General features: G+C 40.4%; 48 protein-coding genes and 1 other RNA gene (1 of these 49 running past the window's edge). 17 read left to right on the forward strand and 32 right to left on the reverse strand.

Annotation, left to right across the window (positions count from 1 at the left end; translation table 11 throughout):
• Positions 1–618: 618 nt before the first annotated feature.
• Entirely contained in the window at positions 619–1,092 is a 474-nt protein-coding gene (locus ABJD71_RS14885; protein WP_348171040.1) for a YcxB family protein, read from the forward strand.
• A gap of 374 nt (positions 1,093–1,466) precedes the next feature.
• On the opposite strand, the gene ABJD71_RS14890 is transcribed toward ABJD71_RS14885, so the two are convergent.
• On the reverse strand, positions 1,467–2,564 hold the full coding sequence (locus ABJD71_RS14890; RefSeq protein ID WP_348171043.1) for an L-dopachrome tautomerase-related protein: 1,098 nt from the start codon (positions 2,562–2,564) through the stop codon (positions 1,467–1,469).
• A 36-nt stretch (positions 2,565–2,600) separates the two neighbouring features.
• Positions 2,601–3,245, reverse strand: a complete 645-nt coding sequence (locus ABJD71_RS14895) for a peroxiredoxin-like family protein (protein WP_348171046.1) — start codon at positions 3,243–3,245, stop codon at positions 2,601–2,603.
• Positions 3,246–3,384: 139 nt separating this feature from the next.
• Here ABJD71_RS14895 and ABJD71_RS14900 point away from each other — a divergent pair, with 139 nt between their 5' ends.
• On the forward strand, positions 3,385–3,954 hold the full coding sequence (locus ABJD71_RS14900; RefSeq protein WP_348171049.1) for a TetR/AcrR family transcriptional regulator: 570 nt from the start codon (positions 3,385–3,387) through the stop codon (positions 3,952–3,954).
• Between the two features lie 368 nt (positions 3,955–4,322).
• Here the strand turns inward: ABJD71_RS14900 and ABJD71_RS14905 are convergent, their stop codons facing one another.
• Genes ABJD71_RS14905 through ABJD71_RS14920 form a run of 4 tightly spaced genes read right to left on the reverse strand, consistent with a single transcriptional unit; the run spans position 4,323 to position 7,068 of the window.
• Positions 4,323–4,796, reverse strand: a complete 474-nt coding sequence (locus ABJD71_RS14905; protein WP_348171052.1) for a hypothetical protein — start codon at positions 4,794–4,796, stop codon at positions 4,323–4,325.
• Positions 4,793–5,821: a hypothetical protein gene (locus ABJD71_RS14910; protein WP_348171055.1), complete on the reverse strand. Its 1,029-nt coding sequence runs from the start codon at positions 5,819–5,821 to the stop codon at positions 4,793–4,795. Before ABJD71_RS14910 ends, ABJD71_RS14905 begins: the two co-directional genes overlap by 4 nt.
• 12 nt (positions 5,822–5,833) lie before the next feature.
• A complete protein-coding gene (locus tag ABJD71_RS14915) occupies positions 5,834–6,895 on the reverse strand; it encodes a tyrosine-type recombinase/integrase (RefSeq protein ID WP_348171058.1) in 1,062 nt (353 codons plus the stop codon).
• Positions 6,895–7,068 carry an excisionase gene (locus tag ABJD71_RS14920; protein WP_348171061.1) on the reverse strand — a complete coding sequence of 58 codons (174 nt, stop codon included), beginning with the start codon at positions 7,066–7,068 and terminating at the stop codon, positions 6,895–6,897. The genes ABJD71_RS14915 and ABJD71_RS14920 overlap by 1 nt, the downstream gene beginning before the upstream one ends.
• Positions 7,069–7,168: 100 nt before the next feature.
• Here ABJD71_RS14920 and ABJD71_RS14925 point away from each other — a divergent pair, with 100 nt between their 5' ends.
• Positions 7,169–8,119, forward strand: a complete 951-nt coding sequence (locus ABJD71_RS14925; RefSeq protein ID WP_348171064.1) for a hypothetical protein — start codon at positions 7,169–7,171, stop codon at positions 8,117–8,119.
• A 52-nt stretch (positions 8,120–8,171) separates the two neighbouring features.
• On the opposite strand, the gene ABJD71_RS14930 is transcribed toward ABJD71_RS14925, so the two are convergent.
• The 10 genes from ABJD71_RS14930 to ABJD71_RS14975 all read right to left on the reverse strand — a co-directional run bounded on the left by ABJD71_RS14930 (position 8,172) and on the right by ABJD71_RS14975 (position 19,095).
• Complete coding sequence (locus tag ABJD71_RS14930) at positions 8,172–8,546, reverse strand: hypothetical protein (RefSeq protein WP_348171067.1); 375 nt, start codon at positions 8,544–8,546, stop codon at positions 8,172–8,174.
• Between the two features lie 22 nt (positions 8,547–8,568).
• Positions 8,569–9,156: a DUF6036 family nucleotidyltransferase gene (locus tag ABJD71_RS14935; RefSeq protein ID WP_348171070.1), complete on the reverse strand. Its 588-nt coding sequence runs from the start codon at positions 9,154–9,156 to the stop codon at positions 8,569–8,571.
• Positions 9,157–9,245: 89 nt separating this feature from the next.
• A complete protein-coding gene (locus ABJD71_RS14940) occupies positions 9,246–9,617 on the reverse strand; it encodes a hypothetical protein (protein ID WP_348171073.1) in 372 nt (123 codons plus the stop codon).
• 119 nt (positions 9,618–9,736) lie between these two features.
• Positions 9,737–11,224, reverse strand: coding sequence for a replication endonuclease (locus ABJD71_RS14945; RefSeq protein WP_348171076.1), 1,488 nt, complete (start codon positions 11,222–11,224; stop codon positions 9,737–9,739).
• Between the two features lie 263 nt (positions 11,225–11,487).
• Positions 11,488–11,846: a transfer-messenger RNA gene (gene ssrA, locus ABJD71_RS14950) on the reverse strand.
• Positions 11,847–12,110: 264 nt separating this feature from the next.
• Positions 12,111–13,970: a signal peptide peptidase SppA gene (sppA, locus tag ABJD71_RS14955; RefSeq protein WP_348171079.1), complete on the reverse strand. Its 1,860-nt coding sequence runs from the start codon at positions 13,968–13,970 to the stop codon at positions 12,111–12,113.
• Positions 13,971–14,458: 488 nt separating this feature from the next.
• Positions 14,459–14,857: a RidA family protein gene (locus ABJD71_RS14960; protein ID WP_348171082.1), complete on the reverse strand. Its 399-nt coding sequence runs from the start codon at positions 14,855–14,857 to the stop codon at positions 14,459–14,461.
• A gap of 75 nt (positions 14,858–14,932) precedes the next feature.
• On the reverse strand, positions 14,933–16,300 hold the full coding sequence (locus tag ABJD71_RS14965) for an aminotransferase (protein ID WP_348171085.1): 1,368 nt from the start codon (positions 16,298–16,300) through the stop codon (positions 14,933–14,935).
• Between the two features lie 38 nt (positions 16,301–16,338).
• Complete coding sequence (locus ABJD71_RS14970) at positions 16,339–17,802, reverse strand: NAD-dependent succinate-semialdehyde dehydrogenase (RefSeq protein WP_348171088.1); 1,464 nt, start codon at positions 17,800–17,802, stop codon at positions 16,339–16,341.
• A gap of 87 nt (positions 17,803–17,889) precedes the next feature.
• On the reverse strand, positions 17,890–19,095 hold the full coding sequence (locus tag ABJD71_RS14975) for a Xaa-Pro peptidase family protein (protein WP_348171091.1): 1,206 nt from the start codon (positions 19,093–19,095) through the stop codon (positions 17,890–17,892).
• Between the two features lie 144 nt (positions 19,096–19,239).
• Between ABJD71_RS14975 and ABJD71_RS14980 the strand changes: the two genes are divergently transcribed.
• On the forward strand, positions 19,240–21,474 hold the full coding sequence (locus tag ABJD71_RS14980) for a TonB-dependent receptor (RefSeq protein WP_348171093.1): 2,235 nt from the start codon (positions 19,240–19,242) through the stop codon (positions 21,472–21,474).
• Between the two features lie 266 nt (positions 21,475–21,740).
• Here the strand turns inward: ABJD71_RS14980 and ABJD71_RS14985 are convergent, their stop codons facing one another.
• Entirely contained in the window at positions 21,741–22,376 is a 636-nt protein-coding gene (locus ABJD71_RS14985; protein ID WP_348171096.1) for a TetR/AcrR family transcriptional regulator, read from the reverse strand.
• A 208-nt stretch (positions 22,377–22,584) separates the two neighbouring features.
• On the opposite strand from ABJD71_RS14985, the gene ABJD71_RS14990 reads away from it, so the two are divergent.
• From ABJD71_RS14990 to ABJD71_RS15000, 3 genes are all read left to right on the forward strand, one after another.
• Complete coding sequence (locus ABJD71_RS14990) at positions 22,585–24,039, forward strand: serine hydrolase domain-containing protein (RefSeq protein ID WP_348171099.1); 1,455 nt, start codon at positions 22,585–22,587, stop codon at positions 24,037–24,039.
• Positions 24,040–24,105: 66 nt separating this feature from the next.
• Entirely contained in the window at positions 24,106–26,265 is a 2,160-nt protein-coding gene (locus ABJD71_RS14995) for a CocE/NonD family hydrolase (RefSeq protein WP_348171102.1), read from the forward strand.
• Positions 26,266–26,279: 14 nt separating this feature from the next.
• Complete coding sequence (locus ABJD71_RS15000) at positions 26,280–27,752, forward strand: peptide MFS transporter (RefSeq protein ID WP_348171105.1); 1,473 nt, start codon at positions 26,280–26,282, stop codon at positions 27,750–27,752.
• A gap of 294 nt (positions 27,753–28,046) precedes the next feature.
• Here ABJD71_RS15000 and ABJD71_RS15005 read toward each other — a convergent pair whose 3' ends face one another.
• A complete protein-coding gene (locus tag ABJD71_RS15005; RefSeq protein WP_348171108.1) occupies positions 28,047–29,315 on the reverse strand; it encodes a serine hydrolase domain-containing protein in 1,269 nt (422 codons plus the stop codon).
• Between the two features lie 56 nt (positions 29,316–29,371).
• Positions 29,372–30,520 carry an alanine racemase gene (locus ABJD71_RS15010; protein ID WP_348171111.1) on the reverse strand — a complete coding sequence of 383 codons (1,149 nt, stop codon included), beginning with the start codon at positions 30,518–30,520 and terminating at the stop codon, positions 29,372–29,374.
• A gap of 174 nt (positions 30,521–30,694) precedes the next feature.
• On the opposite strand from ABJD71_RS15010, the gene ABJD71_RS15015 reads away from it, so the two are divergent.
• The gene (locus tag ABJD71_RS15015) at positions 30,695–31,663 is read left to right on the forward strand and encodes a threonine/serine dehydratase (RefSeq protein WP_348171114.1); all 969 of its coding nucleotides are present in this window, start codon (positions 30,695–30,697) and stop codon (positions 31,661–31,663) included.
• A 286-nt stretch (positions 31,664–31,949) separates the two neighbouring features.
• Here the strand turns inward: ABJD71_RS15015 and ABJD71_RS15020 are convergent, their stop codons facing one another.
• The 8 genes from ABJD71_RS15020 to ABJD71_RS15055 all read right to left on the reverse strand — a co-directional run bounded on the left by ABJD71_RS15020 (position 31,950) and on the right by ABJD71_RS15055 (position 41,813).
• Positions 31,950–35,075: an efflux RND transporter permease subunit gene (locus ABJD71_RS15020; protein ID WP_348171117.1), complete on the reverse strand. Its 3,126-nt coding sequence runs from the start codon at positions 35,073–35,075 to the stop codon at positions 31,950–31,952.
• A 49-nt stretch (positions 35,076–35,124) separates the two neighbouring features.
• A complete protein-coding gene (locus ABJD71_RS15025) occupies positions 35,125–36,429 on the reverse strand; it encodes an efflux RND transporter periplasmic adaptor subunit (RefSeq protein WP_348171120.1) in 1,305 nt (434 codons plus the stop codon).
• Entirely contained in the window at positions 36,422–37,828 is a 1,407-nt protein-coding gene (locus tag ABJD71_RS15030; RefSeq protein WP_348171942.1) for a TolC family protein, read from the reverse strand. Before ABJD71_RS15030 ends, ABJD71_RS15025 begins: the two co-directional genes overlap by 8 nt.
• Positions 37,829–37,986: 158 nt before the next feature.
• A complete protein-coding gene (locus tag ABJD71_RS15035) occupies positions 37,987–39,105 on the reverse strand; it encodes a DUF6136 family protein (RefSeq protein WP_348171123.1) in 1,119 nt (372 codons plus the stop codon).
• On the reverse strand, positions 39,102–39,707 hold the full coding sequence (locus ABJD71_RS15040; RefSeq protein WP_348171126.1) for an ABC transporter ATP-binding protein: 606 nt from the start codon (positions 39,705–39,707) through the stop codon (positions 39,102–39,104). The genes ABJD71_RS15035 and ABJD71_RS15040 overlap by 4 nt, the downstream gene beginning before the upstream one ends.
• Positions 39,708–39,819: 112 nt before the next feature.
• A complete protein-coding gene (locus ABJD71_RS15045; protein WP_348171129.1) occupies positions 39,820–40,074 on the reverse strand; it encodes a hypothetical protein in 255 nt (84 codons plus the stop codon).
• Between the two features lie 94 nt (positions 40,075–40,168).
• Entirely contained in the window at positions 40,169–41,446 is a 1,278-nt protein-coding gene (locus ABJD71_RS15050) for a M56 family metallopeptidase (protein WP_348171132.1), read from the reverse strand.
• Positions 41,439–41,813, reverse strand: a complete 375-nt coding sequence (locus tag ABJD71_RS15055) for a BlaI/MecI/CopY family transcriptional regulator (RefSeq protein WP_348171135.1) — start codon at positions 41,811–41,813, stop codon at positions 41,439–41,441. The genes ABJD71_RS15050 and ABJD71_RS15055 overlap by 8 nt, the downstream gene beginning before the upstream one ends.
• Positions 41,814–41,969: 156 nt before the next feature.
• On the opposite strand from ABJD71_RS15055, the gene ABJD71_RS15060 reads away from it, so the two are divergent.
• The 3 genes from ABJD71_RS15060 (at position 41,970) to ABJD71_RS15070 (ending at position 44,714) form a co-directional block, all read left to right on the forward strand.
• Positions 41,970–42,914: an acetylxylan esterase gene (locus ABJD71_RS15060; RefSeq protein ID WP_348171138.1), complete on the forward strand. Its 945-nt coding sequence runs from the start codon at positions 41,970–41,972 to the stop codon at positions 42,912–42,914.
• Between the two features lie 86 nt (positions 42,915–43,000).
• A complete protein-coding gene (locus tag ABJD71_RS15065) occupies positions 43,001–43,729 on the forward strand; it encodes an alpha/beta hydrolase-fold protein (RefSeq protein ID WP_348171141.1) in 729 nt (242 codons plus the stop codon).
• A gap of 172 nt (positions 43,730–43,901) precedes the next feature.
• A complete protein-coding gene (locus ABJD71_RS15070) occupies positions 43,902–44,714 on the forward strand; it encodes a transporter substrate-binding domain-containing protein (RefSeq protein WP_348171144.1) in 813 nt (270 codons plus the stop codon).
• A gap of 139 nt (positions 44,715–44,853) precedes the next feature.
• Here the strand turns inward: ABJD71_RS15070 and ABJD71_RS15075 are convergent, their stop codons facing one another.
• Complete coding sequence (locus ABJD71_RS15075) at positions 44,854–47,172, reverse strand: peptidase U32 family protein (protein WP_348171146.1); 2,319 nt, start codon at positions 47,170–47,172, stop codon at positions 44,854–44,856.
• A 150-nt stretch (positions 47,173–47,322) separates the two neighbouring features.
• On the opposite strand from ABJD71_RS15075, the gene ABJD71_RS15080 reads away from it, so the two are divergent.
• The 4 genes from ABJD71_RS15080 to ABJD71_RS15095 all read left to right on the forward strand — a co-directional run bounded on the left by ABJD71_RS15080 (position 47,323) and on the right by ABJD71_RS15095 (position 52,611).
• Positions 47,323–48,012: a glutathione S-transferase gene (locus ABJD71_RS15080; protein WP_348171149.1), complete on the forward strand. Its 690-nt coding sequence runs from the start codon at positions 47,323–47,325 to the stop codon at positions 48,010–48,012.
• A 265-nt stretch (positions 48,013–48,277) separates the two neighbouring features.
• Positions 48,278–50,128 (forward strand): alkaline phosphatase PhoX, encoded by a 1,851-nt coding sequence (locus ABJD71_RS15085; protein WP_348171152.1) that lies wholly within the window; start codon positions 48,278–48,280, stop codon positions 50,126–50,128.
• A 63-nt stretch (positions 50,129–50,191) separates the two neighbouring features.
• The gene (locus tag ABJD71_RS15090; RefSeq protein ID WP_348171154.1) at positions 50,192–51,892 is read left to right on the forward strand and encodes a hypothetical protein; all 1,701 of its coding nucleotides are present in this window, start codon (positions 50,192–50,194) and stop codon (positions 51,890–51,892) included.
• On the forward strand, positions 51,892–52,611 hold the full coding sequence (locus ABJD71_RS15095; protein WP_348171157.1) for a hypothetical protein: 720 nt from the start codon (positions 51,892–51,894) through the stop codon (positions 52,609–52,611). The genes ABJD71_RS15090 and ABJD71_RS15095 overlap by 1 nt, the downstream gene beginning before the upstream one ends.
• On the opposite strand, the gene lpxH is transcribed toward ABJD71_RS15095, so the two are convergent.
• Together lpxH and ABJD71_RS15105 are read right to left on the reverse strand one after the other, a co-directional pair.
• The gene (lpxH, locus tag ABJD71_RS15100) at positions 52,598–53,335 is read right to left on the reverse strand and encodes a UDP-2,3-diacylglucosamine diphosphatase (RefSeq protein WP_348171944.1); all 738 of its coding nucleotides are present in this window, start codon (positions 53,333–53,335) and stop codon (positions 52,598–52,600) included. The genes ABJD71_RS15095 and lpxH overlap by 14 nt on opposite strands.
• Positions 53,336–53,392: 57 nt before the next feature.
• Positions 53,393–53,887 carry a peptidylprolyl isomerase gene (locus ABJD71_RS15105; protein WP_348171160.1) on the reverse strand — a complete coding sequence of 165 codons (495 nt, stop codon included), beginning with the start codon at positions 53,885–53,887 and terminating at the stop codon, positions 53,393–53,395.
• Positions 53,888–54,061: 174 nt separating this feature from the next.
• On the opposite strand from ABJD71_RS15105, the gene cysS reads away from it, so the two are divergent.
• Both cysS and ABJD71_RS15115 read left to right on the forward strand, forming a co-directional pair.
• Positions 54,062–55,441 (forward strand): cysteine--tRNA ligase, encoded by a 1,380-nt coding sequence (gene cysS, locus ABJD71_RS15110; RefSeq protein WP_348171163.1) that lies wholly within the window; start codon positions 54,062–54,064, stop codon positions 55,439–55,441.
• A 207-nt stretch (positions 55,442–55,648) separates the two neighbouring features.
• The gene (locus ABJD71_RS15115; RefSeq protein ID WP_348171166.1) at positions 55,649–56,119 is read left to right on the forward strand and encodes a hypothetical protein; all 471 of its coding nucleotides are present in this window, start codon (positions 55,649–55,651) and stop codon (positions 56,117–56,119) included.
• Positions 56,120–56,193: 74 nt separating this feature from the next.
• Here the strand turns inward: ABJD71_RS15115 and ABJD71_RS15120 are convergent, their stop codons facing one another.
• Both ABJD71_RS15120 and ABJD71_RS15125 read right to left on the reverse strand, forming a co-directional pair.
• On the reverse strand, positions 56,194–56,652 hold the full coding sequence (locus tag ABJD71_RS15120) for an isoprenylcysteine carboxylmethyltransferase family protein (protein ID WP_348171169.1): 459 nt from the start codon (positions 56,650–56,652) through the stop codon (positions 56,194–56,196).
• Positions 56,653–56,663: 11 nt separating this feature from the next.
• Positions 56,664–57,671, reverse strand: the 3' portion of a protein-coding gene (locus ABJD71_RS15125) for a LysM peptidoglycan-binding domain-containing protein (protein WP_348171172.1). Its footprint extends 660 nt past the window's final position; only the last 1,008 of its 1,668 coding nucleotides appear in the window; its start codon lies off the right edge, out of view — the gene reads right to left on this strand; it ends in the stop codon at positions 56,664–56,666.

The raw sequence follows: 57,671 nt of genomic DNA on the forward strand, positions 1-57,671 counted from the left end.
TAATCCTTTAATATTTAGGCTGTCACCCAAACTACAAAAACACATAACAGTATATTAGCCAGACCGCACGTTTAAGCCACTTTAGGAATAAACAGAATAATGATTCTGGCAATTAATTTATTTCATCTTTTCATATACTTAATAGCTTTTAAAGGTAAATTTTTTATTAGCGTACCATGTAGAAATCACGAGTCTGGATAAATACAGAATATTATATTTTCACTAAGATTATTAACTTCAACAAAAACAATGAGATAAAATCAATTGGGCTATTTTCAATTATATTTTTTCACAAATAATAACAGTGAAAAATGGAAAGTATTGAAAATACGCATTGCAACTGTATAAAAATACAGTGCAATAGTGAGTGATTTATGTCAGCTTTTATTGAGGCAATTCGAACAGAAATAAGAACAAAACAATACAGTTTGAAAACTGAAAAAAGTTATTTGTATTGGGCTAGATACTTTGGATGCTTACATCGACGCCCATCGTAAGGGAGTTTGCTTTTTTGTTACCAGCACTTCTTTTTCCCGCATTTACAATTGCACAAGAAAATATCTATCTAGCGACCAAACTAATGGATACACTAGGGTTTTGCTTTAGCCATAATTTCAAATGACTCAACCTTTCGAATATTCAACCCGTTATATACTGGATAAAAGCCATTTCAGCGAAACCTTTGACCAAACCGTCACTGAAGTTGCACCTCAAAAAGCCTATTTAAAATCCATTATTTTAGGAGTGCTGGGGGCGATATTGCTGTTAGCCACAGAGCTTAATCCATACATCTCTTGGTTTGTTATTGCCTGGGCTGGGGTAGAGGTCTTAAGTGTGCGTTTTCAAAAATCTTGGTGGTTGGCGAGGCAAATGATAAGTAAGGCGGCCAATAATGAATTGACCTTAACCATAGATGAAGAGGGAATTCGTAGCCAATCAGCCTATGTTAAAAGCTTTATCGCTTGGGGCGATATTATAAAAATTGAACAAACTAGCCAAGGCTGGTTGTTGCACCTTGAGGCAGGCAAGTCTTATTTATCAAGCCGTTGTTTGTCACCAGAAGCACAAGCGTTTGTGGCGCAGAAAGTCTGAACTAGGTAGTTAAGCTTTACATGTCTGGGGTAGAACAAGGTTATTTTTAACAACTACAGCAAAATCACATTTATAATCTAGACCTGTGGGAGCAGGGTAATTCAACAGTAAAATAGTTAGCTCAGGGCAGGGGCGTTACTATCCGAACTTGGGGTGGGTTCTTTTTGTTCTCTGTGCAGCGTAGTGCTTTGTAGTAAATGCCTTTTTAGTCTTTCGGGAAGCCGCTTCTTTAACCTTTATCATGGTCAATTACACCTGTTCAGTACAGCTATTTATTACAGATCAACGTTTAAGATTGAAGCGTTACACTCTTTTTTAAATAAGTGTATAACGCTTCAAGTTTTTACTTAGGATGCGCGATATTACCGGTCTAATTATCGGCCGGTATTGGCATCAGATAATGCCTTAAAGCGTACGACTTTAAATTCGCCCTGAGTACCGTCTTTGCCGTTATTTAATACGGGAGAGCGGTGCAGTTCATTCACAGTGCCATAGATGTAATTATCTAAACCAACTGCAAGCCCATCAGGCCATGACACGTCATCGCGCTGAACAAGGGTTTTATATTGACCATTTGCTTGAGTGTAACCGATTGCGTCGTTTGTTATTGATGTGACATACACATTGCCAGAGTTATCCATTGTTATGCCGTCAGAAATGGGTTTGTCACCATAACGTTGCACTTTTTTGTCTAGCGCTTGGTCTGATAGCGTTTTATCTAATAAGTCTTTGGTCGCAATTCGGTACAAGCTTGTGCCAGACATCGAACCGTAGTAAACGTATTCAAAGTTACTGTCTATGGTAATTGGGTTTACGCCCATGCGAACTGGTTGGCCGTTTAGGTAGACAGTTTTCTCATCAATGACCATATCGATGTCTTCTGCTTTAGTTGACTTCGACTCTTTCAATACTCGGCGAGCAATGCCGGTTTTCAAGTCAACAACAACGATTGAAGCCGTGCCCGTATCAGCGATATAAATTGCGTTGTTTTTGCTATCAATCGCTAAGTCATTTAGAAAGCTTGATTTAGTAATCACAGGCTTAGCTAAGTAAATGATTTTATGCAGTTGTTCTTTCTTGGTGTTCCACCCTACTAACCGGCCTGCGTGGTCAGGCCCAGATGTGTCTAACAACCACAAAATGCCATTGGTATCGATATTTATTCCAAGTACCCCGTAAAGACCCGCAGACTCTCGGCTTTGAGCCGCATATGCCCAGTTTTCATTGGGGTAAGGTTTGGTTGTTCCATCTGGTAAAAGCTCAACGATTCGTAGAGATTTGCCGTAAAATTGGTGAATACTCAGAAATATTCGGCCATCAGATCCCACAGCAATGTTGCCCGGAGGCGTTTCGGCACTGAGGGTGGCAACTACTTCAAGTTGCCGTACTTTATCGGCTGCTGCAATGTTTAGGCTAAATGCACTGGTAGCTATCATAGCGGCCGATACTAATAGTTTGAATGAACGAGTCATTTTAACGTTTCCTCTTAGTCAGTTATTGCCACGTTTTTAGAGTTGTTTCAACGATTCAACCACTTCGCTAGGCTCTGCGCGCTGTGTGTAATCAGCATTCACATCAGCAAATATTATTTTGCCTGATGGGGCGATGACATAGGTTGCTGCATAAGGTAGTTCGAAAGCGCCTTTGCCATTATGAGCTTCCACTTCAATGCCAAACCCACTGTAAATTGGCTTGAGTGAGTCCGGTAGAGTAAACACTAGACCTAAGGTTTTAGAAAACTCAGAATTAGGATCAGACAATACAGAGAAGGTTAGCGCATTTTTTTCTGCTGTAGAAAGTGATGCATCAGGTAGCTCAGGTGTAATGGCCAGTAAGCTAGCACCTTGTGATGTGATGTCGTCAAGCACGCTTTGGTACGCACGCAATTCTAGGTTGCAGTATGGGCACCAACCGCCACGATAAAATGTTAGTACCACTGGGCCTTGAGATAGCTTTTCTGACAAGGTAACTGAGTTGCCAACTTGGTCTGAAAGAGAAAATGCAGGAAATACGTCACCCACTTTTGGAGCAAGCTTCTCAAGCTCTCTAGCTTTTAGAGCTTCGACTTCAGCCAGCATTACAGATAGCTTTTCAGCAGGGATGTTTTTAGCAGATGCTTCGCGCACTTCAGTTAGTTGCTCTTTAAGACTCATATGGTTTCCTTGAGATTAAGTTTATTTTTGAATGAACGTTCAAAATGTTATTTCCGTAAGCAATGTTTGTCAATATCAATTTGAATAACCATTCAAAATGTTATTAAATATCCCTGTACTCAATAAAGTAATGAGCGTTATGGCGATTAAAAAATTCGATGCGAATGTCGTACTTGAGCAGGCAATCAATACATTTTGGCAATATGGTTATCATGGAACCTCTATGCAGCAATTGTTACAAGCCACGGGGTTACGCCCTGGTAGCTTGTATCGAGAATTCGAAAGTAAAGAAGGCTTATACTTGCTTGCCCTGAGTCGCTATGCGGCGGCCACTATTACGACCGTAAACAAGCGTATAGAAGGCAGTTCAAGTGTTCTTGATGGCATAAAGTCGATACTGGTGGACTTGTTCGAAGAGGCCCAAGCCAAGGATTACTGTGGTTGCTTTTTAGTTAAAACGCAATTGGAATTGTCAGCTCACAATGAGTCGATACTGACTAATGTTTCCGAAGAATTTGCAAAAATCGAAGCCAATTACTGCACCAACTTAAAGACAATATTCTCTGATGAGATCAGTGTGCACTATTCAAAACAGCTCATGCTCGTCATTTTTGGTATTCGTGTTTACAGTTATCAAGCTGAGCAACCTGAAGATGTTGAGGTCTTTATTTTATCCATATTGCCTTGGTTAAAAGAGGACTTTGCTTAACAATATTAAGCAAGGCTAGCTTGTATAATTTGGGCTGGCGCTGCTCAGCAAACTAAAGCTGCGAGAATAGATACTCTGATGTTTCCAAAATCACTACATCTTTAATTGAGTAGGCTGAAATTTTGTAGGGCAAGATCCGTTAAAATATAAAATTGATAGACAAGGGCAGGGTTTAAAACAGCTCATTGATAGCTTTTTTCTGGGTATTCTCTGCGCACTATGCGCAACTAAGCCCATATCATGAAGGGCTTTTGTTTTTATCCACTTTCTTTCAGGCATAAAAAAAGGCTGATGAATCAGCCTTTTTTTATTCTTTTGGTGGAGCTGGCGGGAGTTGAACTATTATTTTTCATTTAATTTTCAATCGGTTATGATTCTTTATTAGAGTTTGTGTCGAAATTAGTATCTCTTTCTTTCTTAACTTTCTTTTCAGCGTACTTAAGTGCAGTTTTCCAATTGGATTGAACCTGAATCATTGCTTTTAAAAGAAACCACCAAGAAAAAAGTGTCGCAGATAAACATATCAGTGCAGTTATCCAATGTGAAACAAAACCTAAACTAATATTTAGTATAGAACTAGCGAATGATAAATATATAGCTTTCATCAGTAGATTTGAAAAACTCTCTAATGATTCGTAATAAGTAATATCTACCCCATGTTTTATTCGCTGTTCGATTTGCTTTTTATGCTCATCAGTATCATATACGTCTTTTTTTAAAGTAGTTATGATTGTAGCTTTCATTGAAAATAAAAACGAAGAAATCGTAAAGCCACTAATAAAAAGTGGTTGTAATATTGCTGAGTGGTATTTTGTTACAGAAACCAAGATTTCACAAATCATGAAGCTTCATCTAACTCCTGTAGAAGCACTTGCTGATTTTCTGTTTTTGCACTGGGTAAACGCCAGTCAGAATTTATAGGTTGATCTCCAAATATTGCTGTATCTGATTTTAACAAGTTGATTAACCTAATTGTAGCTGGGCAATTTACATAGTTATTCCATTCTTCATCTTTATCGGGGAGCATATCCACATATCGATCAAACTCGAAAACTTCAAACTCATTAATGTTCTCTCCAATAGCCAGCCATTGAGATGAACCATTTTCTAATTTGCCATAAAGTTTTAATGCATCTTCTTTGTTTAGTTTTTTAGTTGCCTTTCTTACGAATGCCTTTATTAGTTCCAAATTGCTTTGTAATTTACTCTTCTCAAATTTAGTTGTTAAATTAGTGGAACTCACGAAAGGTTCTGCAGGACTGTATATACCTGCATCAGGCAGACCTTCTTTGACTCCGACAGACATTTGTGAAATTTCGTCGTATGAATCTAAAAGTGTATTTAAAGTTGCAGGGGTTGCAATGAGATCAAATTTAAAATAGCCATGAACTTGCTCCTTTGCTTTTTTCGATGCATTTTTTCTTTTTTTTGGGTCAAATTGGGAGTATTCATTTGTTAAATCAGCAAGTATTTTACTTTTTAGAAAATTGTGATTACTTCTGAAAAAGCTTGTTAAAAGTGATTTAGTTAAGCTTCTTCTATATGTATAAAAAGCGCCTCGCATTGTATCTGGGTTAATACAAAAAATACTTGCTTCTGTATCTTCTAGATTTTCATCAGTCAAATCGGGTATTTTAATTAGGAGTTTTCCATCAACTCCGCGAGATGTAGTGATAAATTTTTTTATATTACTAAACCGAAGAATTAAACCAATTATGTAATTATCTTTGATATCTACCAAGTAGAGGTATTCATCGTCATGATGAACTTGTGATTTTCCTTCATTGGACTCTAGCAATTGAAAAAACTCTGGAATCTCAATTCCATTTGAAAACTTTAGTTCGAATCCTTGAATTTTAACTTTCATTTATTTTTCCTCTTACTGTATCCATCGACCATATGTTTTTCTTATCATCCCCCAATCAGCATGCCCCATTTGAGATGCTACCCACATAGGGTTTCTTCCCTGTGAAAGCATGGTTGAAGCAAACGTATGACGACATTGATAGGGGTAGCGATATTTGACACCTGCAGCTTTTAAAGCAGGTATCCAAATGTACTTTCTTAACCCGTCAGCATATTTGTACGTGGTTTTAGTTTTTGGATCAACAAATACTCTGTAATTGTCGTAATATTTTGAATTAATTATAGATTTTAATGCCTCTATTGCTCCAGGAAGCAGTTCTACTTTTCGGATGCTACCTTTTGTTTTAGGCTCTTTTTCTTTGCCTTGAGTAATATTGGTTCTTATGTGCGCTAGACCATTATCAAGATCTATGTCTTGCCACCGCAAACCAAGCAATTCACCTGTTCGTAAACCAGTCCAAATGGCAAATTGAAAAAACTGACGATAGGGTGTTTCTAAAGCGGCTAAAATTTTAGTTATCTCATTTTTTGTAAACGGCTCAGGCTCTTTGTGGTCTTGTTTATATCTTTCAATGCGCTCTGCAGGGTTACTATCGATTACCCCGTCGAAGAAAGCACGTTTAAATATTTGATGAATGACATTCCGAGCCTCATTAATAGATTTGCCCGATAAGCTTTGTTTGGAAGCCCATTCATCAAACATGCTAGCTTTAAAGTCTTTTAGTCGCATATGCCCAAAGTTGGGTTTTATATATGAATTGTATTTTTGGCTATAACCGCGAATCGTGGTGTGTGACCAATTACGTTGTTTTTGCTGAAACCAAATACTTGAGTATTGATCGATTGTGAATAAGTCGGATTCACACCTAAAAGCTTTTTGTAATATTTTGCTATTTGGGTATTTGTTCAAATAGGATTTGTCATTGATAGTTATAGCCATTTTATAAATGGCTTCTTGATCTCCTAATTTCTTTTCGATGGTCTTACTATGAGGTGCAGGGATGGTTTCTCTGTACCTTTGATGTTCAATTGTGAAATCTATTACGTAACCTTTTTCTGTTTTTTTTATTGTCATTAATTTTTGCCTTCTATCCATTTATTGATCATTTCAACGTTCATCATCAAGCGCCCATCGGGCGCTTTTATGTAGTGAATGGTTTTATGCCAAACACCTTTTTTAACTTTGTTGCGGATTGCTTCAGGCGTGTAGCCTGTTATTTCTGAAAGTTTGTTTGTTGTGATGTACATCTAAATACCCTCGTATAAAATTCAGGGCTATAATGGGCTGAAAAGGTCTGGTAAAACAGGTGTTATACCCGTATTAGACCCGTTGAAAAAAGGATAGGGAATGTCTGAAAGTCCAGATAAACAGGGGTTGCGTAATGTTTTACTAATTGCTCAACAATATTTATCGAAAAATCGTAATGTTCATAAAAAAGCGGAGCAATTACTTGATGCTTTGGTTGAAAAATCACTTGAGCTTTGTAACGACGTTGATATTTCAGATATTCGTTTTACTCATGACGAACTCTATCAACTAGTTTGGTCTAAAGCCGATTCTACAGGTAAAGCTCCTTCAACAATTAGAAACTATCGTCGTCAGTTGATTGATTTATTGAAAGATGATTCAAGCTTGTCTTTATTTATGATTGAGTCGGGTTGTGAACATTTATTGGAATTTAATACTGATGATGTAAAAGGGGGAGCAAAGACGACTCATGGACTAATTTTAAAATCTAGTTCAAATATTCAAACTCATAATATTTCAAATGTTGTTTCTTATAAGGTAGTGAGAATACCTAAACCTACTTGGTGGATGAAAACGTTAATGAAAGTAGAACTTGAAGGGATAAACGCCTTTTGGTTTATTACGGTCGCAATTTTATGTGTGTTTTCTTTCGCATTAATTCCATTCTTTGTTTTAAAAGGATCATTTACAGGAATTGCTGTTGGATTGGTCTTAGGTGCTATTTTGGCGGCTTCTACTGGTCTTTTTTATCAAATGTACGAACTAATGGAAAAAGGAGTATCTAAAACACCAAATATATTTACTCCATTTAGGATTAAAAATCTATTTTTTGTGACCACTCGAAAGCCTAGAGTCAAACAAGAAGTATTAAGACCAAAAGTAATTGAGTTATTAGCCTATGAAGGGCGTTGCGGTTTATGTGGTGATGAATTATTTATTGAAAAAAGTAGAGAGTTTAAAGGCCGCTATGTCGGGAGGTGTGCAATTGCTCCTCAAGAACATGTGTTTAGTTTTGACCATATTACTAAGCAAGGTAAACATCTGAGGTAATAGATTCATTGTATCTGCTCCCCGACGAAACGGGGCCCCTCAATACAATGAATTAAGCTACGTGTTGGTAACTTCTTCGTTGGTAGGGTAATAACGATTTAAATGAATATTTTAAGTCTGAATTAACTCCCCAAGCCATCGCCAAGGCATCACTGCTATTTACAGTTTTTGATTGGCTATGTAGTTTAAGGGTAGGTAATACATAATCTCTAACTTGTTGCTTAGACGATAAAGGCGTGCACGAATAACGAGATAGTTTGTCTAACACAAACCCTGCTTGGGCAACATCATCACCTGAAAAACTATCTGTAGTAGGAACAAAATCTTCATACCAAAATGCCAAAGCGACAACCTTTAACCATTCTGAGGCTTTAGGGTGCTCTGGATTGAGTACTAATTGTTCAAATACTTGTTGTAGATTTTGCATAGTCTCTATTATCTTGAGTAAGCTAACTTTTTTCGCATTCGATTATAACGTGACTAATATTTAACCGCAATTTTTCTGGGTTAATAGAATAGCCAGAAGCTTCAACTGCGAGTTGTTCAAACTCCTCAACAGTGAAATACCCTTTCTTATATAAAGCGACTATATCAGTTACATCATCGGCTTGGCAGCGTTCAAGTTTAGATATGGCTATGTCTATTGCTGATACTAAGTAGACATGTAAAACAGTGTCCCCTGTTGAAAGGGGGATAACCCGCTCTTTATAATCAGGGTGTAATGTTGGTAGACCTACATTAAAAGTATCATCTAAACTGATTACCTTGTCACCCTCTACGGGATCAGTGTAGTAAACGTCGTCCACTTCTAAAATTAATGAGTGAGTATCAAGCCTCTCAGCGGAACTAACCTCAATATCAACATCATCACTACCTCTAACATTAGTAAGTAAATGAATGGCACACCCACCAAAAATAAACGCTGTTACAGCTCCATTAGATTGGTTTTCACTTAAGTGAATAACGAGTTGCTCATTAAACTTTTCAAATAACTCAAAAATAGCAGAGGCTAGGGGAGTATCAGTATATAGGTTCAAATTAGTCACTAAGGTCGTTGAAACAGATAATAAGCCAAGAGTGTAATCCCTTGGCTATAGAATTACCAAATTGTTAAAGAGCGAATATTCTAGAAAATTTCAGGGGTAGACATAAAGCGTATAGCACCAAATTTCTCTTTGGCAGATTCCATTGCCAATTGGTCTGAATCATATGGGCCACTGAATTTAACTTGGTTTCCTACGTTTGCAGTAATAACCCATTGCCCTTTTCCCAATTTGAGTAATGGGAAATCAAGCTTGGCGTTAATCTCACGTTGAATGTCTCGGTTGACTGATGACACCATGCAGCAGAGGCCTTCTTCTGGTAATTCAAAAGGGGATTCGTGTTCTTTACGTTCAGTGTTGTAACCAAAGTATTGAATTAAGTCAGGGTCTTCTTCGTAGTTATCTTGAGTGCCTATGGTTCTTTGCCGCGATATAGCTTGCATTGCTTGCTGCATAGTTTGCTCCTTATTAAGACAACATTTTTTGTATTTATTACCACTACCACATGGGCAAATTTCATTTCTTCCAGTTTTCATATTTACTCTATTTTTTAGTTTTAAGACGTACCGTACAGTTATTTACACAAGTCCAAGGTGACCACCTGATGAAGATTGTTCTCTCGCTCGTCCCGCGCGAGAGAACAATCATCATCGGGTGGTGACGGTTTTAGGAGCCAGAGTTTGCGTTTGATAGGGACGATAATATTCCTAACTTTGAATCCAATAATCGGAGTGGATAAAGGTGCTCCATAGCGACCAGTGCATAAATTGATTTCACCTGTTTCATAATCAATGTCATTTTCGGGCTGTTGGTATTCCAATTGAATAGGGCGCTCTAGACGAGTTTTATTGATACCGCCCATTAGTAATACATAAGCAGCCCAATCTGATGCGTCAGCAACTTTCCGACATGCTTCTAGTTCTTGATTCTCTTGCGCTTCGGCTCTACGTAGTTGACGCCATAATGTGACACTTGGGCCTCCTATAAACTGAAACTGGCGAATGCCATTGAGGTTTGCCCACGCTGTAATTCGCTGTGCTGATGATTTGGCTTCATTTCCATATGAATCTGTTTTAATGAATTCACCGTCTATATTTTTGGCTACATATTTAGCTATGTAACCTGCTGCATCACCTTTAGCTGGATCAATAGGTATGCATTTGTATCTATGTTCTTCCGCCCCTGGTTCATTTCCATCTTCGAACATTGCATAGTGTTGGATAATTTCTCTGGTTCGTTCTCTATGTTTTGGGGCCGTAAATAGCAATAAGTGCCAATGGGGGGTCGCATCGTGATGAGGCTCACTTACTCTAATTCCATAGATTTTAATTTGTTCTCTTTCTAATTTTGCTCGGATACGTGCCCATACATTGCAAAGGTAATCATTAGCTTGTTTAGACGTTGTGTTGTTGTATTTAGAGTTTTTAATGCCAGTGGTGCTGTGCGAGTGCATTTTTGATGGTGTTGTGATGGTATAAAAGTCACCTAAATCACCGTTGAATTTTGCGACTTCTTCAAAACCTCTTATACGAGTCATCATTTCACAGCGACGAATAGTTGGATTAGATACATTTGTTTTAGCAATATCAGCTAATGAAAATGTTTGACCGTCTTCGTTCTCGATATAAGTACTTTCTAAATAAGCTTGCGATTGTTCTTTATGCCACATCCAGTTATCACGGGCATTATCACTACAATAAATACCTTTAGCTTTATTAATAAGGCCAGTCATACGCCTTACTTGCTCAATAGCTCTTGAAGAGGCCGCTCTTACACGCTTAAGCCAATAATCTTCGCAACAAAACATATTCAAGTTAATGGTAATGTTTTTATTTTTGGGGAGGCCGAGTTTATAGCGTGACATCAGTTGAGCTGAGAGCTTATAAGCTAATCGCTCAGGAAAGTTGCGTTTAAATCGCGCACATGTTTTTGATTTTTCTTCAGCAAAAATATGATGGTTTTGATTATCGACGAGGTTTAAATCGTCAATTGTTGTATGTTTTTCTATTTCTAATAAAAACAGATTTGCTTGTACATAATCGGTTTTAGAACTGATTCTCACATACTCATGAGCGATTTCGTTACATACAGAAAAATGGTTTTCGAAGAATTCAGCACGGAATTTACGACATTCTTTAGTGCCTATGCCTTGAGTAATTCTGTCGGAATAGGTGACAGTCTCGCGACATTCAATGTCATTTTTAAGCCATTCTGAGGACTTATCGGGACTTTTATAGACCCAGAGGTGTGAAAGTGTATTTTGGCTGAAAGCCTTGGAGGGAAAGGGCTTTAGCGGTCTAGTTTGGTCTAGACCGCTAAATGGTTTGGTGGAGCTGGCGGGAGTTGAACCCGCGTCCAGAAGACGTCAACCGTCGGTACTACATGTTTAGTTTGTCATTTATTTAACTACGTGGAACTCCGACAAACAGGATTTCGTTGTAGCTGGCCTAATACTGTTTCGCGGTTCACCCTTAGACAAGGTTCCCTCGCTATCCTGCTGGGATGACCTTCCGAACCTCTACTAGCAGAAAGAGTATGAGTGGAAGGGCTTAGCCGGTTATTAAGCGGCTAGAGCGTAGTTTTCGTCGTTTGCGACTATTTAAAATGCGGCTTTTTACGAGGCAAACCGCTCCTCGACATGCACCTAAAGCATCTAGAATCCTGTCGAATCCAAAATCAGCCCCAAAGTGTTGTTGGCTGCAAACTGCCAACCACTGCATTCTAACATAGCCTAGTTGGCTATGAATACAGTGATTTGATAAATGTAAGGCCTTCAGTCACTTACTAGGTTTGTTTGATTATAAATTGCTCAAAATGTGTATTAATTCGCAGTTAGTTTAGTCATGGGCGACATTTTAAAAAGGGTAGGAGAGTTTTAGACAGTAAAAAGCCCAATAAAAATTGGGCTTTGATAGTTGAGTAAAGACTGTAGTTAACGCATATGCTGCCTATTGCTCACAGGTTAAACACATTGCATATACACCTTTAGGGTCGTTAAGTTTACTTACCGCTTCAATATCAGCTGTAACGGTTTTCACTAAATCTAATAGGGCATTATCGTTTTCTAATGTGAAGGCGCCATCAAAGGTAACCGCTGCATTTTGGAATAATTGTTTCCAAAATAGTTCACTTTGGCTTAAAGAGCGTTTGATGTATTGAGTGTCATATTCTTGCAAGCTAGCGAGTTCAGCTGCAGCTTGAATACCATCTTGCAGATAACCTAAATCATCAACTAACCCAAGTTCTAGGGCTTTATCGCCAATCCAAACTCTGCCTTGAGCAATGCTGTCTACGTACTCTTTTGAAAAGTCTCTTTTGTCTGCTACTAATGAAATAAACTGGTCGTATCCATGTTCAATTCCTCTTTGCATGATTTCGCCCACTTTGGGGTTAAGGCTACGGGTGACACCCATGCCAGCAAACTCTGTAGTGCCCACACCATCAGTATGCACGCCTAGATAATCTAAGGTGTTCTCAAAGGTTAAGAACATACCAAAAATACCAATTGAGCCAGTAATAGTGCTTGGCGCGGCTACAATTTTGTCTGCACCAGCAGAAATCCAGTATCCACCCGACGCTGCATAGGTACTCATAACGGCAACTACTGGTTTGCCCACTGCTTGCAGGTTTTCAACTTCTTGACGGATAATTTCAGAGGCAAAAGCGCTGCCCCCTGGCGAGTCTACGTAGAGTACAACTGATTTAACTGAGTCGTCTAAACGGGCTTTGCGTAACAGTCTCGCAGTACTGTCGCCGCCAATTTCACCGGGTTTTTTATTACCGTTTAAAATGGTTCCTTTGGCCACCACTATACCGACTTTATCTGTATTGGTTTCAATTGATGGTAAAGGCGGGTTAATGATGCTTAGATAATTTTTGTAGTTTATACCGTTGAAACTGGTGCCATCGTCGTTTTTACCAACAGTGGCAATGATTTCTTGTAGCACTTCTTCACGGGTTTTAAGGGCATCTACCCAGCCAAAATCTAGGGCGTATTTGGCAAAGTCTCCGCCAACTTGTTCAAACTTTTCTAAAAAGACATCAAGCTCTTCATCAAAGTTACTTTCGTCTATACCTCTAGCTTTAGCAACAGCCGTTTTATACTGGCTCCACATTCCGTCTAACCATGCCTTGTTGGCTACTTTAGCTGCATCAGACATATCATCACGAATATACGGTTCAACCGCAGATTTATACGTACCAACTTTAAATACGTGGGTTTCAGCTTTTAGTTTTTCTATGGCCGATTTGAAATAAGTGCCATATCTTCCATAGCCTTCAAATAACATAAAACCCATAGGGTTAAGATAAATGTGATCAGCATGGCTGGCTAAATAATATTGTGTTTGAGTGAAATAGTCCCCGATGGCAAAAATAGGCTTTTCACTTTCTTTGAAGCTATCAAGGGCAACCGCTATTTGCTCAAGCTTGTCTAAGCCAGCACCACCAAGACCGTGCAAATCTAAAACTAAGGCTTTGATCCTTCTATCTTGTTTGGCATTGTCGATTGTCAGTAATACATCTTGTAGTAATACTTCTGGTGAATCTTCTTCTTCCTCAAAGGCTTGTTGCATAAACTCTTCGAAAGGATCAACCGCTCTCTTTTCAATGACCACATCGCCTACTAATTTAAGCACTAGGGCTGAGTCTGTGGGTATGGTTATTTTATTGTCGTCTTTCATAATTGCAGTAATAATGACAATTAGAAGTATGATAAAAATAAGATTAAAAAATAATTTGCGAGTGAAATTAAGGCCAGTCCACAGACCGACGAATAAAGACTTTGTCCAACTTTTTCCAGCTGCCATAGAAAATTAATACACTAAATGAATAACGGATACTTCATCCTATCTAAAAAAAAGGGTTGTGGACATTTGCAAATGTAATTTTTTGTAACTTTCTAACGATCTCTTAGACTTTAGGATTAAAAAGCGATAATTATGGTTAATAATTATGCTATTGGAGAGCTTTTATTTAAAGGGATCGCGCTACATTTTTTATATTAAACGTTCTTTCACCAGTTCTCGGTTACGAACCCGAATGATGAGAAGGTAATGAGAATCTTCTGGGTAATTATATGGTCGGTCAGCAATGAGGTTTATTTTTTTAAATGCTTGTCTATTTGATTAGTTGAGGCCGTCTAGATAACGTTATTTCTGATGAGATAGGTATTTACCATTAAGAAAAATTACCAAACGTTTCAAAATTAACTTTTGTCACGCTTGGCAAAATTTATTCTGTTGTTAGTTAATTTTCAAAGTAGTTACCACTTGTTTAGTTTTTTTCTTCAGTGTATTTACTTTTTAGCAATCGCTGCTATTGCTTCAATTTCAACGTTAAAATCATGGTGTAGAATCTTACATGGCACTATTGCACGAGCGGGTTTGTGTTGACCAAGGAAGTCAGCATAAACCGAGTTTACTGTAGGCCAGTACTCAACGTCTGAAATGTAGATTGTTACTTTAACTAAGTCGGAGATCTTCGCGCCGCTTGCTTGTAATATTAAACGCAAGTTTTCTAGGCAATTATATGTTTCTTCTTTGACATCATTTGTCTCTTTGCGGTTAGTTCCTGGAGTAAAACCTAATTGTCCAGATACATAAATATTTCCGTTATGTATTACTGCTTGAGAATAATGTCCGCCAGCAGGAGAGGCGTTGGGAGTTGATATAGATACGATCTTTTGATCTGTCATTATAGCGGTCCTGTATATTTTCAGCATTCTGACCTTGTAGTCAACAAGCTCAGAATGCACTTAAGCGTTGTTTTATTAAAGCTTCGACGTAACTTGATTGATGGCTATTCGCGCTTTTTCGATGATCACATCTACATCTGTTTTAGTCGTTATTAAAGGAGGGGCAAATCCTAATATGTCGCCATGGGGCATTGCGCGAGCAATGACGCCTTGCTCTAAACATGCTGCAGATATTTGAGCGCCTACTTTTTTACTAGGATCAAAACGGACTTTTTTATCTTTATCTTCAACGAACTCTATGGCTGCTAACATGCCTTGTCCCCGTACTTCGCCCACCAGTGGATGCTCTGAAAACACATTTTTGAGTTGGCTGTTAAAATACTCCCCCGTGTTCTTTGCATTATTAACTAAATCAAGGTCCTTAAGTACTTTAAGGTTTGCAACCCCTGCCGCTGCGCATAAAGGATGTGCAGTGTAGGTGTAACCGTGACTAAATGGCCCAAATTTATCTGAGCCTTTCTTTAACACGTCCCATACTTTATCGCCGACAATTACACCTGATAATGGTAGGTAAGCGCTGGTTAAACCTTTAGCAACAGTAATTAGGTCAGGTTTCATGCCGTAAAGGTGAGAACCAAAGTTTGAACCTAGCCTTCCAAACCCACAAACAACTTCATCTGCTATCAGTAAAATGTCATATTTTTTGAGCACTTTTTGGATCTCGTCCCAATAGTTCTCTGGTGGGGGAATGATCCCTCCGGTGCCAAGCATTGGTTCGCCAATAAAAGCGCCTATTGTTTCTGGGCCCTCGCGAAGGATCATTTCTTCTAAATCATGAGCACATTGCTTTGAAAACTCAGCTTGTGACATGTCACCTTTCGCTTCGAAATAGTGATGCGGATTGGTGGTGTGTAGAATTGGTCCTGCTGGCATGTCAAACGCTGTATGGTAAAACGGAAGCCCTGTCATACTGCCAGATATCACAGTGGCCCCGTGATATCCTCGTAAACGAGAAATAATTTTCTTTTTCTTTGGGCGGCCAAGTACATTATTGTAATACCAAACAATTTTCGCCTGTGTTTCATTCGCATCCGACCCTGACATACCGTAAAACACACGTGACATGCCTTCGCCATACCACTCCAGTATTTCTTTAGACAAGTTAATCGCAGGCTCATTTCCGTGTCCAGCATAACTATGATAGTAAGCTAGCTCTTTGGCTTGCTTGGCTATTGCATCTGCAACTGCCTCGTTTCCATAGCCAATATTGACACAATATAAGCCCGAAAAGGCATCAATTATTTCTTTTCCTTGGGTATCATAGATACGAATACCACTCCCTTTTTTAATTACTCTGGACGGTGTGTTTCCGGCGTCATGGTCGGCTAAATGTGTAAAAGGGTGGACAAGTGTTTGTCGGTCGAGATCGTTTATACTGTTCATTTTACATAGTTCCTAATGTGATATTTAAAAGGGATAAATTACATATTTCCAAGGCATATATACTTAAGTTCGGTGTACTCATCTAAACCATATTTACTGCCTTCTCTACCTAGCCCAGATTGTTTGAATCCTCCAAATGGTATGGGTGGGCCTGTCATTGATGGTGTGTTTAGGGCAACCATTCCATACTCAAGCGCTTCACTGATTTTCCATAGGTTTCTCATTGAACTGCCATAGATGTACGCTGCTAAGCCGTAGGGCGTATTATTTGCCTCATTTACTAGGGTTTCAGTGTCATTGAAGGGAGTGATCGCCAGGACGGGACCAAATGTTTCTTCTTGTCGAATTAACATGCGCTCGTTAACGTCACAGATGACGGTTGGTAAAAAGTACTGTTTGCCTTGCTCGGAGCTGCTCCCTCCAACATGAAGTTTTGCACCTTTACTAAGGGCGTCGTCCACATGCTCCTGACATTTATTAATCGCCGCCATAGAAATTAGGGGCCCGATGTCAGTGTTTTCGTTCATTCCATCACCCACAACAAGCTTACTCACTTGTTTAGTCACTTTTGTCACAAACTCTGCATATAGACGGCTATGGACAAAGCACTTGTTAACAGCCAAACAGTCTTGTCCAGATGTGGCAAACTTTGCAGCGATTACGCCATCAACAGCAGCGTCGATATCTGCATCTTCAAGCACAATAAAAGGTGCGTGGCCGCCAAGTTCCATTGATACTTTCTTTAGAGTGTTCGCGCATTTCTCGGTGATTAGTTTCCCTATTTTTGTTGACCCAGTGAAACTTAAAGCACGTACTTTTTCACTTTGTGTTAATGCGTCAACAATGGGCTCTGGTTGGCCTACAATTGTACTCAATACACCTTTTGGAATACCGGCTTGCTCGGCTAAGCTTTGTAAAGCGATTGCCGAGAATGGGGTTTCATCTGCAGGACGTACTATCATGCTACAGCCAGCTGCTAGTGCTGCGCTGGCTTTGCGAGTAATCATGGCACATGGGAAATTCCAAGGTGTAATGGCTGCTGAAACGCCAATGGGTTGGCGCATTGTGAGCATCCTGGTTCCGTCCTTACATGGCGGGATCACTTCTCCATAATGACGTTTACCTTCTTCTGCAAACCAAGTAACAAAAGATTTCGCGTAGTTAATTTCTGCACGGGCTTCTGTAATGGGTTTACCTTGCTCTAATGTAATTATTTTTGCTAAGTCTTCAGCATTCTTCTCAATTAGATTAGCCCATGCGTGTAATACTTCAGCCCGCCGATATGCACCTATTTGTTGCCAATCATGAAGGGAGTTTTCACTGTGTTTAATCAACTCTTGAGTTTTTTCTTTACCAAACGATTTTACTCTACCTAGAGAGTCATTATTGGCAGGGTTAAACACCTCAATACCTTCAGCAGAAGCTGTGACTAAATCCTCAGGTATCAATGTATTATTTGCTAAAAATGAAGTTATTAATTTTTCTTGATTCTGTCTTTTCATTTCAAATTCGCTAGATCTCATTTACTTGTGTTGCAAAACAGCCTAAAACGCACTCATTTTGTTAAAGTTTGAAACTATTTTTTGAGGTTATTTCTCGAATAGTTTCCGAGGAAATTTACAAAAGGTTTCAACACCCGTTTTAGTAACAACAAAGGGTTCAGTGATGACTAAACTATTGCCTTCATGCCAAATGGCTGGCATGAGGTGAAATGACATGCCCTCTTGCAATACGGTTTTATCATCTGGTCTGAGACTAACTGTCTTTTCACCACAAGTAGGTGGGTAAGCTATACCAAGGGAGTATCCGCAACGAGCTGATTTCTGGACATTGTGTTTTGACGCTGCTTTTTGCCATGTCGCTTCTACATCACAGGCTCTTACACCAGGTTTGATAAAACTTAATGCGGCATCCAGTCCTTCAACAATTGCACTTTCAATTTTTCTTAACGTTGCATTTGGTTTGCCCAAATACAATGAGCGACCTAATGGCATATGGTAGCGATTTCTACATGCCATTAATTCTAGATTCACTTGGGTGTTGTTTTCATATCTGCTTGAGTTCCACGACAGATGGGGGGTGTTAAGTCGCTCGCCAGCAGGTATTAAAGGAGGGGTGCTAGTATATGCGCCGGCAAAATCTGGGTTACTTGACACTAAATTACTATATGCTGTGGCAGCCACATCACATTCTCTTACTCCGGGCTCAATCAAATCGATTGCAGCTTGCATGGCATTTTCAACCAGGGTTGAGGCCTCTCGCATATACTTAAGTTCCGTGTCTGATTTTATCGCTCTTACCCAGTTTACAAGTAGGCTAGCATCAGATATTTTCGCTAAGGGCAACTCACTTTGCATCTTTATGTATGATTGGATGTCCATATAGTAGCTATCCATTTCAATACCGATATGTAGATCGCTACCGAATCGAGCACGTATTTGTTCTGCCATAACACTCATTGGGTGATATTGCTGTGATTGAACAAATTTATCATCGTAGCTAACTATGCTGTTTTCACTTAATGTGCTGGTGATAAGTGCGCCTGTTCGGTCCATTTCTCGACCAATCCATACTGGCTCAACCTCTGAAGCTGAAATAAGGATGCATTGGGGCACGTAAAATGACCATGCATCGTACCCAGTTGTATAATAAATATTGCATGGGTCTGTTAGTAAGAGTAAATCCAAGTCACGGTGTCTCATCTCTGTACGAATTTTGGTTAATCGAGTGTTGTACTCTTCAACAGAAAAATTGAGGTGTTTTCCAGTTGGGGAAACGTCTTTGGAGTTTGTCATTTATACAGCCTTATGTTACATAGATTGCAAATTATATTTAAATGATATACGGTTGGCAACACTTACATTTTAAATTTTATGTAAGTTGGTTGGTAAGTAAAATTGAAAGCAATAATAAATACAATGAGAATATCCGGAGAACTAATGATAAATTTACAGCGTAAAACGTTTTCTATTAAGCCTATAGCATTAGCTATTAGTTGTATGTTGGGTGTCACACAAGTCGCCAATGCTCAGGAAGAGGCAGCCAATGAGCCTGTGTCTGAAGGTGAGTCTTGGGAAAAAATTGTTGTCTTAGGTGAAAAGCGTGGACGAACTGTTCAAGACACCGTTTCATCTGTCGCTATTACCAGTTCAATTGATATCGAAAACAACGCAATAGATAACGTTTTCGACATTTTAAAGCGAACTGCTGGCGTTAGTTCTGGGGGGGGAGACTTGACCTTTTCCGTGCGTGGTGTCAATAGTGAAGGCCAAAACGCAAGAGGCAATCCTTTGGCTACCATCTATGTTGATGGCGCTCCTTTAGAGTCTGAAGCTGCAGGGAAAGGCGGCCCACTAAGCATGTGGGACGTTGCTCAGGTAGAAGTGTTTAGAGGACCTCAGGCGACGACTCAAGGCCGAAATTCTCTGGCAGGTGCTATTGTTGTTCACACCCAAGACCCTGATTTTGAATGGGGCGGAAAAGGACAAGTAGGCTTTGGTTCAAATGGTGCTTATCGGTTTTCTACTGCAGTTGGCGGGTCACTCATACCCGATGAGCTCGCCTTTCGAGTCGCTTTAGATAAAAATCATACAGATGGTGATGTTAAAAATGTAACCTTAGGTTTGGATGACTGGGCATTAGAAGATAATGCACTTGGTAGAGTGAAACTTTTATGGGAGCCAGCTGATATAGAAGGGCTGTCTGTAAAATTCACGCATAACTATTCCAAAGGACGTTTTGGTACAGAAAACGTTAATTTATTCTCTGATACTGAGGAAAGTGCTGCGATTGATCCTTTTGATCGGTTGGCATATAGCAACCTTAGAGATATGACAACCACAACCACTAAAAATGCGATTTTAGAAGTAAAATACGATGATTTGTGGGAAGGGGTGGATATCATTAGTATCACGTCATTCTCTGATGTTGAACAGTTGCAATTATTTGATCAAGATTTCACAGCCGCAGGCGCAACAGATGGTTCTAGTGTTGAAACGAAAAACGAATATCAATCTCAAGAAGTGCGCTTTAGCTATGACCGTGGTGGTAATTTTACAGGGTTACTTGGTCTTTATTACTTTTCGTCAGAAGAATCTTATGAACTTATCAACAATTTAGACTTTCCTTTAGATGTAAGTATTTTTCCTGAGTCTATACAGTCTCTTGTTCCACCATCTTTTAATTTAAGCGTGCTCTTAAATGAACAAACGGATGTTGAAAATTATGCAATGTTTTTTGAAGGAGAGTATCGTTTTAACGATATGTGGAGAGTCATGTTTGGCCTACGTTATGACAACGAAGAGCAATCATTGGATGGCTTGAATAATCCTGTCATTGACGATCCTAATCTACCTGAATTTTTAGTACCTATACTGGAGCCTGTCGTTGCAGCAGCAATAGCTGACTCTCCTGTAAATACTGAAGAATATGACGCATTTTTACCAAGTTTATCTTTAACATATTCGATTGATGAAGATATGTCAGTCAGTGCTAGTGCAAAACGCGCATATCGCTCAGGTGGATCAGATTTTAACTTGGCTCGTGCTTTATCGGTGTCTTATGACTCTGAATACGCATGGACCTACGAGTTAGCGTTTCGCTCATTGTGGGCCGATGGTGATATTACCGCAAATGGTAATATTTATTATACGGATTGGAAGGATCAACAGGTTTCCATACAGCCAGAGAACCCGATTAACAGATTTGATTCAGTTACAGTTAATGCGGGTAAGTCTGAGCTATCTGGTGCAGAGTTTGAACTCTCGGCTGTTGTAAACGAAAATTTTGATGTGTTTGCCTCAGCAAGCTATTCAAAGACAGAGTTCATTGAGTTTGTTTCAGCTGGGCTTGACCTGTCTGGCAACGAGTTCAGGTTTGCTCCAACAGCACAGATTGCTTTGGGAGGAAGTTATAATAACGATGGTTGGTTAATAAGTGCCGATGCAGCGTACACGTCTTCGTCCTATGACGATGCGCGCAATCGTCCAATTATTGATGAATTGGATAGCCATATCTTAATCAATGCCAAAGTTGGGTATGAATGGGATAGTGTTGGTGTTTACTTTGTAGGAAAAAACATAACAAATGAAGAGTACGTTCGTGATGCTAGTGATGTCACTGTATTGCTTGGAGACTCTGCAAGTTATAATCTTTTACTTACATTTGAATTCTAATCATAGTGTCAGCATTAACTGGCGTATTTAATACGCCGGTTAATACTGAATGTTCTTTCGTATTGTTCCTCATCTCCAACTAAAGCGTTTGTGCCTCTATCGACTGTTGCGTATAAGTTGTCCCTGAATAATGTAGCAGCCACTAGAGTTGTTATTCGTAGAATTGTTTGGAATTAATGAAGGGATAGTTAAATCTTTTTATCTATTATGGAAAGTCCATAACACCTTACTTTTTGATTGAAACCTATGCTTGATTCTTCAAACAGTTATGCCTGTGTCTTGTTGATTTGATCTAATGTAAACTTTTTAATTTCATCTATGTGCTGCTTAGTATTAGCTCCCGGCATTGAATACATTTTACGAGAAGCCAAACCTGACAAGTAAAGAGTAACAAGATGACATAAGCGCAATACATCAGCATTTGGGATGGAGTTACTCGAAAACAATCGTACCCAGAGTTTCTCAATTTTTTCAGTGACTTTTATCTGGGCATCAACGATATAGTCGTGTATTTGCGGATCTTTGCGTGTTCCCCTGACTATTTCTGTCATAGCAAAGTAGTTTTCGCTACTGTAAAGGCTCCAAGTTTGATCGATGACTTGTACTAGTTTTTCATCAGCTGGCAAATCAACTTGAATATCTGTTTCAAGATAACGTATTAGGCTATCCGAAACTTGAGAGGCAACTTGGATCATAAGTTCAGCTTTACTGCCGAATAAATGCTGTGCGGCTCCCCAAGTAACTTGCGCTTTTTTTGTTATATCTCCGGTTCGCATTGCAGCGTAACCTTTTTCGTTGATAACACTAATTGTAGTATCAATTAAGTTGCGGCGTGTTTTTTGCCTACGCTCTTCCTGTGAACGTCTTAATTGAGGAGTTACTGTATTATTAGCTTTCGTCATGTGCATTACTCGTCATTAATATTTAATAGTCTGATAGCGACTCTTCCTGACTGATCGCAATTTATCATTTTATTCAAAGTGGTCAGTATATGGAACTTGATTGTAACTACAATTTTATTTCCTGATAAATTAGGTGGGATTGTAATCGTTGTTGACAATTATAATATACATTATAAAATCTATGTATTATTTTTTTATGGTGTATGAAGTGAAAGAATTTGTAGACACACTTCTGCGAGATACTCAGCAACTCTGGCTTCAACCGGGTATCGCAATGTCTGTTGTGCAAGGAGCTAGTAGCTTTCATTCTTGTGTTGGCGTTTGTCGATCTGATGGTCGTGTGTTTGTCGATGAAAAAACGAGCTTTGCTCTTGCTTCGTGTTCCAAGCCTTTTATTGTTGTGGCTATATTAATACTGCAGAATCGAGGGTTACTTCGACTTGATGACCCTGTTAAACAATATATCAAAGAGCTTGAATTCTCAGAAGATGGGTTAAATGGTGCGGTTACCATTCGTGACCTGATGTGTAATCGCTTAGGGTTGCTTCCATCTGAAGGCCGTCATCGGCAAGTTGCATCAGATAGAACAAACCTCATCGCTAGATTAAAAGACCAACCCTTCAGACATGCATTTAAAGAACACTACGCTTACTGTACAGATGGCTTTACCTTACTTGGTGAGATAATGGTAAGAGTATTAAAGCTGGATCTGGACTCCTGCTTTGAGCAATTAATATTTGCTCCCTTAGAGATGGAAAATACTAATGTATCGCATCAGTTGGCTCAACAAGATGGAAAGTTTGCGTCTCCTCATTTATGGCAAGACGGCCGTTTAGCGCCTATTCCGTGGGTTTACGAGGACCATGTGGCGGCTCCTGCTGGCGGGATCAACAGCACAGCACAAGATATGCTTAAATGGATGCGTTTCTTAATGACTGGCAAGTCATTAAAAGGTGTTCAGGTGTTAGCATTAGACCAACTAAGGTTAGCTCGTATTCCTCATATGGATGACATAGGGCCTTTTTCCGAGCATGAATTATCACAGGCGATGGGCCAGTACAAACATTTAGTAGAAAATGAAGCATATGCCTTGGGATGGTACACTCACACGTATCTTGGGGCCCGTATTGTCTATCATACTGGTTCAATCGATGGTTTTCGTTCTCTCACAGCATTAATCGAAGGGCATGACTTCGCGGTTTCTATATTAGCAAATGGAGACAATCCATTTTTACCTCGTATGTTATTTCAGATGTTAGTTGATAACGTCTTGGGGGTGGAAATTGCAGACTGGAAAGCACTGTTTTTAGAACATCAGACTTTATTAGGTGGCGGAAAAAGTTTGCACTCCTTTGCACAAAGTAAGCTTAGTAAAGATGAACAAAATTTATTAGCTCCCTTAATTGGAAAGTTCAAAGATAACACTGGATTTGGTCTCGCAGAGATAAAATTAGTAGACGACTCTATTGTGATGACGGTCGGCTCGCTGAAGTTTTATCTGCGCCCAATAGATAAAGATAGTTTTGAGGCTTATAAAAAATGGCCTTATTGCACTGGAGCGCAGTTTACAGCTCGAATTATACCTAACTCCGCAAGTGATGCGATTGGTTTTACTACGTCTCAAAGAGCGCATTTTATACGCATGCCCGTCAGTGATGTGTGATTGAATTTTGTGTTGCAAATTATGTGCGGCAAATACTTAAATATAAAAATAAAGTGATGGAAAGTTATGAAATTATCGATATATAAAGTGATGAGAAAGCTCAAGAATATTTACCTTTTGCTTACTATTATGTTTTGTGTGGTGTCTGTTTCATCAAAGGCGCAATCTAGTTTTGGTGAATATAGACCTAGTCAAGAATACTCTCAATATACCCGTTCATCACAGTATATTTCAGTAGCAGACGGCACTAAGTTGGCGGTAGATGTATTTCGTCCTGCTGTAAATGGGCAGGTTGAGACTAAGCCTTTACCTGTTATCTTTTATTATGGACGTTATTGGCGAGCGAAGCAGCTTGCAGATGGCACTATTATGACTAATCTTGGTCCGTGGCAGCCTGGTCAAAAAATTGGCAGTTTAGTGGCTAGAGACAATAGTGGGCGTTTGCTGTATTGGGATACAGGCCGCGAATCCATTGCTAACTTAATGAGTCATGGGTACGTATTTGTACGCGCTGAGTCTCGTGGGACTGGGGCATCTGAGGGGATTAGCCAAGGAGACCACGCGCTAGGTGAGGCTCGCGATGGTGCTGATCTTATTAAATGGATCGGAGAGCAGCCATGGAGTACAGGTAAAGTCGGTATGATAGGCGGCTCGTACCATGGTATGACCCAATTAAAAATTGCAGCACTTGCTCCTCCAGAGCTAAAGGCTATTTTTCCAGCGGTGCCAATTTTTGACTTGTATCAGTTAGCGACAGGAGGGAGTGGACTGTTACACAAAGGTATTTTGTCATTTGGGCAAGGGCAAGCAGAAAAAGACGGCCTAAGCCAAACAAGTGGAAATATGGTAAGTGCTCCAAAGGTTGCACCTGTTGATAATGATATGAGTTCAGAACAATTAAAGAGTATTTTAGAATACAGAAAGTTGAACTCGCCTCCTAATGCTTTATTTTCTGCTCTGCAAGATGTGGCTCCGGATTTGATAGCAACTATGCTAAAAGTAACGCAAGCCTTTGAATTCTCATCTCCGCTACAAGCTCTAGAGCTCATGATGGTGCCTCCTCGCTTTCAAAAAGCCCTTGAAGGAAAGCCTGAATTACAACAAGAAATCGCAAAAGGGTTACATATATATCGAGATACTGCTGCTTTTTCTAACGCCAGAGACAAAGGCTTGGTATCGCCAAGTGCAGTTATGAATGACATTCAAAAAGCGGCTATCCCTATGTATATTTGGACGGGATGGTATGACGAAGACACGATTGGCGCGTTCAATTTGTTTAATAGTTTTACGGGGCCTAAAAAGCTCACATCAGGTGTATGGAGTCATGGTCCAAATGAGGATAACGGTATTGACGATAACTATTTTGATGGGTTTGAAGCTGAAGCTAGGGAATTGCTGTCATCTGAATCATTGCGCTGGTTTGATTATTGGTTAAAAGGGATTGATAACGGAGTGATGGCCGAAGATGCAATTCATTATTCTTACAGCAATAGTGATAAAAATTTGATTTGGAATAGCACTGATGCATGGCCATTAAGTGAAACAAGCTCTAAAGTATTTTATTTTAATTCTCTAGCGACTCAAGTTGACTCAGTTGACGATGGCACGTTATCAACAGGCAGGGATAAGGCTGCGTCTCTTAAATTTACCGTTGATTACACCAAAACAACTGGGCCGTATTCTCGATTCCATGACTCAATGAGCAGTGCGCCCTCAATGGTGTATCCAAACATGATTGAGCATGCGAGTGGAGAGGGAGCTCTAACATTTACATCTGCTGCGCTAACAGAGGATACACTTGTTGTCGGTCATCCTGTTCTTAACATCTACGCTAACTCAACGGCAGTTGATGGTGAAATATTTGCTTATTTAGAGGAGGTTGATGCAGAAGGTAATGCGCTGTATTTAACCGAAGGGGTTGTGCGCGCCTCACATAGAAAATTAGTCAAAATTGCTAATGATACTCTGGGGGTACCAATTCCTAGTTCTACTCGCGCTGATGTCAGTAAAACTTCAGCGTTCACCGAAGGTGTGACCGAGTTGAAGTTTGCTTTGCAACCTACGGCAAACTTATTTGAGAAAGGGAACAGAATCCGTTTGGTTATTACGGGAGCTGATATGCATAATTATCTTGCACCAGTATTTTCACCATCTCCAGAATTAACGATTTCTTTCGGTGGAAAACAAGCATCCAGTCTAACCTTGCCAATTTTCAGTGCTAAATAGAGAAGAGATGCTCAATGAATAATAAAGTGTGGGGTAACCCAAAAGGAGTGTTTCTTGTCTCTGGTGTAGAATTATGGGAGCGGTTTAGTTACTACGGAATGCTTGGGTTGTTGGTTCTGTTTTTAACCGCAAATGCTAATACCGGGGGGCTACAGTGGTCAACGGAAACGGCTCTCAAGTTGATGGGTATCTACAGTGGATTCATTTTTGCTGCTCCTGCTATTGGAGGGTGGATTGCCAATAACTATTGGGGAGAACGCAAGTGTATATTTTATGGAGGCCTACTTGTTACTGTGGGGCACCTGCTGTTAGGCGGTCCTGTTTATTTTCCATATCTCATCGATTTACTGAGTGATGAGCCAATTTCGAATCTGTTGTTATCGTCTAATATTTCTTATGAAACGTTATTTGCAGATAAAGAGACATTGATACAAGTATCATCTTTAAGCCTTGATCAGGTAACGCAATATTCTTGGTTAGTTGTAGGATATCACCTTAAGTTATGGAGCTTTTTAATAGGGTTAGGGTTGATTGTAATGGGTACTGGCTTAATCAAACCTGCGGTATCTTCTATTATTAACCATTTTTACGCACCAGGGTCAAAATCTCGTGATTCAGGCTTTGCTTTTTTCATGTCTAGTATCTATTTAGGGGCATTTTCGGCTAATTTTGTTGCAGGTACGCTAGGAGAAAAGCTAGGTTGGCATGCGGGGTTTTCGGCGGCAGCGTTGGGCATGGTAGTAGGTATTACTGCTTACATAATTTGGCAGAAAAAGTACCTGGGCGATATTGGAATTGAACCACAAAACCCTTCAAAATCCAGAAATGAACAGCCAATTAAGTTGAGTTTAGAACACAAAAAACGACTAGCTCTTGTTGTCTTGATGGGGGTGTTTACTGTTATTTATGCCGTAGCGTTTTATCAAAAAGGCGGCATGCTAAACTTATATACGCTAAACAAGGTTAATAGAGTTGTCTGGGGCTTTGAGATACCAGCAACGTGGTTTTTGAGTATTAGTACAGGCATCTTCATTGTATCAGCGCCATATTTGGTAAAGCTTGTAGCACATAAATTCCCTAAGATTGATGCAATCTATAAGTTGGCTCTTGGCCTAATCTGTATCGGCATTGCCTACTCTTTATTAGCCTTGGGCGACGTAATCGGGGGAGATAACGAGAAAGTTTCGATACTGTGGATTGTACTTACTTATATTTTGTTTGGATTAGGCGATGTGTTGGTTTGGCCTGCTCAAATATCAGCTGCTGCTGCCCTTGCTCCAAAGCATCTGACCAGTTTTGTAGTTGGAGCTTGGTACTTAACTATTGGGATTGGAAGTTGGTTAACGGGTTATGTTGGTGCGTTATCTACAGAGTATAGCCACCTCAGCCTTTTTGTTGGAATATCTACAGCGTGTCTATTTTCAGCAATGGTGCTAATGCTATGTTACGGGTCGTTATCTAAACTTTCAGGTAAGGTTTCACTTTGATCGTTCATGTGCGGTCATGATGAACGATTGAAGCGTCTAAGGGATGTAAAACAATCAATTTAGAATGGTTCTTATATATCCCTATAGTCGTATTTTATAGATTCTATCTACTCTTAACGTTGGGAGTAAAGAATAAAGGAGTCTTGATTGAAGTATTAATACTTGAGACTCAACATTAATCTAGGTTCAGTTCATGATGTGTTATTGCAATGTCTTCTTACTACTATGCAGGCTATCTTTTTCGTCCCTATCTAACCATAATTAGCAAGGCTGCACTATTCAAAATAGTGCTCTCTAAAGGGGAGACTCATAATGGAAAGTCTGCATCAACTTCAGCATAGTTTGCGTTGCTAACGTTTTGTTGATGTCGTGAGGGCCATTGGTCAGCATAATTACACCAACTTTTTTCTCGCGAGAAAACAATATATAGGCATGATGCCCGTCGTTATGTCCTCCGTGAGAGTATATTGTACCATAACGACCAAACGGCCTAATACGCCAGGCTAACCCAATTTCAAACACATGTGCGTTGTCTTTAATAAACTCCGCGTTTGATTCAAATAATAGGTCTCGTGCTTGTAAACTTAATGGTGAAGGTTTTTGTGAGTCGTTTATTAAGTGAGCGATATATTTTGATAAATCAAGAATATTTGATGAAAGCCCTAACGCTCCTGTAACGTCTCCGAATGTCCATGGTGGAATTGCGATGTGTTGGTGGGTACCTAAAGATGTGGTTATTAAGCTGTTGTCATTATTCGAAGCATAAGGTGTTGCCATATTAGCATCGTGTTTATTGGATTTTCTGACAAAGGTATTCGTTAACTGAAGCGGCGTTAAAATATGAGTTGATAGAGCCTGGTAAAAGTCTGTCTCGCCACTTACTTTTGTCAACACATAGGCTGCTAAATACATGCCAAAGTTGGAATAGTAATAACGTTCCCCTGCTGTATATTTAGGTTCAGTGGTCGCTACTGCATCTAGTAACTCTTTAAAGCTATAGGGTGCGCCGATAGTCGGATCGAAATAGTTAGAAAGCTGGGGAACCCTTATGTTCTTTCGGTTATTGGGATTACTAGGCAAACCCGAATAATGGGTGAGTAAACTTCTTAGCGTTATTGTATTCGCATCGATTTTTGGATGAAATTTTATGTTAGGTACATAGTGCGCAATAGGGCTGTCTAGGTCTACACGCTTGTCGGCTGCGAAAACCGCTGCCAGAGCCCCAACAAATGTCTTTGTAATCGAAGCGACTTGATACGTTGTGGTCAGTGTTGTTGGTGTTTTGGTAGTCACATCCAATACACCATAACTTTTTTGCAAAGCAACTTGTCCATCGAGAATAATACCCACATTGTAACTTGGCGCATGTTTATCGCTCATCGCTTCGAAAATACGATTATTTAGCCACTTCTCGGTCTCGTTAAGTTTTGATGTGACAATCTTAGTGTGAGTCTCAACCGCTAAAGATGAGGAAGGTAAGAGTATCGTAGTCATTATCCCAACAGGAACACACAATATCGAAACTACCTTAACTAAACTTGTATTGATTTTATATGCGCTCATTTTTTATCCAATTAAAAGTTAGGTATACCTGTAGCTTGTAAAATGAAACTCGTAAATTACCAGCCGTTTATACGATCCCATTCAGCTATGACATGGTCGCCGTCAACTACGTAATATTTTGAGTATTGACTTGCTGTTGAGCACGCATGGTTAGGAAGAACTTGAACATGACTGCCAATATTTAACGTGGCAGGTCGTACGGAGTTTACAGTGGTTAAGTTAGATAGAATTCCGTGTTCTTGATTGGCTTGCCTGACAATCAAATTGTTTACGGCATGGCCATCTATTGTGGAAACTAAACCATATCCATAGTCGATGGTTTGACCACTTGTACCGCGATCTCTAGAGAGCGCCATCCAACCACCGTCAGTAATTATCCAACCTTTGGCATGCTGAAAGCCGATTACCGAAGCCAGTACACTTAACGCAATGTCTTTGTGTTGACACACTCCAACTCCGGCCATTACTAGGTCAAAAAATGTGTAAACGCCCGCTCTAACTTCAGTTATGCCCTTGAGATCGTCAATTGATAGTGCCGTTGGCGTAGAGCCAATCGACACAACAGGGCATGGAAGCTTGACATCTTTTAATCTATCGGCAGCAAGAACTGATCGGTCTCGTTCTAAATGAGAAATTTCAAGTAACGATTCTGGAGTGTTGCAATGGTATGACTCGCCAGCATGGGTCATTACACCCAGCATTGATGTCCCTTTACTACCATCGATAATCGCAGCGATTTCGATTAATTCATCGCCTTCTGGATCTACACCGGAGCGATGGTTATCAGTGTCAAGTTCAATTAGTACTTTGAAGCAAATTCCATTTCTTTCTCCGTAAGAAGCAACTAGCTTTGCAACATCTATGTTGTCTAAAATTATTTTAAGGTCACAGCCTGCCATCATTAAATGTTGTACATGTGATAATTTATCTGGAGATATGCTTACCGCATATAGAATATCAGTCACCCCATTTTCAAAAAAATAGTCAGCTTCTTTCAGTGTCGAAACTGTAATACCTTCGGTGTTTCCACCTTCAATAACCTTTCGCATAACGTCGATTGATTTATGCGTTTTAACATGAGGACGTAAAGACCCCCCTAATGCCCCAATATGCTCAGAAAGGTGCTTTATGTTGGCTTCTAACTTATTTATGTCTAATAGCAAACAAGGAGTTGGAAGGTTACTGACTAAAGTAGGTAGCTGCATTGTGTTAATTCTCAGGTAGTTATTGTAATACGTGTCTATTGCTTATAACAATAATACATTTTACAATCTATGTAAATTTAGTGTGTGGTATTTATATTAAAAAGCGACTGTTAGCCAATGGCTTTTATGTTGCCAAAAATGAGCAAAATTACTAATTAGATTGGAGGTAATACAATGATAATCGATATTCTTGAAATTAAAGAGGCTGCAGACCGGATTGCAACGCAGGCTGTGCGTACCCCGATAATCGAAAGTGCGCAACTCAATGCCGATACAGGGGCAAGGGTCTTAATTAAGGCTGAGTGTCTGCAGCGTAGTGGTTCATTCAAGTTTAGAGGGGCTTATAATCGCTTGTCTCAACTTAGCCAAGCTCAAAGACGTGCTGGGGTTGTTGCTTGGTCTTCAGGAAATCATGCACAAGGTATTGCAGCTGCTGCGCAGATTTTGAAAATACCTGCAACCATAGTCATGCCTCTCGATGCACCTGAAATTAAGATGCAAAAGACAAAAGAGTATGGCGCTGAAATTGTGACCTATGACCGTTATACACAAAGCAGAGAGGATATTGGTAAGGCATTGTCAAAAGAGCGTGGGGCAACATTAGTACCGTCTTATGATGACCATCACATTATTACAGGACAAGGAACCGTTGGCTTGGAGTTTTTAGAGCAAAGTCTTGCACTTGGATATGAGATAGAACAGTTATTGGTTTGCTGCGGTGGCGGTGGACTTATTGCTGGGACGGCAAGTGCGTTCTCGCAATTAAGTCCAGATACAGCGGTATATAGTGTAGAGCCTGATAGTTTTGATGATCACAAACGTTCCTTAATCTCTGGCACGAGAGAATCAAACGCACCAGATGCGCGCTCAATATGTGATGCGTTATTAGCTCCAGAGCCAGGCAGCATGACCTTTCCGATCAACCACGCACTGTTAACCGCAGGTCTTTCTGTGTCTGACGCCGAGGTACGTGATGCCATGAAATATGCATTTTCGACATTAAAGCTCGTCATCGAACCAGGTGGAGCGGTTGCTTTAGCTGCTGTTTTAGCTGGGAAATTAGATGTTAAAGGGAAAACCGTTGGGGTTGTTGTTAGTGGTGGAAATGTTGATCCTGTTGTATTTTCTGAATCTATTCTCTAGATAATAGATTTTTACTTAATGGGTTGTAAGGTTTTCATTGATTCATCGCTCAATGTTTGGCTGAAGGTATTTAATTTAATAGTATTTAAGTGATAAGCAAGGCAGAGAAAAATAGAGTACAACAAGAAAAACAAAGTTCTTAACAATCAACCTTGTTACTACGACGTATCGTTAACCTCTGCAGCGAACTTATTTGAAGAACGAGATAACCGTTGTTAGCGGCCTTGCCAAAAATATGCACAAAGCCGCTATATTGTTTGATTGTATTAGCGAAATAAAAAAGTTATTACGTTTGTTGTAATTCTTTAGGGGCAGGAGTCGATGAGTCGGCCCTGTTTCCTTTCAAACGCTCTACCAACATGTAATTTATGGGCACTAAAATTAGTGTAATAAACGTGGCAAACAATATTCCAAACCCCAGTGATACAGCCATAGGGATTAAGAATTGCGCTTGAGTTGATTTTTCAAACAATAATGGCATTAGTCCAATAAAGGTGGTTAAGCTGGTAAGCATTATCGGCCTGAATCTGGCCGCTCCAGCGGTAAGTACCGCATCCATTAATCGCATACCTTCTTCGCGCTTTTTGTTAATAAAATCAACTAATACTAGTGAGTCATTCACTACCACGCCTACTAGGGCCAACATGCCTAACACACTCATAATGGTAAGACTCATCCCCATTAACCAATGACCCATTACCGCTCCAATCATACTAAAAGGGATGACACTCATAACGATAATTGGCTGTAGGTAAGACTTAAACGGAATCGCTAACAAGCCATAGATAGCAAAGAACACCATCAACAACCCTACACCAAGTGACGAGAATGATTCGCGCTGTTCACGGGCTTCACCTTCCATTTTAAAGGTAACTCCCGGGTATTGGTTGACAACGTCTTGCACAAATTCGGTTAAATCTGCTTGTAGAACCGTCATATTGGTATTTTCTTTTTCGACATCAGCGGTAACGCTTACTGTACGAAAACGGTCAATACGCGTTATTTTTGCTGGGCTTTTCCCCGGAACTAACGTGGCAACATGGGCCAAGGGAACGGCTCCACCTCTTGGCGTTTCTACTAAAATGTTTTGTAAATCAGCAAGGGAGCGGCGTTCGTCGATGGGTAGTCGCACCATTACCCGTACGTCGTCCCTGCCTCTTTGAATACGTTGAACTTCACTACCGAAAAAGGCGTTACGAACCTGACCAGATATATTAACTCGCGTTAAGCCTAAGGCTTTACCTTGCTGGGTTAACTCAATTTGTAGTTCTTCTTTACCATCAGACAAACTATCGGCTATTTCAAAAACAGTAGGGTAGGTGGCTAGTCTGTCTTTAATTTTATCAGCTATTTCTTCCATAGTGATTTGATTATTACCGCTAAGTTGCACATCGATGGGGTCTGATGAACGACCTGTTTCTGCACGGTAAGTAATCGTTTCTGCGCCAGGAATAGGGCCAATTAGCGCACGCCATTCTCGGACTAAATCAGCAGAAGTAACCGATATTTCTCTTGACTCGGGAGGGGTAATTTCAAACCTTACCGACCCCACATTTGATGAGCCGCCACGGCCACCTGTTGAGGCAAGTACATTGAGGATAACACTGTCTCCTGTATCTTCATCAGTGTACTTTTGTTGCAACTCTTGGGCTTTATCTGCCATTTTAACGACGAATTTATTGGTGACTTCAAACGTTGTACCTGTCGTCATAGTTAAGCTGGCTACCACCGTTTCACTTGGTACGCGAGGGAAGAATACAAACTTAGTCCAGCCACTCATAAGCAGTGTCAAGATGATAGAAAAGGTGCCAATAAATACCGCTAAGGTTGATAATTTGTGGCGTAAGCTGAATTTAAGTAAGGGTTGATAATACTTTAAGATAGCCGCTTCAAAGCCATCGGCGAATTTTTGCTGCCATTGCTCAAGACGGTTGCCCGGCCCACTTTTTTCATTACGTAACTTGATACGCTTAAGGTGTGATGGCAATACAAACTTCGATTCAATCAGTGAGAATAACAATACAGGAATTACCACGACTGGAATTTGCGAGAATAATGCACCGCGATTGCCTTCTATAAATGCAAAAGGCATAAACGCAGCCACTGTGGTGAGTATGCCGAACGTAACAGGAGTCGCAACTTCTTGTGTGCCTTTTATTGCTGCTTCTTCTCCCGATTTTGCGGTTTTTAAATGGGTGTAAATGTTTTCACCCGTGACGATGGCATCGTCTACGACTATCCCCAGCACTAAAATAAACCCAAACAGGCTCATTATATTTAAGGTGACACCAAATATAGGCATCGCTAAAAATGCACCCATAAACGAAACAGGAATCCCAATGAATACCCAAAAGGCGATAGCAGGGCGCAAAAATAGTGTTAATAGAAGTAACACTAAAATGCCACCTTGCAGGGCGCTGCCGGTGAGTGTGGCAATACGATTTTTAACGATTTGCGAGTCATCGTCCCAGTAACTCAATTCGTAACCTTCTGGTAAAAGCGGTTGTTTTTCTTCTATGTATTGCTTTACCTTATCAGCTACTTCAACAGCACTTTGTTGACCAATACGATAAACATCAATAAAGGCGGCGCGTTTGCCGTTAAAACGGGTACGTACTGGGGTTTCTTCAAAACCGTCTTGAATATCTGCCACGTCTTTGAGACGAAGTATAGAGCCATCGCTGTTTGTTTTAATGGGAATATCAGCAAATTGGTCGGTACGGTAAGCTAACCCTTTTGAGCGGATCAATATATCGCCACCTTCGGTTTTTATATTGCCAGCAGAGATGTCACTACTTGAATTGGCCACCGCATTTGATACATCTGACAAGGTTAACCCATATTGACGGAGTCTGTCTTGGGGGATCTCTAGGGCTATTTCATAATCGCGAACGCCAGCCAGCTCTAATTGGGTAATTCCGGGTATGCGCAGTAAGTCATCACGTATTTGCTCAGCAAACTCGTTGATTTCTTTTTCTCCATACACACTAGAGATAGACACAGCAATCACTTCGCGAACTCTTTGAGCCAGAGATACAACTGGGTTTTCTGCATCTGCAGGAAAAGTATTAATCGCATCTACTCGCGATTTTATATCGGCTAGAAGTTCTCTCGCATCGTAGTCTGAATCAATCTCAATACTGACACTCGCCGATCCTTCTGATGAGACACTGGTTATTCTTTCAATACCCTCTAAATCTTGAACTGCTTCTTCGATGAGGATGGCGACACCGAGTTCGGTATCTTCTGGTGTTGCGCCTCTAAGGGTTACAGATACATTAATTTTGTCTGTCTCAAATGAAGGAAACACTTCAAGAGGAATACGGCTTGTTAAGCTGTAAATACCAGCAAATAAAATAGTTATCATCAGCAAGTTTGCTGCTACATGATTTTTGGCAAACCAAGCAATCATCTCAATTCTCCAGTGCTATATAAGGGGGCGGTACATTGTGGGCTTGTCATTAGTTTTGGCCTTGTGGTCTGATACCAGAGCCTTTTCCCTGTCGCTGAGCACGCAGCTCTTCTACTGATATGCCTAGCTCTTCAGCTTTTTTCTGCAATCTGGCTAATTGTTCTTTGATTGGTTTTCTTTTTTGAGGTGTCGCATTATCACCTGCAATTGTCACTTTTGTGCCAGAGCTCACTTGCCCAAGTGGTGTGGTAACCAATAAGTCTCCGGGGGTTAACCCTGAGTCGATTATGGCTTGTTCATCATTTTGCCAACGAATAGTAATATCTTTACGTTTTAACAGGTTATCTTCGACTATGTAAACATAGGTACCTTGATAAATAGCGCTATTGCTAATGACTAAAGCGTCTTCTATGGTTTTGCCTTGCACTTCGGCATTGACATACTGACCAATTTTAATCGATGCGCCCGGATGTAGTGCTTGGTTGTAGGGGTCTTCTATTTGGGCCACTATGTAAAGTTGTTGTGAGTTACTGTCTATCGCTGCTTCGGTACGGGTAACTTTGCCAAGCCACGTTTGATTTTCACTTAGGCTTGACGTAAAGCGTGCTTCTATTGGGGCCGCTTGATTGTCACTGCTACGGAACTCTTCAGGAAAATTGACGAGGTCAATATCACTGTTGTTAATAGGCAACCTTATCTCTACTGTGTCGGTAGAGTATATTTCGGCCACCTGTGTTGTCGCTGAAAGCACTTGCCCAAAATCGACTAATTGTTCGAGTATTCTGCCACCGTAAGGGGCGGTAATTGTGGCACGCTCTAAGGCTAACTCAGCAATGGTTAATCCTGCTTCAGCAGACAATAAGGTGGCTTCTGCTGCCGCTAGTTGAGGTTTACGTAGTACTAAGTCGCCCGGCTCCTCTGAGTTTCCGAGGCGTTTCCAGTCTATGGCAGCTTGTCGAGACGTAGCTTGCTCTTCTTGTAAAGCCTGCTTAGCAGATAATAAGTCGGCCTCTGCTATTTTTACATCGGCTATGTAATCTCTAGGGTCGAGTTTAAGTAATACGTCACCTTTATCGAAAAAACCGCCATTACGAAACTGTGGGCTAACATAGGTTATTTGCCCTGACACTTGTGCCACTAATGCATTTTGAATTTTAGGCTGAACAGTGCCAAAGGTGTCTACTATTACGGTAAATTTTTCTGGGGTAAGTTTAGCCACTTCAACCGTTAATTGAGACGCGCCAGAAGGGCCGCCTCTTTTACTTTTGGGAGGGTTGCTAAATATGAATTTTGCTATCACTAATGTAGTTACTAATATTATTATCGGCACTACCACCTTTTTCACGTTACTCATTGATCAACACATCCTCTTTATTATTTTTAGACTCAGTAAAATCGCCACCCAAAGCAACGTATAGGTCAACTCGGTTGGCTAATAACTGATTTTTAATTTGTATTAGTGCATTTTGTGCATTGAAAGAGCGCCCTTGGGCCTCAAGTACAGTGGTATAGGTCACTAACCCTTTTTGATATTGTTCGAATGATAGGGTTTCTGCCGCCCTTGCATTTTCACTGGCGTTTTGTGTGGCCACATAACTTTTTTGTAAGCCTAACTCAGTGGTTAAGGCATTTTCTACATCTGAAAACGCCCCATAGAGTGTATCTAAATAGGCTTGTTCTTGCTGTTTAAGCTGAATTCTTGCCACTTCTTCTTCAGCTTTTAGGTCACCAGCCCTAAATATAGGAGCTGTCACTGAGCCGAGCAATGACCAAGCAAATGATGGCCCTGATAATAAGTCTGAAAGCTCACTGGCACTGTCAGAAATAGAAGCCGATAAATTTAAGCTGGGAAACCTTTGTTTATGTGCATAAGCAAGGCCCGCATCTTGAGCTAACACTTGATACCAACTTGCTTGGAGTGCAGCTTTACGGGTAATAATATCTGACGGTAACCCAACTGGAACGTCAGTCTCTAATAGTGGCAAGCTCACGCCTTTGACAGCAGAGGCAATGGCGCCATTTGGGTAACGGCCTAATAGCCTTTCTAAGGTTCGGGCTTCTTGTAATAAAGAGGTTTTCTGATCTTCTAAATTTGATATTTCACTATTTAATTCATTTCTAGAAAGATAAACGTCTAAGGCACTGTTTAGCCCTTGTCTGTAACCAGACTCAATAATTTGTAGGTTTTGCTTAGCGTTTTCAACTCGTTGATCAGATAAGTCTTTTAATTGGGCAGCGGTTAATAAACTAAACCAGCCGCTGACCACATTGGCGACTAAGTCTTGACGGCTTTGTTGGTAAAGCGCTTTACTGGCTAGGTAGTCTAAGTTTGCTTGTTGTTGTGCGGCAGAGAGTTTACCCCAAATATCAATTTCAATACCTGACTGTAACCCAATGGAGTGGCTGGTGCTGGTTATGTCGGTACTGACACTTCTGCTGCGTCCAGAGCTAACATTTGCATCTAAGGTTGGCCAAAAATCAGCCTTACTTTGCACAAGGCGTTGTTCTAGTATTTCTGCATCATATGCTTGTTGGCGTAAGGCATTATTTTGCAAAAGAGCTTCGTCTACCAAGGGTTTTAATTGGCTTTGATTAAACTGGCTAAGCCAATCGTCTTGCACCTCTATTGATGACTCCGTTAGTTGCCAGCTTTCTGGTACGTCGGGAAACTGTATATTTTTGTTTAGCTCACTATTGGTTGCACACCCTGTTAAGGATAAGGCAACTAGTACAGGTAAGTATCGTTTCACTATGGATAGGCCGAGGGTAAAGTGTTAAATATCAACCACTAGAATATAAGAATATTAAGTTTCGCAGAAGCACTTTACACAACTTTTACACTAAAATTTATTCACCTCAAAATTTAGTTAGTTCACCGCTAGGTAACGGCTTTTTTAGAGGTGACGGCTAATCATAATATCAGCCACAGGATAATTGCAGTGCAAATGGGGAGCACTAAATAATACTTAGATATGGTTAAAATGCCCGCTTGGGTACTTAGGTAAAAAATCACTAAAAATAACCATTGCTGCGAGTCAAATACAGCAAATAACACCAGCAACAATAGTGCGAGGCTTGTATAAAGTAAGCAGTAAATCAACCCATAACATAACTGCAGAGTGTTACTCTCGGGAGTATAAGCTAAGTAAAATTGGTAAGTTTTTCTAAGCCGCAATATATCTAATAACTTTGTCGCGAGTAAAATGCCAAACACAAAACTGAAAAAGCTCCCCACATAGGGCTGCACTGTGGGCTTAACACTTTGGGTGCAGATATCTGCAATAATCAACAATAAGATAATGGCCACGTAGCGTATTAAATTTTGCTTGGCCTGCGATACATCAGCTTGTAAATAAAACCGCCAAATACCTTTAGGAAAGTCGCCAAGTGATAATCTGTTTATAGGTATGTAACGCTCAATTACTATATCCGCCAACCAGATCCCCAGCCAATAGAATTTTGCCACAACGTCAGCAAAATATAGCCCTATCACAGGCATCACTAACAAACTCAACCAAGGTAGTTTTTGTTGTACTGCACGTAAACAGTAATAACCTGTTAGCAGGGTTAAGCCAAAAATGGGCATTAACTGTATGCTAGTAACCGATAAAGGCTGCGAGAATATTTCTTCGGTATGTTGAGTTAACATAAAACACAGCAATAAAAACGGCCCAAGTACTAACAAGTTGGCGGCATAAAGGGTGATCCCCAGCTCTGTTAATTGTCTTGTGCGCAGTGTAATGGGTAAGCTTAGGTCGTAAAGGCGGTAATGATGGGCAGTAATGCCATCTCTTTGCATTGCGACCCAACTATAAGCGAACAGCAAATATCCCCATAATGTTGAAAAATATAATGGATTATCGGCATTAGGGTCGGCCAATACGTTTAACGCTAACAGTGGGATCAGCACCAGTGCCGGCATAGCTAAAGGGAACAACGCCACTAACCCAAAACTGATTTGCTTGATGCTGTCGAGCAACTGATATAACGCGCTACGGTACACCCTTAATCTAAAACGCCAGTAATTCATACTTGCTCAGTTGTTTCATCATTGAGATTAATATGGCGTTCAAAATAATTAGCATCGTGAATAACGTCATGGCTGGCTATAATGATTTGACCGGTATAGCCCTTAAATAAACTATCTAAAGCGGTTCTGGCTTGGGTGTCTAACCCGTTGGTTGGCTCGTCTAATAAAAGCAGCTTGGGTTTATGTAAAATGGCTGTCAGTAAACTTAGCTTTTTATGATTACCGAGTGATAAGTCGCTCACTTTAGTCTGTAAAAAAACATCAAGCCCAAAGGCGTGTAGCCAATAGTCATCTAATGCACAACCAAATTGATCGCAGTGAAACTGCAAGAATTCACGTACGGTATAAAACTCTGGTAGCACTATTTTATTGGCGCTAATACCAATCTGTTTTTTCACATCAAGCCGCTTAACCGCTTGTCCATTAAAGTTGGCTGTTCCTGATGTAGGAGAAATCAACCCAGCAGCTATCATGAGTAAGGTGGTTTTGCCGCTGCCATTACTCCCAGTGATTAATACCCTAGGCTCTGTAATCTGCAAGGTGATGTTAGAAAACAAAGAGTGGTCTGAAAAGCGATGGCTGATATTCTCAAGTGATAACAAAAAAATGCCTTAAAATAACGATTAAATGCGCACCTCTCAATCTGCCATATATCTGCACATAACTAAAGGTAAACGGCGCGACGTTAGCTATTTTTTATAATGTAGTGTGATGTTAATGACGAACGCCGGTTATGAATGTGCAGTGTTCAAAAACAGAATAGTTGTCTACCGGATAAAGCTCGTACATTTGTATCTTCCCCACAATATCTTGCTCTACATGATACTTAACCTTGAAGTAGAAAACCCACTCTTCATTACTTGAACGCAGCTCTATGTAAGGGTAATGAGTGATTTTCCAGGTTCCTGATTGTAAGTCTCGATTATTTTGAACTTGGTTAGTTGACAGGTATCGAGAATAAAGATGCACTGTTGTTTGAGTGCATCCAGAAAGTAATAAGCTACAAAATTATAAAGCCACACATAAAAATTTCATAATAGTAACGGCTCTTATTGATTGCTAGTTATTTAGATTGAACTCTAACTTTCTCTAGTTGTGCAGTTTGAATCGCTTTTGCATCTAATCTAGGCTTAGAGTTTTTAACTGTTTTTTTCTTTGTGTCTGGTGGGCCCATTCTAAAATCTAATTGTACTTTTAGATTAGTTTGTCTCTGTGCTTTCCCTCCTTGAATGCGGGGTTTATACACCCATTGGTTAAGAGCATGCATTGCTACTTTATCGAACATGCCTTCCGGAATTGATTCAAGTACCTTGATATTATCTGTTGATCCATCCTTAGCAATATCAAATCCAAAAATGACGTGTCCTTCAACTCCATTTCTAGCGGCTTCAACTGGATATTTAGGCTCTATTCTAATAACGGGTTGTGCTGTGTAGAGTTTTCTAACTGAATGACTGCTATCAGCAATATTAGCAAAGGCCACTCCACCTATTAAAATACTACTAAGAGCGATAACTAAGCCAACTAGAGCTGGTTTGGCAACGCTAGTATGTTGAATGTTTTTGATACGTTTTTGCATACTGTTTTTTTCTCCATAGGGTGAATAAATTGAAAAGCTATGTCTTGAATGCTCAGCACAAAATAGTAGTGCTTTGCTATAGCTAATTTTGTCTTCTATTTTTCTGTCTTTTAATACGGTTTCGTCGCAGGCAAGTTCTTGATTACGTCTAAAAGCTCGATACGCTAACCAGCTGAGAGGGTTGAACCAAAATACCGCAACAAATATTAAAGCGAGTAAGTTGTAAAAATTGTCTTTACGCTGATAGTGGACCAGCTCGTGAGTTAACATCAGTTGTTGTTGATTAGGTGTAAATTTAACTCTAAACCCTTCTGGAATAAGTAACATTGGTCTAATTAGGCCACTTAATATGGGACCGGATAACTGGGTGTTGGTATGGACTGACAAGGCTTTGGGTAAATTGATATTAAAACTACTAGGATCGGATTTTGTCTTAGGTAAACGCTGAATTTTCCATTGAGAAATGCCCCCTAGGCACAAAATAATACTCATACCTATGGCCCAAATCCATGCCCAGTTAACGTCTAGATTGACCTTAGTATTCGTCCCATCTAATTCAACTAAGTATCGATACATAGAATTGTCATCTATGGCAACAATATCCTGTGGCAGGTTATTGGCGATTAAACATAATGGCAGAATAAGCCACAGAGAATAGACTGTATTTGCACCTAACGTTTTGATGGCTTTAGCTTCTGCAATAATAAGTAAAAGCAAGGTAAAGCAAATAACTGCTTGTTGCTCCCATAACCAGTTAATCATTGTCTTGTTCCCACTTTGCTATGAGTGCCTTTAATTCATCAATATCAGTTTTTGATAAAGCGTCGCTATCAGCAAAACCTGCCACCAAGGGGGCAACACGGCCTTTAAATAAGCGACTGACTAAGCTTTCGCTTTCTTTGATAACGTATTCATCCCGTGCAAAAAGCGGGAAGTACAAATAACTGCGTTGCTGTTTTTCAAAGTCTATTGCTTGTTTTTTTACTAGGCGGCTCAATAGGGTTTTAACTGTTTTGTCATGCCATGTATTTTTGGTGTTTAAGCGAGTAATAATCTCTTGTGCAGAAGCGGGTGACTGTTCCCACAAGGCTTCGAGTACTTCAAATTCGGTTTTAGTGATATCTTTCATTTTAGTGATTACAGTTGTAGTCTTTGTATTTAGATTACACTTGTAATCAATGGGGTCAAGTGAAATTTGTTATTTTTTAAACAATAAAGGATTTACTTTGTTAGAGGTTCGTTGTTTCATCTGTGTATAAGGCCTGACTACTAAGCATGATTTATATTGAAATCGATACTCGATAATGACCCTTTTGGGTCTTATCCCATAGATAGTTTACTGAACGTTTCTGCTACTCATCGCCCTAAAGACTTTGATGAATTTTGGCAGCATGCGTATAGCGAAGCGGTAAATTTAACCCCAAACCCTGTGGTATACGATACTGGTAAGCGCCATAAAAACTGGAAAGTATATGATGTGTCGTTTCAATCAACTCATGGCATAACAATTTGGGGGTGGCTGTTAGTCCCTGTTGATAAACCCATTAGAAGGGCGTTTATTGTGGGGCATGGATACGCTGGGCGTGATGGCCCTGACTTTGACTTGCCGTTTGACGATGGGGTGATATATTTTCCGTGTAGTCGTGGTATTTCTCGTAGTGCGGCACCGCCTATTTCTCAAGAGCCTTATTGGCATGTGCTTCATGATATTGATAAAAAAGATCGTTACATTATTCGTGGGTGTGTTGAAGACGTGTGGTTGTCGGTCTCTGTTATCAAACAGCTTTATCCTGATATTACAGGTGGCATTAACTTGCTAGGTATGAGCTTTAGCGGCGGAGTAGGGATACTGGCCCTTGCTCAAGATAACAGAATTGCTAAAGCCCATTTTAATGTACCTACTTTTGGGCATCATCAATTACGGTTACGTATTGCCACCCATGGTAGCGGTAAATCTATACAAGACTTTTATAAAAGAGAGCCGATTAAACTTATCCGCACCCTTAGATATTATGATGCTGCTTTTGCTGCAGCAAACGTGATAGTGCCCGTTCATTTTGCGTTGGCTTTGCGAGACTCAGTGGTGACGCCACCAGGGCAGTTTGCTATTTATAACGAAGTACAAAGCGAAAAACACTTGTTTGTTTTAGAGGCTGGGCACGATAGTTATCCAAGCCAAGCTGAGCAATCTAGAGAGCTTATTATAGCGTTATCAGATTTTTTTAGTTAAGTGAGATAAGCCAAGTAGTTACTGGGTACAGTAGGCCATTACTCGAATTGAATATACAAGATGTTCAACATAGAGGTGAGTGCTAGATGAAGCGCGAGTATCACAAGTGGTGGAGCCCTCGCTTGCAGAGGGATATGGAATTATTGGTATATGGACATGCTGGCGCTAGGGTGTTGGTTTTTCCCACTCGTTTTGCACGTTTTTATGAATATGAAGACCTACGAATACTTGACCAAATTCGAGACAAAATAGAAGACGGACATTTACAGCTATTTTGCGTTGATAGTATTGATGCCGAGAGTCTATATTGCAGCTGGGCTGAGCCCGTGTGGCGCATTCAACGACATATTCAATACGAAGAATACATTTTGAATGAAGTATTTCCGTTGATGGATAATGTAAACACTAATCCTTGTACTATTAGCCATGGGTGCAGCCTTGGTGCGTTTCATGCTGCCAATATTGCGCTTCGCCACCCTCATTTATTTAGCAAGCTTTGTGCGTTTAGTGGGCGCTTTGATTTAACCCTAGAAGTTGAGTATTTCGGTGATTTGTTCTCGGGGTTTTACAATGATGATGTGTATTTTCATACGCCGTCACACTTCTTACCTAACTTAGCGTGTGAGCAAAAACTTACCGCACTGCGAAATATGGATATTATTATGGTGATTGGCCGTGAAGACCCTTTTTTGAGTAACAATTTGCAAATGAGTGCTTTGCTGACAGACAAAGGAATTGGTCATACCTTACATCAATGGGATGACCGAGCTCATCAAGGACACTACTGGCGAAAAATGGCGCGGATGTATTTGTAACGTATTCATTGCTTAGGTTATATGATTTGTGCCAGTATTTAATGGACTTCTACTTAATAGTTGTTTTGTCAGGAAGATATATAAGGGTATACTTATTTACCGGTTTGAATGATATTTTGCGTAGGCCCACTGTCCGAATTCAGACTTATCGTGAAACTACTAGTGAGTTGAGATGAAAAATAAAATTTCTGTTTTATTAATTGTTTTAATTTGGGTATTGCCTTTACCTGTGCTTGCGTCTGCCAAATACTATGTTGGTCATTGTCGCAATTACCCGCCTGACATCTATTTTGAAAATGGTAAGTGCACTGGAATAGTAGCTGACTTAGTATCTGATATTGTCACTGAACTTGGCCTGAAAATTAAATGGCAAAAGGTTCCTTGGGGACGGTCACTTATTGATGCACAAAAAGGAGAGGTTGATTTATTAATCAGGCATTCGATGACTCCAGAGCGGCAGTACTACCTTAATGAAATTAAGTATAAGGATGAGTTTAGAACTTTGGCTTTTTATAAGTCTCCCAGTTTTAAGTTTGACATTAGCTCTTATGAAGAGCTCGAAAAAGTCAATGTAGGGATGATAAGAGGCGTGTTTTATTCTCCGACCTTCACTACGTTGGATATATCACGTCTCACGGCCGTTAGTGAAAGTAAACAATTATTGGGCATGTTAGAACGGGGGCGCATAGATGTGGTGGTGACCTCAAAGTCTCACGATATTCATTTATTTGAGGATCAGTTTGATAAAGCAATTTTGACTGAGACATTTAAAAACCCTAATTACATTAGTATACCCAATCACTCTAAATTGATGGTGCATTATGATGATATAGCGCGCCTGATGCTTGATTATCGCAAGAGCGGTAGAATTGACCAGTACTTTGAAAAATATGACGCACCTATCCCTGATCAAACCTTTGACGATGCGCATGGTTCTGAGAGCATAAAAAAATGCCATAATATCTCTGCTGATTGCGACCTATAAAACACTTACCTTGTTTGCGTGTGCTTGCGCCATTCAGACACATTTCTCTATGGAATATAGCTTATTTGAGGGCGCAACTCATTATCTCTACTATAAGGTTGTAGGTACCTTAAGGGTTGATGAGATTACTTCCTAAATCTTACAAACCGTTATGATATTGAACATTTGTTGCGTCTGGCACCAATGTTCTAAGGGTTTGATTAACCTTGTCGTAAGTCCCGTGGCTAGTGTTTGCTTCGATACTCAATAACTGTTCAAATTGTACAATAAGGTTTGCTTTATCAGGTGATTGTTTGTCTCCTGCGCCAATGTTGGTTAAGTCGAGCATGAAGTCATCAAACATGTTTGATAGGTCTGTTATCACCTCGGTATTCACAAACTGGTCTTGATTATAAATACTTGGGTAACCGGCCTTTTGTTTGTCTATGGCAAACGATTCACCTTTTAGGTTGGTGATGCTGGTGGACTTGTCGCAAGACAACATGCAGCCGTTGTCTATTCTTGGTTTTTCGCAGCCTACGCTTTGTTGGAAGAAGCATTGTCTACTCGCCATTAACAAAATAGGGTGGTACACACTGTAAGACAATGAAAAGTCTTTAGGCCTAGCAATAGCATTAATTTGCATTCTATTAATTTCGTTTGAAATAAACGCACCACTGCAATCAAAGTCCTGTTGCATAGCCAATAAGGCATAAGAGTTGGTGGTATTTAAATAGGGGCCTGCAATCCATTTTATACCTAACTCATAGGCACGGTGTGCGATACCTGTATTGTTGGTGACGATCAGTTTGGGGTGTACTTGTTCTAAAATATTTAGAGCTACATCGTAGTCTTTGCCAATGAGAACCGAAGGGAACCAAGGGATTAACCTAGGATTATCTTGCAAGAAGCCTACATATTTTGTGCAATCTCGTTTGTACGCATCTGGTAATTTAAAATAGATATCTGCGTCTGTCACATCCGCTAATTCAATGTCTTTTTCATCACAGATAAGAATCGATAAATTCGCCAGCGTGTTGGCTTTTTTAGGTTCAGGTTTAGGATGCTTGACTAACTTAGGCAGTATCACTTCTGTGACTGGCTTATGACCTTCGTTCAGCATTGAAGCGATGCTGTTCTTTATAGAGGTAAGCTCTTTGAACGAAATACTAACATGTTGTGCTAACCCTTTTGTGCAGATTTGTTTTAGGTCAAATGCGGCACTGCTGAAATTTTTAAAGCGCTTGTCTAAAGCTGCTTGGTCTAACGGTGTTTTATGGTTAGCTGTCAGCTCAGATGTCGATTGTACATTGAACCTAGCTTCTGTAGGTGTTGAACTGGAAATCAATGGCTGAGGATCGTTAGTGATCACCTCAACAGTCAGTGGTTGACCGACATTGCCTGAAAAAATTAATCTTAGTGCTGGCTTATCGATACTCACATGTTTTATTTTTTCGGATACAGATGCCGACATTTGCGCTTTTTCTAAGTCTAGTGTTTCTTCAACTGTTTGAATTTGAACAATTGAGATAGCATTGTTTGCTTGTAGAGCGTGATTTTTGGAGTTGTCTCTAGGGTTTTCAGTGAACATAGACTGATTTAAGTCACCCCGTAAGAAAGCATTTGAAAAGTCACGGTTGAATACTTTATATAAACGCTCGCCGTCTTCGGTTAGTTCGCCTGTTTCTAGATATCCATCAATTTGTTTTCTAAAACTATCCACCACTGTGTGCACGTAACTCGCACTTTTTATACGACCTTCGATTTTAAATGAGTGCACACCTGCATCAATAAGAGCAGGTAAGTCGAAAAACGCTGAATTGTCTTTTAAGTTGAGTGGAAAATTATTGCCTGATTCCGTGGTTTCGTATTCTTCACGACATGCTTGGCTACATCGGCCTCGGTTGCCAGAATTACCGGCACTGGCGGATGTTGAGTAACATAAACCAGAAAATGCCACGCATAGCGAACCATGCACAAAAACTTCGGTGAGTACGTCTTGCTCTTGGCACACGGCGTTTACTGCCGTGATTTCACGTAAGTTCAACTCCCGTGATAAATTTACACGTGATGCACCTAGTTTTTTAAGAAAAGGAATTTGACCCACATTGTGGGTAGTGAGTTGTGTCGATGCGTGAATATCTAGAGTAGGGAAGTGCTTCTTCAAGATATAAAACATACCAATGTCTTGTACGATCACGCCATCTAGCGTGGTATTGGCTAACTTATTTAATAGGTTTGCTAAAGACTTAAATTCACGCTCTAAAATAACGATATTCAAGGTTAAGAATATCTGGCACTGGTATTGGTGTGCCAAGCGAATAATGCCGATAAGTTGTTCAAAAGAGATATTTGAGGCGCGATTACGGGCGTTAAAGTTGTCTAAACCGCAGTACACGGCATCAGCGCCCGCTATTATTGCCGCTTTAATTGCGTCAACGTCACCACCTGGGGCTAATAATTCTATTTTAGGATCCATGTATCAACTTATCGTAATTAGGTAAATTTTTGAGGTTATTTTGAGCGGGGGATTTTACCCGTATATTTAGATAATGAATACCGATAAAATGCACGTGTGCTGAATGCGCCTACTATTTACTCCCATTATTTTTAAGGTGAACACGTCTTTATGGCCCTTCCTGTTTTATATTCTTTACGAAACTGCCCTTACGCCATGCGTGCAAGGATTGCGATATATAAGTCTAAACAGCCTGTTGAACTTAGAGATCTGGTGCTCAAAAATAAACCAGTGGAAATGCTGCTTGCGTCACCTAAAGGAACGGTGCCTACGCTAGTGCTCGGTGCCGATGGTCAAACGCAAAAGGTGATTGATGAAAGTTTAGATGTAATGCTTTGGGCGTTAGGTGAGAGTGATCCTGACAACTTGCTGAGGTCTGAGGTTACTGGCGGCGACTTGCCTCTTGAAAAGTCTGCTAAATTAACTGAGATATTAGACTTGATACATGACTTTGACTTTCAATTTAAGTCTCGTTTAGAGGCCTATAAATGTGCTAAACGTTATCACGAAACTAACTTACACGAGTGTCGCCAAAGGTGTGAAGAGTTTGTAAACGCTTTAGAAAAACGTCTGAGTAACCATCATTATGTTATTGATGATAAAGAAAGCTTGGCTGATATTGCTATTTTACCGTTTATTCGGCAGTTCGCCAAAGTCGAGCGCCAGTGGTATTTACAGTCACCTTACCCAAATTTAAAAAGATGGCTTAACCAATATTTACAAAGCCCTATGTTTAATAAAGTGATGACCAAATACCCTTTGTGGGTAAAGGGTGCGCCTATTACAAAGTTTGGGCTGTAAACCTCCTTTTATTGTTTTTGTGATGGGAGTGCATTGTCATTTTCTTACTATGAAAAATGCAGAAGCCGGGGACATTATCAACCAAACGCTATTTAGTGTCTTGTCACTAATCTGACATATTTCTGTCAGCGTATCGTCATTTTAGTATCACTAAACTGTCAAAATATTACTTCACACTTCTGGTCCGCAGAGTGATTCAAATCCTATTACGTCATTCATACGCACAATTTAATTTCATAACACTATTTTAAAATGAGACCAAACAATGACAAAAACAATGATGGAAACCTTTAAATTTTCTGCTATCGCTTTAGCGTTAGTGGTGGGGTTATCTGCTTGTGAAGGCGATGATGGAGACATTGGCGCAACGGGCGCTACAGGTGAAACTGGTGCCACAGGAGTGACTGGGGCAAGTGGTGCAGATGGTTCAGATGCTGCGTCGGTGCCAGTGTTAACCCGTTTAGCTACCGTGCCAACCGGTGCAGAAGTTACGGGGGCATTTTTAACTGATGAAGGTGATTTGTTTTTTAACGTTCAACACCCTTCAGACGCCAATACTCATACTGACGATGTTAACGGCAAGCCATACAACTCTGGAACGGTAGGCGTTTTACGTGGTGTTAATTTCAACGATTTACCTGCAACGATTGTCAATTCGCCTGTTCCAGAAACTGAAGAAGAGCGACAAGTGGTTATATCTGCTTTAGGTGAATATCAAATACTTGGGCAAACCACCGATACCTTTTCTGAACTGGGTGATAGTGGGTTAGCTGGTGGGTTAGGGGTGCACTACGGTATTTTTTCTGGAGAGAAAATTATTGAGAACAATGCCCCAGATTTTAATGGGTTTGTTTCAACAGGTGAAGGTGAAGGGTACTTATTCACTAACTGGGAGTCATACCCTGGTGGCGTAAGTCGTATGAAAATTGAAAAAGATGAACATGGGAGTTGGTCAGTATCTGAAGCTATGATGGTTAACTTTGATGATGTGTCAGGAACCGCTGCGAACTGTTTTGGTTCGGTATCTCCGTGGGGTACCCCCCTAACGTCTGAAGAGTGGATTGTGAACTCTACCGTCGATTCAACTACCCACGCTAGTTGGAATGACCCTGATGACACCCGCACTGATAATCTTGAGGCTTTGACGGCTCCTGATTTTCCAAACCCTTATCGTTACGGATATATCGCTGAAATCACTGAGCCTACTTCTGACGAGCCAGTTGTCGTTAAGCACTTTACGATAGGTCGTTATGAACACGAAAACTCAACTGTTATGCCAGATCGTCGTACCTTATATTCTTCACAAGATGATACCGGAGGTGTGTTATTTAAGTTTATAGCTGATGCTGATGAAGATTTAAGCTCTGGTACTTTGTATGGCGCTAAATTAACGCAAGATGCGGGCTTAACTGACCCAGCTGTAACTGGTTTTGACGTAACTTGGGTTGAATTGGCTGCCAGTGATAATGCGACTATAGAGGCGTGGATTGCTGAATATGATGGTATTGATACCAGTGACTATGTTGAAGGTGAAACCAGTTATATGACCCTAGCTGATGTGCAAGCTTGGGCTGATGGTGATACCACTTATCCTTCTGTGGCTGATGGCGGCAGTGCGGTAACAGCGGGTCAAGCTATGGATAATAGAGCGGCATTTTTAGAGTCTCGTCAAGCTGCAAAAATGAAAGGGGCGACTGCTGAATGGAGAAAACTCGAAGGCATAAGTATCAATCATGACCGTGCGTTAGAAGCAGTAGGCGGTGTTGAGTCTATTGATGGTGAAGATGTCACAGCGGCTTACATGTATATGGGCATTGCTGACCTTGATAACACCCTTACAGATGATGAAGGTGATATTCAATTATCTAACCGAGTTAAAGATTGCGGAGGCGTTTACCGTGCCAAGCTTGAAGCCAATTACGACTTAGCGCGCATTGAGCCTGTGGTCATGGGTGGGACGTACCGTTCTAGCTTAACCGGCGCTGAGCGTTGTGATGTGGATCAACTTTCTCAGCCTGACAACGTTATTGTGATGCGTGATGGTCGCATTATTATTGGTGAAGATGGGTTCCAAGAGAACAACACATTGTGGATGTACGATCCAAAAGGTTTGTAAATAAACTTACTTCATCATAGCGGAACATTCGTTCCGCTATTTTTACTACTACAAGAATTAATCATGCAAAAACTAATTATATTATTTATGTCAGTCTGGTGTTTAGCAGCATGTTCAGATCATATTGGGGAGACTGATGAGTCTACTCTTGTTGCGCCTGCTACACATGCCTCATCAAGTAATACTGCCCCTTACAATAAAGGGGATGTTATTCCTGCCACCGCTTTTATTGCGCACGGTGAGGTATATAATGCTGAGTCTGTTATCCCGCCTCAGTGCTACACCAAAACCGATGGCGAAAATAATCCTTGTTATGCCTGTCACCAAACATATAAAGATCAAAAACATAGGCCAAACACCATGAATGATGGTGATTTACAGGGTGAGTATCAGTTCTCTGATTTAGGTACGACCAATCATTGGAAAAACCTGTTTGTAGACAGAACCCAACTCATTTCAGGGATATCTGATGAGGCAATTAAACAATGGATAAGCCAAGATAACTATAGTGAGTTTGTTCGGAAATTTGCCAATGATCCAAATTGGGCGGGAGAAGTTACGCCGATAGAAAATCTGGCTACCCCTAAGAAAGCCTTTACTAAACAAGGCTTAGCCACAGACGGAAGTGCTTGGGTCGCATTTAATTATAAACCTTTTCCTAGTACATTTTGGCCTACTAATGGCTCAACTGGTGACGCCATGATCCGCCTTCCTAAAGCATTTCGTGAGCTCAATGGACATTTTTCTAAAGATATATACTTTGCAAATTTGGCATTGGTTGAATTGGTTATGAAAGAAGCGTCGTATATTACGGTTGTGCCCGTTTCTGAAAAGGTCGCTGGTACTGATTTGAATGGCGATGGTGTGTTATCAGATGCAGTGCAAACCCTAGTGGCTCGAACTCACTATGTGGGAGATGCTAAATCCATTGCACTTACGCCTTTGTTATATCCCGAAAATACCGAGTTTTTGCATACTGTCCGTTACATTGGTGTTGATGACGATGGAGAGATTTATAACGCAGAGCGTATGAAAGAGGTGCGGTACATGAAAAAACACAGCTTTAAAAGCAAAGCTGAGTTAGCGTCTGAGTATTATCTAGAAGCCAAAGAGAAGAGTTTTGAAAATTTACCTCAGGTGCATTTGTTAGGAGATAAAGGGGTAAACAGCAATATGGGGTGGACGCTGAACGCCTACATTGAAGATGACAAAGGCGAGTTACGCCACCAAAACTCTCAAGAGTTAGCTTTTTGCGCAGGGTGTCACAAAACGTTGGGAGCAACCTTAGATCAAACGTTTTCGTTTCCTCGTAAAGTTGAGGGTGCAAAAGGTTGGGGATATATAAATTTAGCAAGCCAACAGGATGTCCCTAATATAGGTGAAGAACAAGGAGAGTTTTTAACTTACTTTGAGCGGGTGGGTGGCGGTGATGAATTTCGCCAAAACAAAGAAATGCTACAACGCTGGTTTGATGATGAAGGCAAAGTAGACACAGAAAAGGTAGCTAAGGCTCAATCTGTATTTGAGCTGATTACACCATCACCTAGGCGTGCATTAGACTTAAATAAAGCCTACCTAACCATTGTCAAAGAGCAGAGTTACATCTTTGGTCGTGATGCAATTATTACTGAAGCAACTAATGTATTGCAACATGTCGACGAAGAGGTGGCTCCTTTAGATAAAATGTTTCGCTATAAATGGGATCTAAGATTAAATTGGCAATATCCAAACAGAACCAATTTTACGCGTGTAGAGCAACCATAATGGACTACCCATTGTTTGACTTTGTTGTAGCGAGTTTACTCATGGGATTAGGCATAGGTGTTGATGTGGCGGTTGCTACTGCAGCAAGGGTAAAACAGTTGTCTACCGTGAGGTTAGCGACCATTTGGATTGTAGGGGTATCGTTTACCCATACTATTTTTCCGATGATGGGCTACTTGCTGACTTACTTTAGTATCCAAGTCCAGCCTGCCATTGAACCTTTCATAGGCTTATTGGCTTTTACCTGTATTTTTTATTACTTGCGTAGTGAACTTATAGAGTTGGCTCACCCAAAAACTCAAGGTGACGAGCGTCAACTCATGGTGACGTTAGGTTTAATTCTAGCTGTAAGTTGGGATGCACTTTGGTCAGGGCCAGCGAAATCGGCTCAGGTAATTGGTTGGCCAGAGTTATACGTGTGGGGCTCATTTTTGTTGGTAGGGGCGTTGGTATCAATTTTGGCAATACTGAGTTTGAGTTTTGCTGTACGAGTACAGCAGTCTTTTAGTCAGATCCGTTTAGCCAATTGGTTTAGCTTGTGGGTGCAGTACTCTGTGATTGGTTATTTTGGTTTACTGGCGGTACTTAGGTATACCTTTAATATGAATGTCCGGGGGTGGCAGGTGTTAATTTTATCGAGTGGCTTGATTGCTGTTGCATTGATGTTTGCAACTCCTAAAAGGTCAAACGGATTAGGTGAACAGGTTACAGACTCATAGTGGTTAATTCTGTTTGCGTGGCTGATATTTTAAGTACACTGCCTTGCTCATACCAATCACCTAATACAATGCGCTCAGCGCTTTGACCCCTCAACTCAAATCCATGAATGGCGGGGCGGTGGGTATGGCCGTGTACTAGTCTTTGTACGCGGTGTTCTTGCATAGATGCAATTACCGCTGCTTGGGTAACATCCATAATTTCCATTGTGAGTTTAGCTTGTTTGTTTTTGCTGGTGGCTCTGGCCTTTTTGGCTAATTTGCGGCGAATGCTCAGGGGTAAGCTCAACATTATTTTTGGCCACCACCACGAGCGAGCGGTTTTGCGAAATTTTTGATAGTCAACATCTTGAGTGCAGAGTTCGTCGCCATGCATAATTAAAGTGGGTTGGCCATATAAATCAATGACTTTTTGTTCGGGTAAAATGGTGAAGCCAGCTTGCTCTGCAAATTTTTGCCTGATTAAAAAATCTCGATTACCGTGAATAAAATAAACAGGCGTTCCTTTACCGCTGAGAGCTTTAAATGCTGCTGCAATACTTAGAGTAAAACTGTTTTGTTCATCATCACCAATCCAAACTTCGAATAAATCACCTAGCACATATAGCGCATCGGCTTTTGGAGCTTGTTTTTTTAAAAATTCAAATAAGCATTGATTAATATCACCCCTGTCTGCTGAAAGGTGTAAATCTGCTATAAAGTAAGTAAATGAGGAAGGGGAGGTCATTAATTGATAAAAAGTATGAATACGGGGCAAAGTAAGTAACTAAGCCCCGTATCAATATTAATCGATAATTTCGGCTTTTTGAATAAGCACATCTTCTGCAGGTACATCTTGGTGGTAGCCTGAGTTGCCTGTTGATACCGCTTTGATTTTCTCTACAACATCCATACCGTCTGTTACTTCAGCAAATACGCAATAACCCCAGCCGTCTGTACTTTCGCTGCGGAAGTTTAAGAAACTATTGTCACCCACGTTAATAAAGAACTGAGCAGTAGCTGAGTGCGGTTCATTAGTGCGCGCCATAGCGACAGTACCTATGTTATTGGCTAAGCCATTATTTGCTTCATTTTGAATGGTTGCCTTAGTTTCTTTTTGTTCCATACCAGGTTCAAACCCGCCACCTTGTATCATGAAGCCATCAATCACTCTATGAAAAATAGTATTGTCGTAAAAGCCTTCTTTTACATAATCTAAAAAGTTCGCAACAGTAATTGGAGCTTTATCAGCAAAAAGTGTCAGTGTAATTACGCCGTAATTTGTATGGATTTTAACCATGTAATCGCTCCTTTGAGGATGAAGATAAAAATAACTGCGGCATTCTAGCCTATATACCTGAGTTTTTTAAGGCTTTAACAGCATTTGACTGGTGCAGCTAGGGTATCTCAATGATAGAATCCCGTTTTTATGGCGTCTTTTCGACCGCCCTCTCAACAATAGGACAATGACTAAATGTTACATATATACAACACCTTAACCCGCCAGAAAGAGCAATTTAAGCCATTGCAGCAAGGTAAGGTGGGTTTGTATGTATGTGGAATCACAGTATATGATTTATGTCATGTTGGGCATGCACGTACGTATTTAAGCTTTGATCTAATGGTGCGTTATATGCGCTCTCGTGGTTTGGACGTTAAGTATGTCCGTAATATTACAGACGTTGACGATAAAATAATTGCTCGTGCCAATGAAAGAGGTATAGACGCAGCAGAGTTTACTGAGCAAACCATCGCTAGTATGCATGAGGATTTTGCGTCTATAGGTCTTATTGAGCCTGATGTGGAACCCCGTGTTACGACGCATATGCCTGAGATTATTGATGTTATTCAGCGCTTAATTGATAAAGGTCATGCCTATCAAGCACCAAGTGGTGATGTACTATTTGAAGTCAGCACTTATGCTGAGTATGGCAAGTTGGGGCGTCAAGATTTAGAGCAGTTACAGGCTGGGGCGAGAGTTGAAGTCGCATCAGAAAAGCGGGACCCATTAGACTTTGTTTTATGGAAAACCGTCAAGCCTGGCGAACCTTTCTGGGAGTCTCCTTGGGGGCATGGTCGCCCAGGTTGGCACATCGAATGTTCTGCAATGAATCATAAGCACCTCGGAGAGCATTTTGATATTCATGGTGGTGGTTCTGATTTAACTTTCCCTCATCATGAAAATGAAGTAGCTCAATCTTGCTGTGCCTTTGATACTCAGTATGTGAACTATTGGGTGCATACTGGCATGGTACAGGTTAATGAAGAAAAAATGTCTAAGTCGCTAGGTAACTTTTTCACTCTTCGCGATGTGCTGGATTTATACGATGCTGAAACTGTTCGTTATTTTTTGATGTCGGCTCAATATCGCAGTCAATTGAGTTATTCAGATAGCTTTATACAGCAAGCTCGTGCGTCTCTGGAACGTTTATATACATCGCTTCGAGATGTTAGTCCTAATGTGGATGTTGATATTTCTTTTGGGGGTTATCAAGAGCGTTTTAATCAGGCGATGGACGACGACTTCAATACGCCAGAAGCTTTTGCGGTGTTGTTCGATTTGGCTAAAGAAGTAAATAAAGCAGAAGGTCAAGCTGCAGCTGATTTAGCTGGCGTGATGATTAAGCTTGCAGATATTTTAGGTATTTTGCAGCAATCACCTAATGACTTCCTTCAAGGAACCGCTGCGGGTGAGCAAGATGATGTTGCTGAAATTGAAGGTCTGATAAAAGCTCGAAATGATGCGCGTGCTAATAAAGACTGGGCAGCAGCAGACGCTGCTCGAGATGCTTTGAATGGCTTAAATATTGTATTGGAAGATAGCGCAAGTGGCACAACATGGAGACGCGGCTAATCTAACCCTTTAAGCCCCGAGCATTATCGGGGCTTTTCTTTCCGGTAACACTTCTCTTTTCGTTTACACATTGTTTGCACATTTTTCTGGTTTGTTTATTGGTAACATATCTTCGCTTAACTTGTTAGCCGAGGTTGATTGGTAATTGAGGTGGGTTAATTAAGAAATAGCATCCATTTACTTTGTTAAATTAATAAGGAAAACAATATGGTTGATTCAGTCGGTAGTGCAAGCTTTCGTCCACCACCTTCCCCGCCTGGTGCAGGTGGCCAATCGAGTCTTACAGATGACCAAACATCTCTAATTGAAGAAACGTTAGCCAGTTATGATGCAGATAACTTAACTGAAAGTGATGCTGCAAGTATCGTTGAAGCATTTTCTGATGCGGGCATCGCTCCAAGCTCTGCTTTTGCTGATAAGCTTGCTGAAGTTGGCTTTGATGCAAAAGAAATAGGAGGACTGGCAGGTATAGGCTCTGCTGAGTCTGGTCAGCGTCCACCCCCTCCACCTCCAGCAGACAGTTCAAGCAGTTTAGATTTAACTGATGCTGTGGATTATTTAGAGACCTTATTTGAAGAAAAAGCAGAAACTGAAACAGATAATTCAAGTATTACTGCACAACTAGCAGAACGTTTTGGTTTGGCCGATGGTGAGTCGTTAATTAATATTACGGTTTAATTTTACTGACGATATATAAAACAATACGGTACAAGGCAATGTAGCTTAAAGCTTATTGCCTTAAAGGTAACGACTTAAAGCCAACGTCTAACCTTGGATTTATAACGGTTGTATTCTTCACCAAAGCGTTTCTCTATTGCACGCTCCTCTGGTTTTACTTGGAAGTAGGTAAGGTACAGCACAAAAATAGGAAGGTTCACTAATCCCAACAAGTCTCCAAGTTTTAAAATTGCCGCCAATAATACGAGTGCCATTCCTAAATACATAGGGTTACGAGTGAAACCATAAATACCCGTTGATACTAAGTGGTTAGTGTTATGTGGTTTGTGAGGATCTAGTGTGGTTTTAGCCTGTCTAAATTGCCAGACACCAGTTATTGCAATAAAAACACCTACAGTAGCGACGTAAACATAACTGTCTTGAAACGCTTCAGGTATCAAAGCAACCGAAAAATAACGGTTACATAGATAAGTGCTGAGCAGCGTTATACACAACACGACTGGAGGGTGTAGTTTGAGCTCTAGGAATTTCAAAGCATTACCTTTTAGGTACGAGTCACATCAACAAAAATCTTGAGTTTTTGTCCGGGTTGTAAGTATTTTTTTAATTTACTTTGGTTCCACTTTTTTAAGTCACTTACTTTTACTTTGAACTTGCCTGCTATACGCGCTAAAGAGTCACCGTTACGAACTGTATAAGTTAAAGTACGCATCACTGCGTCTGAGTTTTGATGACTACCCACTTGGTTCACCCAAATGACTAATTCTTTACCGGGCCTTAAGGTGTCTGTGGGGGCCATGCCATTCCATTTGGCTAACTGCCTTAGATTGACTTTGTATTTGCGGCTAATATCCCAAAATGTGTCACCACTTTTTACAATATGGTTAAGTTTGTATGTACCACTTTTTTTAGATTGAGTGGTAGCTAAACGTTGCTCTTGGGATAATGAGTAAGAATCTAATGACTTTAATGCTACAGGCACAATTAAGTGTTTACCCACTACAATAACATTAGTTTTAAGCTTGTTAACTTTGCTAATAATGTCTGCAGTTGTGTGGTATTTAGCTGCTAATTTAAGCAAGCTGTCGCCACTTTTTACTTTATGTCTGACCCAATTTAGTCTGTCTTTATTATCAGTTTTTGCCAGTTTTGCTGTGAAAGCAGCAACCTTGTCGATTGGTAAAAGTAGGGTGTGTGGGCCATCAGGGTCGGTGGCCCAGCGGTTGTAACCTGGGTTTAAAGAGTGGAGCTCTTTTACCGTTAAGCCTGCCATATCTGCCGCTAATGCTAAATCTATTTGTGACTCAACATTGACTTGTTGGGTGAAAGGGATATTTTCAATGATAGGCCATTCAAAATTATACTGTTCGTCGTTGCCTAGTATATCTGCTAACGCTAATAATTTCGGTACATATGCTCGTGTTTCTTTTGGTAAATCTAAGTGCCAAAAATCAGTTGCTCTGCCATTTTTCTTGTTTTTTCTAATAGACCTTAAAACACGGCCTTCACCGCTGTTATAAGCTGCTAATGCATGAAGCCAGTTGCCATCAAA

It is taken from the genome of Paraglaciecola sp. (assembly GCF_039943935.1).
Lineage (GTDB): Bacteria > Pseudomonadota > Gammaproteobacteria > Enterobacterales > Alteromonadaceae > Paraglaciecola.

Bases quoted from the DNA above. Each gene is read 5' to 3' on its own strand.
- ABJD71_RS14885 (WP_348171040.1), top strand. From the start codon at position 619: ATGACTCAACCTTTCGAATATTCAACCCGTTATATACTGGATAAAAGC.
- ABJD71_RS14890 (WP_348171043.1), bottom strand. From the start codon at position 2,564: ATGACTCGTTCATTCAAACTATTAGTATCGGCCGCTATGATAGCTACC.
- ABJD71_RS14895 (WP_348171046.1), bottom strand. From the start codon at position 3,245: ATGAGTCTTAAAGAGCAACTAACTGAAGTGCGCGAAGCATCTGCTAAA.
- ABJD71_RS14900 (WP_348171049.1), top strand. From the start codon at position 3,385: ATGGCGATTAAAAAATTCGATGCGAATGTCGTACTTGAGCAGGCAATC.
- ABJD71_RS14905 (WP_348171052.1), bottom strand. From the start codon at position 4,796: ATGATTTGTGAAATCTTGGTTTCTGTAACAAAATACCACTCAGCAATA.
- ABJD71_RS14910 (WP_348171055.1), bottom strand. From the start codon at position 5,821: ATGAAAGTTAAAATTCAAGGATTCGAACTAAAGTTTTCAAATGGAATT.
- ABJD71_RS14915 (WP_348171058.1), bottom strand. From the start codon at position 6,895: ATGACAATAAAAAAAACAGAAAAAGGTTACGTAATAGATTTCACAATT.
- ABJD71_RS14920 (WP_348171061.1), bottom strand. From the start codon at position 7,068: ATGTACATCACAACAAACAAACTTTCAGAAATAACAGGCTACACGCCT.
- ABJD71_RS14925 (WP_348171064.1), top strand. From the start codon at position 7,169: ATGTCTGAAAGTCCAGATAAACAGGGGTTGCGTAATGTTTTACTAATT.
- ABJD71_RS14930 (WP_348171067.1), bottom strand. From the start codon at position 8,546: ATGCAAAATCTACAACAAGTATTTGAACAATTAGTACTCAATCCAGAG.
- ABJD71_RS14940 (WP_348171073.1), bottom strand. From the start codon at position 9,617: ATGCAGCAAGCAATGCAAGCTATATCGCGGCAAAGAACCATAGGCACT.
- sppA (WP_348171079.1), bottom strand. From the start codon at position 13,970: ATGGCAGCTGGAAAAAGTTGGACAAAGTCTTTATTCGTCGGTCTGTGG.
- ABJD71_RS14960 (WP_348171082.1), bottom strand. From the start codon at position 14,857: ATGACAGATCAAAAGATCGTATCTATATCAACTCCCAACGCCTCTCCT.
- ABJD71_RS14965 (WP_348171085.1), bottom strand. From the start codon at position 16,300: ATGAACAGTATAAACGATCTCGACCGACAAACACTTGTCCACCCTTTT.
- ABJD71_RS14970 (WP_348171088.1), bottom strand. From the start codon at position 17,802: ATGAAAAGACAGAATCAAGAAAAATTAATAACTTCATTTTTAGCAAAT.
- ABJD71_RS14975 (WP_348171091.1), bottom strand. From the start codon at position 19,095: ATGACAAACTCCAAAGACGTTTCCCCAACTGGAAAACACCTCAATTTT.
- ABJD71_RS14980 (WP_348171093.1), top strand. From the start codon at position 19,240: ATGATAAATTTACAGCGTAAAACGTTTTCTATTAAGCCTATAGCATTA.
- ABJD71_RS14985 (WP_348171096.1), bottom strand. From the start codon at position 22,376: ATGACGAAAGCTAATAATACAGTAACTCCTCAATTAAGACGTTCACAG.
- ABJD71_RS14995 (WP_348171102.1), top strand. From the start codon at position 24,106: ATGAAATTATCGATATATAAAGTGATGAGAAAGCTCAAGAATATTTAC.
- ABJD71_RS15000 (WP_348171105.1), top strand. From the start codon at position 26,280: ATGAATAATAAAGTGTGGGGTAACCCAAAAGGAGTGTTTCTTGTCTCT.
- ABJD71_RS15005 (WP_348171108.1), bottom strand. From the start codon at position 29,315: ATGAGCGCATATAAAATCAATACAAGTTTAGTTAAGGTAGTTTCGATA.
- ABJD71_RS15010 (WP_348171111.1), bottom strand. From the start codon at position 30,520: ATGCAGCTACCTACTTTAGTCAGTAACCTTCCAACTCCTTGTTTGCTA.
- ABJD71_RS15015 (WP_348171114.1), top strand. From the start codon at position 30,695: ATGATAATCGATATTCTTGAAATTAAAGAGGCTGCAGACCGGATTGCA.
- ABJD71_RS15020 (WP_348171117.1), bottom strand. From the start codon at position 35,075: ATGATTGCTTGGTTTGCCAAAAATCATGTAGCAGCAAACTTGCTGATG.
- ABJD71_RS15025 (WP_348171120.1), bottom strand. From the start codon at position 36,429: ATGAGTAACGTGAAAAAGGTGGTAGTGCCGATAATAATATTAGTAACT.
- ABJD71_RS15035 (WP_348171123.1), bottom strand. From the start codon at position 39,105: ATGAATTACTGGCGTTTTAGATTAAGGGTGTACCGTAGCGCGTTATAT.
- ABJD71_RS15050 (WP_348171132.1), bottom strand. From the start codon at position 41,446: ATGATTAACTGGTTATGGGAGCAACAAGCAGTTATTTGCTTTACCTTG.
- ABJD71_RS15055 (WP_348171135.1), bottom strand. From the start codon at position 41,813: ATGAAAGATATCACTAAAACCGAATTTGAAGTACTCGAAGCCTTGTGG.
- ABJD71_RS15065 (WP_348171141.1), top strand. From the start codon at position 43,001: ATGAAGCGCGAGTATCACAAGTGGTGGAGCCCTCGCTTGCAGAGGGAT.
- ABJD71_RS15070 (WP_348171144.1), top strand. From the start codon at position 43,902: ATGAAAAATAAAATTTCTGTTTTATTAATTGTTTTAATTTGGGTATTG.
- ABJD71_RS15075 (WP_348171146.1), bottom strand. From the start codon at position 47,172: ATGGATCCTAAAATAGAATTATTAGCCCCAGGTGGTGACGTTGACGCA.
- ABJD71_RS15080 (WP_348171149.1), top strand. From the start codon at position 47,323: ATGGCCCTTCCTGTTTTATATTCTTTACGAAACTGCCCTTACGCCATG.
- ABJD71_RS15085 (WP_348171152.1), top strand. From the start codon at position 48,278: ATGACAAAAACAATGATGGAAACCTTTAAATTTTCTGCTATCGCTTTA.
- ABJD71_RS15090 (WP_348171154.1), top strand. From the start codon at position 50,192: ATGCAAAAACTAATTATATTATTTATGTCAGTCTGGTGTTTAGCAGCA.
- ABJD71_RS15095 (WP_348171157.1), top strand. From the start codon at position 51,892: ATGGACTACCCATTGTTTGACTTTGTTGTAGCGAGTTTACTCATGGGA.
- lpxH (WP_348171944.1), bottom strand. From the start codon at position 53,335: ATGACCTCCCCTTCCTCATTTACTTACTTTATAGCAGATTTACACCTT.
- ABJD71_RS15105 (WP_348171160.1), bottom strand. From the start codon at position 53,887: ATGGTTAAAATCCATACAAATTACGGCGTAATTACACTGACACTTTTT.
- cysS (WP_348171163.1), top strand. From the start codon at position 54,062: ATGTTACATATATACAACACCTTAACCCGCCAGAAAGAGCAATTTAAG.
- ABJD71_RS15115 (WP_348171166.1), top strand. From the start codon at position 55,649: ATGGTTGATTCAGTCGGTAGTGCAAGCTTTCGTCCACCACCTTCCCCG.